We start from the raw sequence: 57,671 nt of genomic DNA on the forward strand, positions 1-57,671 counted from the left end.
GCGTTTATCGACCGAGCTAAGAGCCCGGGGCTGTTTGCCTGTGGCCTGCGTCACCGGCCCCCCGACTCTGCCGTCAAGCTGTAACGGCAAGGCCTGACTCTACTGTAAATCGCTGCCACGACCTGTCAGCACACCGAATCCTCTGATCGAGATACACAAGTGATCGAAAATCTACGTAACATCGCCATCATTGCTCACGTTGACCATGGTAAAACCACCCTGGTAGACAAACTCTTGCGTCAATCCGGCACCCTGGAGCGCAACGAGCTCAACGACGAGCGCGTGATGGACTCCAACGACCAGGAAAAAGAGCGCGGTATTACCATCCTGGCAAAAAACACCGCAATCAACTGGAACGGCTACCACATCAACATCGTGGACACCCCGGGCCACGCCGACTTCGGCGGCGAAGTAGAACGCGTAATGTCGATGGTTGACTCCGTTCTGCTGCTGGTTGACGCTCAAGACGGCCCTATGCCGCAAACCCGTTTCGTGACCAAGAAGGCTTTCGAAGCCGGCCTGCGTCCGATCGTGTGCATCAACAAGGTTGACCGTCCAGGCGCGCGTCCGGACTGGGTTCTGGACCAGATCTTCGACCTGTTCGACAACCTGGGTGCCACCGAAGAGCAGCTTGATTTCCAAGTGATCTACGCCTCGGCCCTGAACGGTATTGCCGGTCTGGAACACACCGCCATGGCGGAAGACATGACCCCGCTGTACCAGGCCATCGTTGACCACGTTCCACCACCGAAGGTTGACCGTGAAGGCCCGTTCCAGATGCAAATCTCGGCACTGGACTACAACAGCTTCCTGGGTGTTATCGGCGTTGGCCGTATCGCCCGTGGCAGCGTCAAGCCGAACACCCCGGTTGTCGCGATCGGTGCCGACGGCAAGAAGCGTAACGGCCGTATCCTGAAGCTGATGGGCCACCACGGCCTGCACCGTATCGACGTTGAGGAAGCCTTCGCCGGCGACATCGTGTGCGTCAGCGGCATGGACTCGCTGTTCATCTCCGACACCCTGTGCCAGCCGGACACCGTCGAGGCGATGAAGCCCCTGACCGTTGACGAGCCGACCGTTTCCATGACCTTCCAGGTCAACGACTCGCCGTTCTGCGGTAAAGAAGGCAAGTTCGTGACCTCCCGTAACATCAAGGAGCGTCTGGACAAAGAGCTGCTGTACAACGTTGCCCTGCGCGTTGAAGAAGGCGACTCGGCCGACAAGTTCAAGGTCTCCGGCCGTGGTGAGCTGCACCTCTCGGTACTGATCGAAACCATGCGTCGCGAAGGCTTCGAAATGGGTGTTGGTCGTCCGGAAGTGATCATCCGTACCGTTGACGGCGTGAAGCAGGAACCGTTCGAAAACGTCACCATCGACACCCCGGAAGAATCCCAGGGCAAGGTGATGGAAGAGATGGGCCTGCGTAAAGGCGACCTGACCAACATGGTGCCGGATGGCAAAGGCCGTGTGCGTCTGGAATACAACATCCCTGCTCGCGGTCTGATCGGTTTCCGTAACCAGTTCCTGACCCTGACCAACGGTGCTGGCATCCTGACCTCAATCTTCGATCGCTACGACACCATGAAGTCCGGCGACATGTCCGGCCGTCAGAACGGTGTTCTGGTATCGGTAGAAACCGGCAAGGCGCTGACCTACTCCCTGGAAACCCTTCAGGCGCGTGGCAAGCTGTTCGTTGAACACGGTCAAGAGATCTACAACGGCCAGATCGTTGGTCTGAACAGCCGTGACAACGACATGGGCGTCAACCCAACCAAAGGCAAGAAGCTCGACAACATGCGTGCTTCGGGTAAAGACGAAACCATCGCTCTGGTTCCACCGGTGAAGTTCACCCTGGAACAGGCCCTGGAATTCATCCAGGACGACGAGCTGTGTGAAGTCACGCCTAAGTCGATCCGCCTGCGTAAGAAGATCCTGGACGAAGGCGAGCGTACCCGCGCTGCCAAGAAAGCCAAGAACTGAGTTAGCTCAGGCTGAATAAAAACGCCCCCGGTCGAAAGGCCGGGGGCGTTTTTTTATGCCTGATGTTTGTGTGGTGTCTGTACTGGCCTCATCGGGGGCAAGCCCCCTCCCACATTTTGATCTGTGAACACATTCAAGTGTGGGAGGGGGCTTGCCCCCGATGAGGCCCCAGAGAGCCCCGCAAAACCTGGATCAGAACTTGTCGAGCGTCTTGAAATTAGTCTCGCGCACCACTTCCTTGGGCTTGTACGCGCAATACCCCGGCCGCGGCCCGATTTTCGGGTGGTTGCGGCAGGTATCCGGGCGCTTGTCATAAATAGTGCAAAAGCGCGTCTTACGATCCAAGTACAAGCAGTCGTTGTTGCTCATGCGCTGCAAGGTAAAAATTTCGGATTTGGAATTGAAGCGCTCGACGATGCCTTCCTTCTGCAAACGCTTGGCGATGTTCTTCGGCGGATCGCCGCGCTCGAACTCATCGACGATGCCGATGCGGATCAGGTCCTTGATCTTCACTTCGACCGGCAGCGTGCAGCAGCTGGACACGCAGCCACCGCACATGTGGGCGGAATATTTCTGCCAGGTCTCGAGACGGTCGAGTTCCGCGGCGGCGATCAGTTGAGGCTTCATCAGGGTTCCAAAAGGTGGGGCTGTATCCGGGCGCGCGATCATACCGGGATTGGTGGTTTTTTGAACAACCTTTTCAGAGTTTCTGCGCGAACGGCGATCAGGCACGACCTCTGCATCAAATTCATGCAACGCGCAATGAGTTAAAAAACTGACGAACCAGAGCGTCCACCGTCTGTCAGACCGTCTAGGCTCTAGCAACTCCTTCTATCTCGCCCGAGGTCGCAATTGATGTCTCAGGAACCACTTGCACGAGAAGCAGAGGTAGCCGCATTTCGCGATGCTGTCTTGACCAAACTCACCTACGCGGTGGGCAAGGACCCGGATCACGCCTTCGACCACGACTGGTTCGAAGCCATTGCCCTGGCCGCCCGCGACCAGATGGTCGACCACTGGATGAACCATACGCGGCGCATCTACCGCAAAGGCCAGAAACGGGTTTATTACCTCTCGCTGGAATTTCTCATCGGCCGCTTGCTCTACGACAGCCTGAGCAACCTCGGCGTGCTGGAAATTGCGCGCGAAGCGCTGTCCGAGCTGGGCGTAGACCTTGAGCGCATCCGTCTGCTCGAACCCGACGCGGCGCTGGGCAACGGTGGCTTGGGCCGTCTGGCGGCGTGCTTCATGGAAAGCATGTCGACCCTGGGCATTGCCGGCCACGGTTATGGCATTCGTTACGAACACGGCTTGTTCCGCCAGGCGATTGTCGATGGCTGGCAGCAGGAGCAGACCGAACGCTGGCTGGATTTCGGTAACCCGTGGGAGTTCGAGCGCGCCGAAGTGATCTACCCGATCGGTTTTGGCGGCAGCGTGGAAACCCTGGCGGACGCGTCCGGCAAGATGATTCAAGTGTGGTCGCCCAGCGAAACCGTACGCGCGGTCGCCTACGACACCCCGGTGGTCGGCTGGCGGGGTGCCAGCGTCAACACCCTGCGCCTGTGGCGAGCCCGTGCGGTGGAAGACCTGCACCTGGAACGCTTCAACGCCGGTGACCACTTGGGCGCCGTGGCCGAGGTGGCCCGCGCCGAAAGCATTTCCCGGGTGCTCTACCCGGCTGACAGCACCGAAGCGGGGCAGGAACTGCGCCTGCGCCAGGAATACTTCTTCGTTTCCGCCTCGTTGCAAGACTTGCTGCGCCGCCACAAGAACATGCACGGCTCAGTGCTGAGCCTGGGCGAACACGCCGCCATCCAGCTCAACGATACCCACCCGTCCATCGCCGTGGCCGAGTTGATGCGCCAGTTGGTCGACCTGCACGACATTCCGTGGGAAGCCGCGTGGGACGTCACTGTCGAAACGCTTTCCTACACCAACCACACCTTGCTGCCCGAGGCATTGGAAACCTGGCCGGTCGGTTTGATGGAGCGCATGCTGCCCCGGCATATGCAGATCATCTACCTGATCAACGCCCAGCATATCGACTCGCTGCGCGCCAAGGGCATTCACGACTTCGATGTGCTGCGCGCTGTGTCGTTGATTGAAGAAGACAACGGCCGTCGTGTGCGCATGGGCAACCTGGCGTTCCTCGGTTCCCACAGTGTCAACGGCGTGTCCGGCCTGCACACCCAGTTGATGCGCAGCACGGTGTTTTCCGAACTGCATAAGCTCTACCCGGAGCGCATCAACAACAAAACCAACGGCATCACCTTCCGCCGCTGGCTGTACCAGGCCAACCCCAAGCTCACCGATATGCTGGTGCAAGCCCTGGGCCCTGACATTCTCGACAACATGGAAACCCGCCTGGGCGAGCTGGAAACCTTCGCCGAGAAACAGACCTTCCGCAAAGCCTTCGCCGACCAACGCCTGCACAGTAAGCGGGCGCTGGCCGAGATCATTCATGAGCGCCTGGGTATTTCGGTGAACCCGGCGGCGATGTTCGACGTGCAGGTCAAACGGATCCACGAGTACAAGCGCCAGTTGCTCAACCTGCTGCACACCGTGGCGCTGTATCAGGCGATCCGGGCCGAGCCGGAGGTCGACTGGGTGCCGCGGGTGAAAATCTTCGCCGGCAAGGCGGCGGCGAGTTATCACCAGGCCAAGCTGATCATCAAGCTGACCAACGACATCGCCCGCACCGTCAACAACGACCCGACCGTACGCGGCCTGCTCAAAGTGGTGTTTTTGCCCAACTACAACGTCAGCCTGGCGGAGAGCATCATCCCGGCGGCGGATTTGTCTGAGCAGATTTCTACCGCCGGTTTCGAGGCGTCGGGCACCAGTAACATGAAGTTCGGCCTCAACGGCGCGCTGACCATCGGCACCATGGACGGCGCCAACGTGGAAATGCACGAGCGGGTGGGCGCCGAGCACATGTTCATCTTCGGCCTCAGTGCCCAGCAGGTCGAAGCCCGCAAGCACGCCGGTGAATTCAACGCCGGGCCGGAAATCGCCGCCTCCCATCGCTTGAGCGATGTGCTGCAGGCGATCCGTGGCGGGGTGTTCTCGCCGGATGATCCGGGCCGGTATGTGGGTTTGATCGACGGGCTGATCGACTATGACCGCTTCCTGGTGTGTGCCGACTTCGACTCCTACTGGGACGCCCAGACGCGGGTCGAGGCGCACTGGCATGACTCCAAGGCCTGGTGGCGCTCGGCGGTGCTGAATACGGCGCGGATGGGTTGGTTCAGCTCGGACCGTACCATTCGCGAATACGCCACCGAAATCTGGAAAGCCCTCGACTAAACGCCGCAGTAAAAAATGTGGGAGGGGGCTTGCTCCCGATAGCGGTCTATCAGTTAACAGCGATGTCGACTGGCACACCGCTATCGGAGCAAGCCCCCTCCCACATGGGGTCCGCGTCGATATACCAGGCGCCATGGTGCGCAAACCGCAGGGCCAGCCGTGAACTCTATTGGCGTTAAATCCTCTGATTAGAGGAAATCAGCCCCGACTCGCGCTAAACTGCGCGGGTTTTTAAGCCCCCCATTCTCCGGAGCCGTCCATGTCCCGCGTTACCTTGAGTCGCTATTTGATCGAGCAGACCCGCAGCAACAACACGCCTGCCGATCTGCGCTTCCTTATCGAAGTGGTGGCGCGTGCTTGCAAGGAGATCAGCCACGCCGTGTCCAAAGGCGCACTCGGTGGTGTCCTGGGCAGCATGGGCACTGAAAACGTGCAGGGCGAAGTGCAGAAAAAGCTCGACGTTATCTCCAACGAAATCCTGCTCGAAGCCAACGAATGGGGCGGTCACCTGGCCGGCATGGCCTCCGAGGAAATGGACAATGCCTACCAGATTCCGGGCAAATACCCCAAAGGCGCGTACCTGTTGGTATTCGACCCACTGGACGGTTCGTCCAACATCGACATCAACGCGCCAGTCGGTACTATCTTCTCGGTACTGCGTTGCCCGAACGAATACCTGAGCCAGAACGAAGCCCTGAACGAAAAGGCCTTCCTGCAGCCGGGCACCGAGCAGGTTGCCGCCGGTTACGCGATCTACGGCCCACAGACCATGCTGGTGCTGACCCTGGGCGATGGCGTCAAAGGCTTCACCCTGGACCGCGAAATGGGCAGCTTCGTACTCACCCACGAAGACATCTCCATTCCGGCCTCCACCCAGGAATTTGCGATCAACATGTCCAACCAGCGTCACTGGGAAGAACCGGTGAAGCGCTACGTCAACGAGTTGATGGAAGGCGAAGAAGGCCCGCTGAAGAAAAATTTCAACATGCGCTGGGTCGCGGCCATGGTTGCCGACGTGCACCGCATCCTGACCCGAGGTGGCTTGTTCATGTACCCACGTGACGGCCGCGAGCCGTCCAAGCCGGGCAAGCTGCGCCTGATGTACGAAGCCAACCCGATGTCGTTCCTGGTGGAGCAGGCGGGCGGGGCGTCCACTGACGGCCACCAGCGCATCCTCGACATCCAGCCCGAAGGCCTGCACCAGCGTGTGGCGGTGTTCCTGGGCTCCAAGGAAGAAGTTGAGCGTGTGACGGCGTATCACAAGAAGTAAGCTGCTGCGATAGGTTATCCGCCGTGTTGTGAGGCGGATCACCGTTAAAGAAGCCCCGAAACGTTTCAGCGTTTTCGGGGCTTTTTTGTTTTCACTCGTCGGGAACCAGACACCTCTTTTCCCTTCTAAGCTTCTGGCAGATACCCCAGCTGCCTTGTCTCTCCAGGAGCTTTTCCATGTCTTTACGCCGTCTCGCCCTGCTGGCTTTTTGCGTGCTGTTAGCCGCCTGCAGCAAGGTCAACCAAGAAAATTACCAGAAGCTGTCGGCCGGCATGGCCAAGGCCGAGGTTGAGTCGCTGCTGGGCAAGCCGACCGATTGTTCCGGCGCACTGGGCATGTCCAGCTGCACCTGGGGCGATAAAAACAGCTTTATCAGCGTGCAGTACGCCGGTGACAAAGTTCTGATGTTTTCCGGGCAAGGCCTGAAGTAAACCGGGGCGCGAGCCTGCGGGAGAAGAAGAATGATGCGTTTTGTTGTGTTCCTTTGCGCCAGCCTGTTTTTGGCGGGCTGCGCCAGCCATTCTGGCGATGATCTGCAACCCAAGACCGCGAGCAACGTCAACCTCAAGCGTTACCAGGGCACCTGGTATGAGTTGGCTCGCTTGCCGATGTACTTCCAGCGCAACTGCGCGCAGTCCGAAGCCCGCTACACCTTGTTGCCGGATGGCGACATGTCGGTGTTCAATCGCTGCCTGACGCCTGAGTGGAAATGGCAGGAAGCCAAAGGCACGGCCACGCCGCAGGTGCCGGGCAAGACCGACAAGCTCTGGGTAGAATTCGATAACTGGTTTACGTCGTTGTTGCCGGGCGTTGCCAAGGGCGACTACTGGGTGCTGTATGTCAGCGATGACTACAAGACCGCCATCGTCGGTAGCCCGAGCCGGCGTTACATGTGGATTTTGTCGCGTACGCCAACGGTGAGCGCCGATACGCGCGAAGACCTCTTGAGCAGGGCGCGACAACAGGGGTATGACACCACGCGTTTGATCTGGCGCACGTCGGACAAGCAGATGGCGAAGACTTCGCAGTAACTGGATCACCATAATCCAAATGTGGGAGGGGGCAAGCCCCCTCCCACATTTTTAACCGAGTAGGTCTTTCAAGACCTGGGTGAATGCCCGGTTGCTGTCTTGCTCAGCAGCGTGATGGCCGTCGCGAACCACCCACTGGCCGTTGACCAGCACATCCCGCACTTGTCGATCACCGCCAGCGAACAGCCAGCGATTCAGAATGCCGTCCTCTGTCGCTGTCGCCAGGTAAGGGTCGTTGCCGTCCAGCACGATCCAATCCGCGCGCTTGCCCACCTCCAATCGACCAATCGGCTGGCCCAATGCCTGGGCGCCGCCGTCCAATGCGGCATCGAACAGCGTGCGGCCGACCATCGGCTGGTCATTGCGATACAAGCGATTGCGCCGTTGATCGCGCAGGCGCTGGCCGTATTCCAACCAACGCAATTCTTCCACCACGCTCAGTGACACATGGCTGTCGGACCCGATGCCCATGCGCCCGCCCTGGGCCAGAAAATCCACCGCCGGGAAAATCCCGTCGCCCAGGTTGGCTTCGGTGGTCAGGCACAAACCGGCAATCGCCCGGCTCCTGGCCATGCGCGCGACTTCGTCGGCATCGGCGTGAGTGGCGTGCACCAGGCACCAGCGCTCGTCGACGTCCACGTTGTCGTACAGCCACTGCAACGGGCGTTTGCCGCTCCAGGCCAGGCAGTCGTCGACTTCTTTTCGCTGTTCGGCAATGTGGATGTGCACCGGGCACGCCTTATCACTGGCGGCCAGCACGTCCTTGATCTGCTCGGGCGTGACCGCACGCAGGGAGTGGAAACACAGGCCCAGCTGCTGCGCAGGTTGCGCGGCGAGCATCGGCTGCAAACGCGCCTGCAGATCCAGGTAGTTGTCGGTGCTGTTGATAAACCGGCGCTGGCCGTCGTTGGGCGCCTGGCCACCGAACCCCGAATGCGTATAAAGCACCGGCACCAGCGTCAAGCCGATGCCACTGCTGGCGGCGGCCTGGCTGATCTGGCGCGACAGTTCTGTGCGATCGGCATAGGGCTGGCCGCTGACATCGTGATGCACATAGTGAAACTCGGCCACCGAGGTGTAGCCAGCCTTGAGCATCTCGATGTACAGCTGGCGGGCGATGATCTGCAACTGCTCCGGGTTGATCTTGCCGACCATGCGGTACATCAGGTCACGCCAGGTCCAGAAGCTGTCATTGGGGTTACCCGCCACTTCCGCCAACCCCGCCATGGCGCGCTGGAAAGCGTGAGAATGCAGGTTCGGCATGCCGGCCAATACCGGACCACTCAGCCGTTCGGCGCCCACCGCGCTGGCATTGGCCTCAACCTGTGTCAGCACTCCATTGGCACTGACTTCAAGACGTACATCATTGGCCCAGCCATCAGGCAGCAGCGCGCGTTCGGCAAAGAAAGCGGACATGATCAAGGCACCCCGGTCGTGTGTTTATTTGTATATACATATACAGACGTTTGCCTGCTCGGTAAACTCCGGCAATCTATGCATCTTTTCCCCCTGCAAGGATTCCCTGTGCCGACTCCGCCCGCCAAGTCTCCGCTGGCTGCCCACATGGACGAAAGTCCGGCGCCCTTGTATGCCCGCGTCAAACAGATGATCAGCCAGCAGATCCTCAACGGCAACTGGCCGCCCCATTACCGCGTGCCGTCGGAAAGCGAGCTGGTCAGCCAACTGGGCTTCAGCCGCATGACCATCAACCGCGCGCTGCGCGAGCTCACGGCCGAAGGTTTGCTGGTGCGCATGCAGGGCGTCGGTACGTTCGTCGCCGAGCCCAAGAGTCAGTCGGCGCTGTTTGAAGTGCACAACATTGCCGATGAGATCGCCTCCCGCGGCCATCGGCATACGTGCCAGGTCATCACCCTGGGCGAAGAAGCGGCCGGTTCGGAACGTGCCGTCGCGCTGGAAATGCGCGAAGGCGGGCGGGTGTTTCACTCGTTGATCGTGCATTTCGAAAACGACATCCCGGTGCAGATCGAAGACCGTTTCGTCAACGCCCTGGTTGCGCCGGAATACCTGCAACAGGATTTCACCCAGCAAACGCCCTACGCCTACCTCAATCAGGTCGCACCGCTGACTGAGGGCGAGCATGTGGTCGAAGCCATCCTCGCCGATGCTGCCGAATGCAAGCTGTTGCAGATCGAGCCGAGCGAGCCCTGCCTGTTGATCCGCCGACGCACTTGGTCTGGCCGTCAGCCGGTGACGGCCGCGCGCTTGATTCACCCTGGTTCCCGACACAGCCTCGAAGGACGCTTCAGTAAATGAGTTCAGTCAACGTCTGGCGCGCTGCCGACTATGTGCGCATGCCGTGGAAGAACGGCGGCGGCAGTACCGAAGAAATCACCCGTGACGCGGGCACCGGCCTCGATGGTTTCGGCTGGCGCCTGTCGATTGCCGATATCGCCGAGTCGGGTGGATTTTCCACCTTCGCTGGCTACCAGCGCGTGATCACCGTGATCAAGGGCGCGGGCATGGTGTTGACCGTGGACGGTGAGGAGCAGCGCGGTTTGTTACCGCTGCAACCGTTCGCGTTCAAGGGTGACAGTCAGGTGGCGTGCCGCTTGATCACCGGGCCGATCCGCGATTTCAACCTGATCTACTCGCCCCAGCGTTATCACGCGCGGTTGCAGTGGGTGGATGGCGTACAGCGGTTTTTCAGCTCGGCGCACACTGTGCTGGTGTTCAGCGTGGCGGATGAAGTGAAGGTGCTGGACCATGTGCTGGGTCATCACGACTGCCTGCAAGTGGACGGTAACACCGGCCTGCTGGACATCTCGGTGAGTGGCCGCTGCTGTGTGATCGAACTGACCCCGCGCGGTTAAAATGTGGGAGGGGGCTTGCTCCCGATAGCGCTGGATCAGTCAATATATCTTTGACTGGCACACCGCTATCGGGAGCAAGCCCCCTCCCACATTTGTTTTGTGTTGCTCTTGGAATCTGTTTCCAGGCCCCGCACCAAATTGTTACCTAACGCCCCAGCGCGGCGCAAAGCCATGTTGTCGTGACAAACTTCCCTCGCTGCAAAACTCCTTCGTAAGAAATTTCATCACGCCTCGAAGCCTTAATTTCCAAGGCTCCCACGCGCTTTCGAAAAAAATCCAAACCCTCGCTCTGAAAGTTGGCCGCTTGATTGCATATGCTTGTACATACAAGTAAAGATGTGTGCGTAAGAGTCTGCTTCGCACCATCCCTGTTCGCGCATCATGCCGAGGAGTCCAGCTGTGACCGATTTTTCGAAAGCAAGGCCTACAAAATACCGTGACGTCGAAATCCGCGCCGCCCGCGGTAACAAGCTCACCGCCAAAAGCTGGCTGACTGAAGCGCCGCTGCGCATGCTGATGAACAACCTCGACCCGCAAGTGGCCGAGAACCCCAAGGAACTGGTGGTGTACGGCGGTATCGGGCGTGCCGCGCGCAACTGGGAGTGTTATGACCAGATCGTCGAGAGCCTTACGAACCTGAACGACGACGAAACCCTGCTGGTGCAATCCGGCAAGCCGGTCGGCGTGTTCAAGACCCACAGCAATGCCCCGCGTGTGCTGATCGCCAACTCCAACCTGGTGCCGCACTGGGCCAGCTGGGAACACTTCAATGAACTGGATGCCAAGGGCCTGGCCATGTACGGCCAGATGACTGCCGGCAGCTGGATCTACATCGGCAGCCAGGGCATCGTCCAGGGCACTTACGAAACCTTCGTCGAAGCCGGTCGCCAGCATTACGACAGCAACTTGAAAGGCCGTTGGGTCCTCACCGCCGGCCTTGGCGGCATGGGCGGTGCCCAACCTTTGGCCGCGACCCTCGCCGGCGCATGCTCGCTGAACATCGAATGCCAGCAGGTCAGCATCGATTTCCGTTTGAACAGCCGCTATGTCGACGAGCAGGCCACCGACCTTGACGACGCCCTGGCGCGCATCGCCAAGTACACCCAGGAAGGCAAGGCGATCTCCATCGCCCTGCTGGGTAACGCGGCTGAAATTCTGCCGGAACTGGTCAAGCGTGGCGTGCGCCCGGACATGGTCACCGACCAGACCAGCGCCCACGACCCGCTCAACGGCTACCTGCCGGCCGGCTGGACCTGGGACGAGTACCGCGCCCGCGCCAAGACCGAGCCTGCCGCCGTGATCAAGGCCGCCAAACAGTCGATGGCGGTGCACGTCAAAGCCATGCTCGAGTTCCAGAAACAGGGCATCCCGACCTTCGACTACGGTAACAACATCCGCCAGATGGCCCAGGAAGAAGGCGTGGAAAACGCCTTCGATTTCCCAGGCTTCGTACCGGCCTACATCCGCCCGCTGTTCTGCCGGGGTATCGGCCCGTTCCGCTGGGCCGCGCTGTCGGGCGAGCCGCAAGACATCTACAAGACCGACGCCAAAGTCAAAGAACTGATCCCCGACGACGCCCACCTGCACAACTGGTTGGACATGGCCCGCGAGCGCATCAGCTTCCAGGGCTTGCCGGCGCGTATCTGCTGGGTCGGCCTGGGCCAGCGCGCTAAGCTCGGCCTGGCGTTCAACGAGATGGTGCGCAGCGGCGAGTTGTCCGCGCCTGTCGTAATCGGTCGTGATCACCTCGACTCCGGCTCGGTGGCCAGCCCCAACCGTGAAACCGAATCCATGCAGGACGGCTCCGACGCTGTGTCCGACTGGCCGCTGCTCAACGCCTTGCTCAACACCGCGAGCGGCGCGACCTGGGTGTCGTTGCACCACGGCGGCGGCGTCGGCATGGGCTTCTCGCAGCACTCGGGCATGGTGATCGTGTGTGACGGCACCGACGAAGCGGCCGAGCGTATTGCACGGGTGCTGCATAACGACCCGGCTACCGGGGTGATGCGGCATGCGGATGCGGGCTACCAGATTGCGATCGATTGCGCCAAGGAACAGGGCCTCAACCTGCCGATGATCAAGTAACAAGTGTGGGAGGGGGCTTGCTCCCGATGGCGGTGTATCAGCCAAAGAGTCAGTGACTGATCCGCCGCTATCGGGGGCAAGCCCCCTCCCACAGTTGATTGGTGTAGTACATAAAAACAATCCATCAGAGGTTGAACACCCATGGCTGCAAACGACACCACCCCGTTGATCGAAAGGCGTTCGATCGACTACATCCCGGAAGCGGAAAGACATGGTCGTCTATTGAGCCAGTTCACCCTGTGGCTGGGTGCCAACCTGCAGATCACGGCTATCGTCACCGGGGCCCTGGCCGTGGTGCTGGGCGGGGATGTGTTCTGGTCGTTGATCGGTCTGTTGATCGGCCAACTGCTGGGCGGCGGGGTGATGGCGTTGCATGCGGCGCAAGGGCCCAAGCTCGGCCTGCCGCAGATGATTTCCAGCCGGGTGCAGTTCGGCGTATATGGCGCGGCCATCCCGATCGTGCTGGTGTGCCTGATGTACCTGGGTTTCACCGCAACCGGCACGGTACTGTCCGGACAGGCGCTGGGCCAGTTGTTCGGGGTCAGCGACAGCGTCGGCATCCTGATCTTCGCCAGTGTCATCGTGCTGGTCACGGTGCTGGGGTATCGGGTGATCCACTTCATCGGTCGCGTCGCCAGCGTCATTGGCGTGATTGCCTTCGTCTACCTGTTCAGCCGCTTGATGGGCCAGGCCGACATCGGCGCGTTGCTGCAGATCCGCCATTTCAGCTGGAGCAGCTTCTTGCTCGCGGTTTCGCTGGCCGCGTCCTGGCAGATCGCGTTCGGGCCCTATGTGGCGGATTACTCACGTTACCTGCCGAGCAGCACCTCTTCGGTGAAAACCTTCCTGGCGGCTGGCGCAGGCTCGGTCATCGGCGCGCAGGTGGCGATGGTTCTCGGTGTGTTTGCCGCCGCCATGGCCAACGGGCAATTCGCCGGGCACGAAGTGGCTTACATCGTCGGCCTGAGCGGTAGCGGTGCGGCGGCGGCGTTGCTGTACTTCAGTATCGCGTTCGGCAAGGTCACGATTTCCACGCTGAACTCCTACGGCAGTTTCATGTGCATTGCGACCATCATCAGCGGCTTCCAGGGCCACCTGCGGGTATCGCGCCTGCAGCGCCTGCTGTTCGTGCTGGCGATTGTCGGCACGGCCACCCTGATTGCGCTGCTCGGCCAGCACTCGTTCCTGGGCGCGTTCAAGTCGTTCATCCTGTTCCTGCTGGCGTTTTTCACGCCCTGGAGCGCGATCAACCTGGTGGATTACTACTGCATCACCCGCGAGCGTTATGACGTGCCGGCGCTGGCTGACCCCAAAGGTCGCTACGGGCGTTGGAACCCCCTGGGAATCAGCGTTTATGTAGTCGGTGTGCTGGTGCAGCTGCCGTTCATTTCCACCAAGTTCTATACCGGCCCGCTGGTAGAAACCCTGGGTGGGGTGGATATCTCCTGGATCATCGGCCTGGTGTTGCCGGCGGCCCTGTACTACCTGTGCGCGAAAAAATGGCACGGCACGATGCCTGATCAACTGATCCTGCCGGTCGAGCAGGACAGCGTTGCACCCACGCAAACAAGCGGTATCGGTCGCGCTGCGGCGCAGGCCTGACGGGACGTGGACAAGGCAGGATGCCTTTTGACTGCCGTAATCCATTTCATGATTGGGAGCGTCACACAATGAAAATGCATAAGACCCTGCTGACCACGTTGCTTTCTGCGGGCTTGCTGGCAAGCGCCGGTGCCCAGGCGGCCGGCTGGTGTGAATCCGGCAAGCCGGTGAAGTTCGCCGGTCTGAACTGGGAAAGCGGCATGTTGCTCACCGACATCCTGCAAACCGTGCTGGAGAAAGGCTACGACTGCAAAACCGACAGCCTGCCGGGCAACTCCATCACCATGGAAAACGCCCTGAGCAGTAACGACATCCAGGTGTTTGCCGAAGAGTGGGTCGGCCGCAGCGAAGTCTGGAACAAGGCCGAGAAGGCCGGCAAAGTCGTTGGCGTCGGTGCGCCCGTGGTTGGCGCCATCGAAGGCTGGTACGTGCCGCGCTACGTGATCGAAGGCGACGCCAAGCGCAAGCTGGAAGCCAAGGCCCCGGACCTCAAGACGATTGCCGACCTGGCCAAGTACGCTGCGGTGTTCAAGGACCAGGAAGAACCCTCCAAGGGGCGCTTCTACAACTGCCCGGCCGGCTGGACCTGCGAACTGGACAACAGTGAAATGCTCAAAAGCTACGGCCTGGAAAGCACCTACACCAACTTCCGCCCCGGCACCGGTCCGGCGCTGGATGCGGCGGTGCTGTCGAGCTACAAGCGCGGCGAGCCGATCCTGTTCTACTACTGGTCGCCGACGCCGCTGATGGGCCAGGTGGATCTGGTCAAGCTGGAAGAAAAGCCGGGCGTCGATAAAAGCGTGAGCATCAAGGTCGGCCTGTCCAAGGCCTTCCACGAGCAAGCGCCGGAACTGGTGGCCGTGCTGGAAAAGGTCAACCTGCCCATCGACCTGCTGAACCAGAACCTGGGCCGCATGGCCAAGGAGCGGATCGAGTCGCCGAAACTGGCGAAAATTTTCCTCAAGGAACATCCTGAAGTCTGGCACGCCTGGGTGAGCGAAGACGCCGCCAAGAAAATCGACGCGGCCTTGTAGGTCAAGCGTGTCCGGCTACCCTCAGGGGCAGCCGGGCGCCTGGCCTCAACCCACTGGATCGAGAGCACGCTATGTTTCCTGAGAGTTTTACGTTTTCCATTGCCGACTGGGTCAACGGTTGGGTGGATTCGCTGGTCACCAACTACGGCGACGTGTTCCGGCACATTTCCGACACCCTGCTATGGGCCATCGTCAATCTGGAAAGCCTGCTGCGCGCAGCGCCCTGGTGGCTGATGCTGGCCATCGTCGGCGTCATCGCCTGGCATGCCACGCGCAAGGTGGTGACCACGGCCGTGATCGTCGGTTTGCTGTTCCTCGTCGGCGCGGTCGGCCTGTGGGACAAACTGATGCAGACCCTGGCGCTGATGATGGTCGCCACGGTGATTTCGGTGCTGATCGGCATTCCCTTGGGCATTCTTTCCGCGCGCAGCAACCGCTTGCGTTCGGTACTGATGCCGTTGCTCGACATCATGCAAACCATGCCCAGCTTCGTGTACCTGATCCCGGTGCTGATGCTGTTTGGCCTGGGCAAGGTGCCGGCGATTTTCGCCACGGTCATTTACGCCGCACCGCCGCTGATCCGCCTGACGGATCTGGGTATCCGCCAGGTCGACGGCGAAGTCATGGAAGCCATCAACGCCTTCGGCGCCAACCGTTGGCAGCAGTTGTTCGGCGTGCAACTGCCGTTGGCGCTGCCGAGCATCATGGCGGGCATCAACCAGACCACCATGATGGCGTTGTCGATGGTGGTGATCGCCTCGATGATCGGCGCCCGTGGCTTGGGTGAAGACGTACTCGTCGGCATCCAGACCCTCAACGTCGGCCGAGGCCTCGAAGCCGGGCTGGCGATCGTGATTCTCGCCGTGGTCATCGACCGCATTACCCAGGCCTATGGTCGTCCACGGCATGAGGCGAGCAAATGACTACTGTCAGCAAAATCGAAGTCAAGAACGTCTTCAAGATCTTCGGCAACCGCTCCAAAGAAGCGCTGGCGCTGATTGGCCAGGGCAAGACCAAGGATCAGGTGCTGGCCGAGACCGGTTGCGTGGTGGGTGTGAACGACCTGTCCCTGAGCATCGGTACCGGTGAGATCTTTGTGATCATGGGCCTGTCGGGCTCCGGCAAATCCACCCTGGTGCGTCACTTCAACCGCCTGATCGACCCCACCAGCGGCGCGATTTTGGTCGACGGTGAAGACATTCTGCAACTGGACATGGAAGCCCTGCGCCAATTCCGTCGCCACAAGATCAGCATGGTGTTCCAGAGCTTCGGCCTGTTGCCCCACAAGAGCGTGCTCGACAATGTTGCCTATGGCCTCAAGGTGCGCGGCGAAACCAAGCAGGTGTGCGCTGAACGCGCCCTGCACTGGATCGAAACCGTGGGCCTCAAGGGCTATGAAAACAAATACCCGCACCAGCTCTCTGGCGGCATGCGTCAACGTGTCGGCCTGGCCCGCGCCCTGGCGGCTGACACCGACATCATCCTGATGGACGAGGCGTTCAGCGCCCTCGACCCGCTGATCCGCGCCGAGATGCAGGACCAGTTGCTCGAGCTGCAAAAGACCCTGCACAAGACCATCGTATTTATCACCCACGACCTCGACGAGGCGGTGCGCATCGGTAACCGCATTGCGATCCTCAAGGACGGCAAGCTGATTCAGGTCGGCACGCCCAGGGAGATCCTGCATTCGCCGGCGGATGAGTATGTGGACCGGTTCGTTCAGCGGCGGGCGGCGGTGGTCTGATCCGGATTTGGTGGCGCGGCTGCCGGCCTCATCGGGGGCAAGCCCCCTCCCACCTTTGAAATGCATTCCCCTGTGGGAGGGGGCTTGCCCCCGATGAGGCCGGCAAATCTGCACAAGAATTAAAGAAGGTATGAACATGCCCCAGGCAACAAAAATCACCCTCGCCGACACCCCGTTGCGCTGGCAGGACGTCGTCGCCGTCGCCCGCCACGGCGCCGTGCTCGAACTCTCGGGCCACGCCTGGGCGCGTATCGACAATGCCCAGGCCATCGTGCAGCGCATCGTCGCCAGCGGCGAACGCGCCTATGGGGTGAACACCGGCCTGGGCGCGCTGTGCAATGTTTCGCTTGAGGGCGAGCAACTGAGCCAGTTGTCGCGCAACACCTTGCTCAGCCACGCCTGTGGTGTCGGTCCGGTACTGAGCGATGAGCAGACTCGCGCGATCATCTGCGCCGCCATCATCAACTACTCTCACGGCAACTCCGGCCTGCACCCGCAAGTGATGCATGCGCTGCTGGCGCTGCTCAACCAAGGCATCACGCCGCAGGTGCCGTCCCAGGGTTCGGTCGGTTACCTGACCCACATGGCCCATGTCGGCGTGGCGCTGCTCGGGGTCGGCAACGTCAGCTATCGCGGCCAGGTGGTGACCGCACAAGCAGCGCTGGCAGCCGAAGGTTTGCAGCCGGTGGTGCTCGGCGCCAAGGATGGTCTGTGCCTGGTCAACGGTACGCCGTGCATGACCGGCCTGAGCTGCCTGGCCCTGGCCGATGCGCACCACTTGCTGGAATGGGCCGACGTGATCGGCGCCATGAGCTTTGAAGCCCAGCGCGGCCAGATCGACGCGTTCGACGAAGCAATCATCGCCCTCAAGCCGCACCCGGGCATGCAGCACGTCGGCCGCCATCTGCGCGCCTTGCTCGACGGCAGTGAAGTGATCGCCAGCAGCCGCGGCATTCGTACCCAGGACGCCTTGAGCCTGCGCTCGATCCCGCAAATCCACGGCGCGGCGCGCGATCAAGTGGAGCACGCTACCCGCCAGATCGAGACCGAACTCAACAGCGCCACGGATAACCCGCTGCTGCTCGGCACGCCGGGCAACTACCGCGTGGTGTCCCAGGCCAACCCCCACGGGCAGTCCGTGGCCCTGGCCGCCGACATGCTCGCCATCGCCATGGCCGAAATCGGCTCGGTGGCCGAACGTCGCCTGGACCGCCTGATCAACCCGCACGTCAGCGGCCTGCCGGCATTCCTGGTGAGCAAACCGGGGGTCAACTCCGGAATGATGATCGTGCAATACGTCGCCGCGTCCTTGTGCGGGCAAAACCGCCAGTTGGCGCAACCGGCGGTGCTCGACAACTTTGTCACCTCGGGTCTGCAGGAAGACCACTTGAGCATGGGCACCAATGCCGCGCTCAAACTGCATCAGCTACTGGCCAACGTTACCCAGATTCTGGCCATCGAATACCTGCTGGCGGCCCAGGCGTTCGAGTTCCTCAAGGACCAGCGCTTCGGCGCCGGCACCGACCGCGCCTGGCGCTTGCTGCGCGAAGTCGTACCGGCCTACGAAGAGGACCGCTGGCTGGCGCCGGACATCGCGGCGGCCGCCCACCTGCTCAAACACACCGCATTACCGAATGTGCACTGAACACCTATTCAAGAAGAACAATTCACAAGGAGAACGAATGTGACTGCGCTAAACCTGATTCCAGGCCAACTGAGCCTTGCCCAACTGCGGGCCATCTACCAGCAGCCGGTAACCCTCAGCCTGGATGACAGCGCCACTGCCCAAATCGACGCCAGTGTGGCCTGTGTGGAGCAGATTCTCGCCGAGAACCGCACCGCCTATGGCATCAACACCGGTTTCGGCCTGCTGGCCTCGACCCGCATCGCCAGTGAAGACCTGGAAAACCTCCAGCGTTCCCTGGTGCTGTCCCACGCTGCCGGCGTGGGTGAGCCGATCAGCGATGCGCTGGTGCGGCTGGTCATGGTGCTCAAGGTCAACAGCTTGAGCCGTGGGTTCTCCGGGATTCGTCGACAGGTGATCGACGCGCTGATCGCGTTGATCAACGCCGAGGTTTATCCACATATTCCGCTCAAGGGCTCGGTCGGTGCCTCCGGTGACCTGGCGCCGCTGGCCCATATGTCCCTGGTGCTGCTCGGCGAAGGCAAGGCGCGTTACCAGGGCGAATGGCTTTCGGCCACCGACGCATTGAAAATCGCCGGCCTCACGCCGCTGACCCTGGCCGCCAAAGAAGGCCTGGCCCTGCTCAACGGCACCCAGGTGTCCACTGCCTACGCCTTGCGCGGCCTGTTCGAGGGCGAAGACCTGTTCGCCGGCGCGTTGGTCTGCGGCGGCCTGACCGTGGAAGCGGTGCTTGGCTCGCGCTCGCCCTTCGACGCGCGTATTCATGCCGCGCGCGGCCAGCGTGGGCAGATCGATGCGGCGGCGGCCTATCGTGACCTGCTCGGCGAAAGCAGCCAGGTGTCCCAGTCGCACCAGAACTGCGACAAGGTGCAAGACCCGTATTCCCTGCGTTGCCAGCCACAAGTGATGGGCGCCTGCCTGACCCAGTTCCGCCAGGCTGCCGACGTGTTGGTCGTCGAAGCCAACGCCGTGTCGGACAACCCGCTGGTGTTTGCCGCAGAAGGCGATGTGATTTCCGGCGGTAACTTTCACGCCGAGCCGGTGGCCATGGCCGCTGACAACATGGCCCTGGCCATCGCCGAAATCGGCTCCCTCAGTGAGCGGCGTACCTCGTTGATGATGGACAAGCACATGTCGCAATTGCCGCCGTTCCTGGTGGGCAATGGCGGGGTCAACTCCGGTTTCATGATCGCCCAGGTCACGGCTGCGGCCCTTGCCAGCGAGAACAAGGCGTTGGCCCATCCCCATAGCGTCGACAGCCTGCCGACGTCGGCCAACCAGGAAGACCACGTGTCCATGGCCCCGGCTGCGGGCAAGCGTCTGTGGGAAATGGCCGAGAACACCCGTGGCATTCTGGCTGTTGAGTGGCTCGCCGCCTGCCAGGGCCTGGATCTGCGCGACGGCTTGAAAACCTCGCCAACACTGGAAAAAGCCCGTGGCCTGTTGCGTGACAAAGTGGCGTTCTACGACAAGGACCGCTTCTTCGCCCCGGACATCATCGCCGCCAGCGAACTGCTCGCCAGCCGCTGCCTGAATGAACTGGTGCCGGCCAAGTTGTTGCCGAGCCTGTAATCCACCGATCGTTCCCGCGCTCTGCGTGGGAATGCCGCCCTGGACGCTTTGCGTCCGCTTTTAGAGTTGTGCATTCCCACGCAGAGCGTGGGAACGATCTTCTCCTCATAAGAATGTCTCATCGATAACTGAGGGAGGCGTTGATGAAAATCCTTTGGCAACACTGCCACATCGCGACTATGGCTCATGGCAAATACTCGATCATCGAGGACGCCGCCATGGTCACCGCACATTCGCTCATCGAGTGGATCGGCCCGCGCAGCCAAGTGCCGACGGCGGATTACGCCCAGGTCCACGACCTGCAAGGCGCGTGGGTCACCCCCGGGTTGATCGACTGCCATACCCACACGGTGTTTGGCGGTAACCGCAGCGGCGAATTCGAGCAGCGCCTTCAGGGCGTGAGTTACGCCGAGATCGCGGCCAAGGGCGGCGGTATCGCCAGCACCGTGCGCGCTACCCGTGCGGCGACGGAAGATGAGTTGTTCGTCAGCGCGGAAAAACGCCTGCGCAGTCTGTTGCGCGACGGTGTGACCACGGTGGAGATCAAGTCCGGCTACGGCCTGGACCTGGCCAACGAACGCAAGATGCTGCGTGTGGCGCGACGCCTTGGGCAAGCGCTGCCGGTGAGCGTGCGCGCCACCTGCCTGGCGGCCCACGCGTTGCCGCCGGAATACAAAGACCGCGCCGATGACTACATCGAGCACATCTGCAACGACATGCTGCCGGCCCTGGCGGCCGAAGGGCTGGTGGACGCGGTGGATGCCTTCTGTGAATACCTGGCGTTTTCCACCGAGCAGGTGGAGCGTGTGTTCAAAGTGGCCCAGCAACTCGGCCTGCCGGTGAAATTGCACGCCGAGCAACTGTCTTCCCTGCACGGCTCCAGCCTGGCGGCGCGCTATCAGGCGTTGTCGGCGGATCACCTGGAATTCATGACCGAAGAGGATGCCATCGCCATGGCTGCTGCCGGCACGGTCGCCGTGTTGTTGCCGGGCGCGTTCTACTTCCTGCGTGAAACCCAGTTGCCGCCCATGGAGGCCTTGCGCAAACACGGCGTGAAGATTGCGATTGCCAGCGACCTCAACCCCGGCACCTCACCGGCACTGTCGGTGCGCCTGATGCTGAACATGGCCTGCACCCTGTTCCGCATGACCCCGGAAGAAGCCCTGGCCGGCGCCACGCAGCATGCGGCCAGCGCGCTGGGCATGGGCGATACCCATGGTTCCCTGGAAGTGGGCAAGGTCGCGGATTTTGTCGCCTGGCAGATCGATCGCCCCGCCGACCTGGCCTATTGGCTGGGTGGCGAACTGGATAAACGCGTCGTACGCCATGGCGTCGACGTCACTGTATAAGGAGCACTGTTGTGGATAAGGTTCTGAACTTCAAACAAGGCCGTGTGCCGCTGCTGATCAGCATGCCCCACGCTGGCCTGCGCCTGACGCCTGCGGTGGAAGCCGGGTTGATCCCCGAAGCGCAAAGCCTGCCGGACACCGACTGGCACATCCCCACGCTGTATGACTTTGCCGATGAACTCGGCGCCAGCACCTTGTCGGCCGAGTATTCGCGGTTCGTCATCGACTTGAACCGGCCGTCCGATAACAAGCCGCTCTACGCCGGCGCTACCACCGGCTTGTATCCAGAGACGCTGTTCGATGGCGTGCCGTTGTTCCGCGAAGGGCAAACACCCTCCGAGACCGAGCGCGCTACCTATCTGCAAAAGATCTGGGGCCCGTATCACCGCACGCTGCAAGAGGAGCTCGCCCGCCTAAAGGCCGAGTTCGGTTATGCGCTGCTGTTCGATGCACACTCGATCCGCTCGGTGATCCCGCACCTGTTCGACGGCAAATTGCCGGACTTCAACCTCGGCACCTTCAACGGCGCCGCATGCGATTCGCAATTGGCCCGCCAGCTCGAAGCCATCTGCGCCAATCACCCGCAATACACCCATGTGCTGAACGGGCGCTTCAAGGGCGGCCATATCACCCGGCACTACGGCGACCCGGCGCGGGATATTCATGCGGTGCAGTTGGAGTTGTGCCAGAGCACCTATATGGAAGAGGCCGAGCCGTTCCGCTATCGCGAGGACTTGGCCACGCCGACGCGGGTGGTATTGAAGCAGTTGCTGGAGGGTGTTTTGGCTTGGGGTGCCCAACACTACTGTTGAGTGTCGGTAAGCAACAGGTGCGATTTCTGAAGATAAGAAGTCGCACCTTAAATTTTCTCTTTTTCAAATGGTATGTGGGCCCTTATTGAATATGTGAAAGTAGCCGTTTACTTTGAATATTTGTTCGTTGTCGTCGATGGCGGAAAAGCCAAAGCTACCTTCCACTTGTTTGTTGTCTTCGCTCCAAGCGTATTTTATGGCACCTCCGGTGCCAAGGTAATCTACGATGGTGTCGATCTTTTTTTGAGGATCGGGAATTTTATCCACGATTTTGAAATAGCTCGCACTGTTTTGTAACAGGTCCGGTGGGGTTAAACCTCCAACCAGGTCGACTTCGCCCTTCAAAGAGCTTTTTGGCAAATATATGTGAATTCCGTTTACTTCCGGGCTTCCCGTGGTCTCGTTGACGGTGTCTTGAAAAGCCATGATTGTCCAGCATGGGATTCCAGTAATATCTGTGCTGGATACAATGTTGATTTTATTGGCGACAAAGTTGAAGTCTTTGTTTGCATACTCTACAAGGGCTTTGAATTGTTCGGATGGGAATGTTGAATAAGTCATGATCAGTTCACCCTGTTGATCTTGATGTCCGAAGGTAGTGCTGTTTCATTTTGATTTAAGACCGAAGAGGAAGGTGCGTCTGCTGTTAAAGTTGACAGTTTTTTATATGACTTAGTTATCGGTTATATAATTTTTATTCGGGTTTTACCGTGATGGGTAATGGAGGGGAATATCGTAGCCATGTCATGGCGGTCAAGTAGGTCGACGTCTTCGATACGCCCAGTCGTGGCGCGCGATCACCCGCATCGCCGTGCGCAGGACTGAGCCCTGCGGTGACAGCGGGGCGACTCAGAGCGTGGGAACGATCAATGCGCGCTCAAGGGCATGCTCATTGCACAATTCGGGTTTATGATGCCAGACGGCAAAAATAATAGACGTCCCCCCAGGGATGAACCCGACACCCTACGGAGCGCGCAATGCAGACTTGGTACCCGCAGATCAAACCCTATGCCCGGCACGATCTGGCAGTCGATGATGTTCACACCCTGTACGTCGATGAAAGCGGCTCCCCCGAAGGGCTGCCCGTGGTTTTCATCCATGGCGGCCCAGGCTCCGGTTGTGATGCGCAGAGCCGGTGCTACTTCGATCCGAACCTGTACCGCATCGTCACCTTCGACCAGCGTGGCTGCGGCCGCTCCACCCCGCGCGCGAGTCTGGAAAACAACACCACCTGGGACCTGGTCGCCGACCTTGAGCGCATCCGCGAGCACCTGGGCATCGACAAATGGGTGCTGTTCGGTGGTTCCTGGGGTTCGACGCTGTCCCTGGCCTACGCGCAAACCCATCCCGAGCGCGTGCATGGCCTGATCGTGCGCGGCATTTTCCTCGCGCGCCCACAGGACATCGAATGGTTCTACCAGGCCGGTGCGAGCCGCCTGTTCCCGGACTACTGGCAGGACTACCTCGCGCCGATTCCTGTCGATGAGCGTCACGACATGATCGCGGCCTACCACAGGCGCCTGACCGGCAACGACCAGATCGCCCAGATGCACGCGGCCAAGGCCTGGTCCGGTTGGGAAGGGCGCATGCTGGGCCTGTGCCCGAGCCCGCAGCATGTCGAGCGCTTCTCCGAGCCGCAGCGTGCCTTGTCCATTGCCCGCATCGAATGCCATTACTTCACCAACAACTCCTTTCTGGAGCCCAACCAGCTGATTCGCGACATGCACAAGATTGCCCATCTGCCTGGCGTCATCATCCATGGCCGCTACGATATGATCTGTACGCTGGATAACGCCTGGGAGCTGCATCAGGCCTGGCCGAACAGCGAACTGCAGGTCATCCGCGAAGCGGGGCATGCCGCGTCCGAGCCGGGCATTACCGATGCGCTGGTACGCGCAACCGGCGAAATGGCACGGCGCCTGCTTGATTTACCGCCTGAAGAAGCATGAAGGGCCTGTTGCAACGGGTGCGAGGCGCCCGGGTCGAGGTTGCCGGCGAAGTCGTCGGGGCGATTGAACAGGGTTTGCTGGTGCTGGTGGCCGTCGAACCTTCAGATACCCCCGAGAGCGCCGATAAACTGCTGCATAAGATGCTTAACTATCGGGTGTTCAGCGACGACGAGGGCAAGATGAACCTGTCGCTGAAGGACATCGGCGGCGGTTTGCTGCTGGTGTCGCAGTTCACCCTGGCGGCGGACACCAAAAGCGGGCTGCGGCCAAGCTTCTCCACAGCGGCCCCACCGGCGCTGGGAGCGGCGCTGTTTGATCACTTGTTGTTACAAGCGCAACAATTGCATGGCAAGGTGGCGTCAGGGCGTTTTGGCGCGGATATGCAGGTGCATCTGGTCAATGATGGCCCTGTGACCTTCCTCTTACAGACCTGAATGTATGAAAAACGACGTTAATGCCTAAAAACGCAGGGTTTCGCTACAAATACTTCGTTGTCCCTGATGCGTTGTCTCGCGGGCTACTAGATAATCGCGCGCTACGGGGATCAGCGTTGTTTGGTCCATTTTTGACTTAGGTAGAGACTTGTCCGGCAAACCAGTGGGGAATCATTTTGCCCCTGAGGAGTCGGAACAATGCTCGCCAACCTGGCATATAGATAGCTGGCCGTTGGTTTTTTGATCTGTTTTCGGCGAGGGTTGCTCGTGATTGTTAGTCCCTGTAATGCACCAAAATTGTCTGCCAAACGGTTACGAAACGCACTGGTGACGGGCTCCGCCCTGTTTTGCCTGTTCGGCGCGGGTCAACTGTGGGCATTCAGTCTGGACGATGTGTCGGCCAAGGCAAAAGAACTGGCTGGGCAGAAATACGAAGCTCCGCGCAGCAATCTGCCGAACGAATTTCGCGAAATGAAATTCGCTGACTACCAGAAGATTCGTTTCCGCAACGAAAAAGCCGAGTGGGCCGATCAGAACACCCCGTTCAAGCTGTCCTTCTATCACCAGGGTATGCACTTCGATACACCGGTGAAAATCAATGAAGTCACCGCTGACAGCGTCCAGGAAATCAAATACGACCCCAATCGTTTCGATTTCGGCGACGTAAAGTTTGATCCAAAAGCCACTGAACAGTTGGGTTATGCCGGCTTCCGTGTGCTGTTCCCGATCAACAAGGCTGACAAGCAAGACGAAATCATGACCATGCTTGGCGCCAGCTATTTCCGCGTCGTCGGCAAGGATCAGGTGTATGGCCTGTCGGCCCGTGGTATGGCAATCGACACCGCGCTGCCGTCCGGCGAAGAATTCCCGCGTTTCACCGAATTCTGGATCGAGCGTCCGAAGCCGGGCGACAAGCACCTGGTGATCTTCGCCCTGCTGGATTCCCCACGTGCGACGGGCGCCTACCGCCTGATTCTGCGTCCGGGCACCGACACCGTGGTCGACGTCAAATCCCAGATGTACCTGCGCGACAAGGTCAGCAAGCTGGGCGTGGCCCCGTTGACCTCGATGTTCCTGTTCGGCGCCAACCAGCCGTCCAAGGTCCTCAACTACCGTCGCGAGCTGCATGATTCCAGCGGTCTGTCGATCCATGCCGGTAATGGCGAGTGGATCTGGCGCCCGTTGAACAACCCTAAACATCTGTCGGTCAGCAACTTCAGCGTCGAAAACCCGCGTGGGTTCGGCCTGCTGCAACGTGGCCGCAACTTCAGCCATTACGAAGACCTGGACGACAACTACGACAAGCGCCCGAGCGCCTGGATCGAACCTGAAGGTGACTGGGGCAAAGGCACCGTCGACCTGGTAGAGATTCCGACCGCCGACGAAACCAACGACAATATCGTTGCCTTCTGGAGCCCGGCCGAACTGCCGGAAGTCGGCAAGCCGCTGGACGTGTCCTACCGCCTGCACTGGACGCTGGACGATGCTGCCTTCCATTCGCCTGACAGTGCCTGGGTCAAGCAGACCCTGCGTTCCACCGGTGACGTGAAGCAATCCAACCTGATCCGTCAGCCGGACGGCAGCGTGGCTTACCTGGTGGACTTCGAAGGCCCGGCCCTGAAAAAACTGCTGCCGGACGCCCCGGTGCGCAGCCAGGTGAGTGTTGGCGACAACGCCGAGCTGGTTGAAAACAGCGTGCGCTACAACGAGCACACCAAAGGCTGGCGCCTGACCCTGCGCATGAAAATCAAGGACGCGAGCAAGCCGACTGAAATGCGCGCCGCGCTGGTGCAGGAGATCGCACAGGCCGAGCCAGAACAGGTGTCGACCCACGTGCTCAAGGCTGACAAGGTCTTGGCCAAGCAACATGAGAAACAGGCCAAGAAAGACGCCAAAGAGGCAAAGGACAAGGACGCCAAGCAGCCAGAAGCTGCCCCGGCCCCTGTCACGCCGGAGCCGGCCAAGACCGAACAAGTCCTGACCGAAACCTGGAGCTACCAGTTGCCCGCCGATGAGTAATTCACAAGTCAAGCCAGAGACTCTGACCGAGTACCTGGCGCATCTGCCCATGACCGCTGAGCAGCGTGCCGAACTGGCGGGCTGCAGCTCCTTCAGCGAATTGCACGAACGCCTGTCGTCCGCAACCTTCGACGCACCTACCGACGCCGCCCAAGCGTCGGTGGGCCGCAGGCTGACCCTCAGCACGGCCGAAGAGCTGCAGGACGCCGAGATGCTGGCGCTCGACGCCAGCGGTCGCGTCTGCCTGAAGGCCACGCCGCCGATCCGTCGAACCAAAGTCGTGCCCGAGCCTTGGCGCACCAATATCCTGGTACGCGGCTGGCGCCGGATGACGGGTCGTACCAACCCGCCCAAGCCGCCGAAAGACGAGCGGGTCCTGCCGGCTGCGCGCTGGCGGACCGTGGGTTCGATCCGTCGCTATATCCTGTTGGTGCTGATGCTTGGCCAGACCATCGTGGCCGGCTGGTATATGAAAGGCATCATGCCGTACCAGGGCTGGTCGCTGGTGGACTTCGACGAAATCCGCAACCAGACCCTTCTGCAAACCGCTACCCAGGTTCTGCCTTACGCGCTGCAAACCAGCATCCTGATCATGTTCGGGATTCTGTTCTGCTGGGTCTCGGCCGGTTTCTGGACCGCGTTGATGGGCTTCCTCGAACTGCTGACCGGCCACGATAAGTACCGTATCTCCGGTAAAAGTGCTGGTAATGAGCCGATTCCGAAAGATGCCCGCACCGCGTTGGTCATGCCGATCTGTAACGAAGACGTGCCTCGGGTATTCGCCGGTTTGCGTGCGACGTTCGAATCGGTGGCGGCTACCGGTGATCTGGACCGCTTCGACTTCTTCGTGCTCAGCGACAGTAACGACGCCGATATCTGCATTGCCGAACAGCAAGCCTGGCTCGACGTGTGCCGCGAAGCCGGTGGTTTCGGCAAGATTTTCTATCGCCGCCGTCGCCGTCGCGTCAAGCGCAAGAGCGGTAACCTCGACGACTTCTGCCGTCGCTGGGGCGGGGACTACAAGTACATGGTGGTGCTCGACGCCGACAGCGTGATGAGCGGCGAATGCCTGACCAGCCTGGTACGCCTGATGGAAGCCACGCCGGATGCCGGGATTATCCAGACCGCGCCGCGTGCGTCGGGCATGGACACCCTGTATGCGCGCATGCAGCAGTTCGCCACCCGCGTCTACGGCCCGCTGTTCACTGCCGGCCTGCACTTCTGGCAGCTGGGTGAATCCCATTACTGGGGCCACAACGCAATCATCCGCATGAAGCCGTTCATCGAGCACTGCGCCCTGGCGCCGTTGCCGGGCAAAGGCGCGTTCGCCGGTGCGATTCTCTCCCACGACTTCGTCGAAGCCGCGCTGATGCGCCGTGCCGGCTGGGGCGTGTGGATTGCCTACGACCTGCCGGGCAGCTACGAAGAACTGCCGCCGAACCTGCTCGACGAACTCAAGCGTGACCGTCGCTGGTGCCACGGTAACCTGATGAACTTCCGCCTGTTCCTGGTCAAAGGCATGCACCCGGTGCACCGTGCGGTGTTCCTGACTGGCGTGATGTCCTACCTGTCGGCGCCGTTGTGGTTCTTCTTCCTGGTGCTGTCCACTGCGTTGCTGGCGGTGAACACCCTGATGGAGCCGCAGTACTTCATGGCGCCACGCCAGTTGTACCCGCTTTGGCCACAATGGCATCCGGACAAGGCGGTGGCGCTGTTCTCCACCACTATCGTGCTGCTGTTCCTGCCTAAATTGCTCAGCATCATCCTGATCTGGGCCAAGGGCGCGAAAGAGTTCGGCGGCAAGTTCAAGGTGACCCTGTCGATGCTGCTGGAGATGCTGTTCTCCATGCTGCTGGCGCCGGTGCGCATGATCTTCCACACCCGTTTCGTACTGGCTGCGTTCCTCGGCTGGGCTGCGACCTGGAACTCGCCGCAACGCGACGACGACTCCACGCCTTGGAGCGAAGCGGTCAAGCGCCACGGTCCGCAGACTGTGCTGGGCTTCTTGTGGGCACTGTTGGTGGTGTGGCTGAACCCGAGCTTCTTGTGGTGGCTGATCCCCATCGTCGGTTCGCTGATGCTGTCGATCCCGGTGTCGGTGATTTCCAGTCGGGTCAAGCTGGGCCTCAAGTCTCGCGATGAGAGCCTGTTCCTGATCCCCGAGGAATACAATCCACCGCAGGCGTTGCTGTCGACCGAGAAGTACACCCACGAAAACCGTTGGCACGCGCTTAACGACGGGTTCGTGCGTTCGGTGGTCGACCCACAGCAGAACGCCCTGGCCTGCGCCCTGGCGACTTCACGTCACCGCGAGGCGGAGCCGATCGAGTATCTGCGTGGGGAGCGTGTTCGCCACGCGTTGAAAGTCGGCCCGGCCGGCCTCAACAACGGCGAACGTCTGGCCTTGCTCAGTGATCCGGTGGCCCTGGCTCGCTTGCATGAACAGGTGTGGAGCGAAGGCCATGCCGAGTGGCTGGACGCTTGGCGTGCTTCGATCAAGGCTGACCCGCACGCGCCGTTGCTACCCCTGCAACCGCAGTCGTCCCAGGCTCTGCCGGCCTGATTCAGACGCCCCCGAGGGCTCACCTCGGGGGTGTTCCAAGCGCTTGTCCTACAGCGTTTACCGCCCCTTCCTTTGTTTGCTAACCCCTTGTTATTTCGAAACAAAACACCTTCGTTCGAAGCGTGTTGCCGTGCCTGTGGCTGGGGTAGCATCGCCCCCAATTTGACTCGCCACGGGGGCACACATGTTCAAAAGGTATGGTTCGGCACTGCTGATGGGTGTTGTCGCATTGATTTACACAGGCTTGCTCAACGCCGGGGCAATTGACGACGCCGTTCGCCGTGGAGTGCTGAAAGTCGGCACCACGCCGACTTACGTACCGTTCGAAATGACGGACAGGCAGGGGCGCGTCGTCGGCTTCGAGATCGATTTGCTCCACGCCATGAGTCGCGCGCTGGGGGTTGAACTCGAACTGGTCACGGTGCCCTATACGGAGTTGCTGTCGGGGCTGATCACGAAGAAGTTCGACTTGATCGGCAGCGGTATGACGGTCACCCAGGAGCGCAACCTAAAGCTCAATTTCAGTGATTCTTTTATCGTGGTGGGCCAGACCGTCCTGCTGCATCCGCGCCTGGCCGGCACGGTGTCGAGCATCGAAGACCTGGACGAGGCGAGCTATCGGATCGCGGTCACCGAAGGCACCACCGGCGAGGCGGCGGCGCAGCGCTTCCTGGGGGCGGCCCGGCTGATGAGTTTCGTAACGCCGGAGGAGGGTGTGCGCGAGGTGGTGGAGGGCAGGGCCGACGCTTTTATTTATGATGCGCCCTACAACCTGATCGCAATGGCCCGGCCCGAGAACAGCGCATTACTGACGCTGGAGCAGCCGTTTACCTTTGAGCCTCTGGCGTTCGGCCTGAAAAAAGGTGATTACGACAGCCTCAACTGGATCAATCATTTTCTCAACCAAGTGGCTCAGGACGGGACCTACGATCAATTGCATGACAAGTGGTTCAAGGACACTGCCTGGATCGCGGAAATTGACTTGTCGTCATAACTGCTTACACATCAACCCATTAGTGAACCCAGGCGCTGACCGGTCTAGGCCTGCGGTCACGCGCGGCGCCGTAGGGTTTCTCTTACACACGCCGATAACATTTAGCCGTGAAACCTTTGTGACGGGCAACGAGTGGGTTAGGATCGCACCCCGAAATGGCGCAGCCCTTTTGTGCGCCCACTTTATAAGAACCGTTCAGGGGACTTGATGATGAAAAAGTATCTTTCGATGCTGATGCTCGGTGTCACCGCGCTGGTGGCGGCCACTGCGGCCCAGGCCGGCGCCATCGATGATGCGGTCAAGCGCGGCACGCTGAAAGTCGGCATGGACCCGACCTACATGCCGTTCGAAATGACCGACAAACGCGGTGACATCATCGGTTTCGAAGTGGACATCCTCAAGGCCCTCGCCAAGTCCATGGGCGTCAAGCTGGAACTGGTGTCTACCGGTTACGACGGTATCATCCCGGCCTTCCTGACCGGCAAGTTCGACATGATCGGCAGCGGCATGACCCTGACCCAGGAACGCAATCTGCGCCTGAACTTCAGCGAACCGTTCATCGTGGTCGGCCAGACCCTACTGATTCGCAAGGACCTGGAAGGCACCATCAAGTCCTACAAAGACCTGAATGACGAAAAGTACCGCCTGACCTCCAAGCTTGGCACCACCGGTGAAATGGTTGCCAAAAAGCTGATCGCCAAAGCCAAGTACCACGGCTACGACAACGAGCAGGAAGGTGTGCTCGACGTGGTCAATGGCAAGGCTGACGCGTTTGTCTACGACGCACCGTACAACGTGGTGGCCGAGAAGAAAGTCGGCAATGGCAAGCTGGTGTTCCTTGACGAACCCTTCACCTTCGAACCCCTGGCGTTCGGCCTGAAGAAAGGCGACTACGACAGCGTCAACTTCATCAACAACTTCCTGCACCAGATCAAGCACGACGGCACCTACGATCGCATCCATGACAAGTGGTTCAAGAGCTCCGAGTGGCTCAAGGACATGGAATAAAGGCTGATTGATCGTTCCCACGCTCCGCGTGGGAATGCAGCCCGTGACGCTCCGCGTCACAAAGCAGACGCAGAGCGTCCATTGAGGCGTTCCCACGCGGAGCGTGGGAGCGAGCTCTAATCCCGGAATCTGAAATGAAACAGAAAAAAGCCCAATGGCCCTGGCACCTGCTGACGGTGCTCGTACTGGTCGGCCTGGCTGGCGCCTTGTACTACGCCACCTCGCTGATGTCCTACGAATGGCGCTGGAACCGCGTGCCGCAGTACTTCGCCTATCAGGCTGAGGAAGCGCAGCGTGCGGCGGATATTTCGACGGTCATTGAACTGGTACGCAAAGGCGACGTGGCCGAGGTTACCCTGCGCAATGACGCCGGCACCGAACAAACGCTGACGGTTGCCGACAACAGCCTGCAGGTGGCGCGCGGCGATGATGTGGCTGAAGGTGACGTCATCGGTGTCAACCGTCATTGGGCGTTGGGGCCGCTGATGTGGGGCCTGTGGACCACGCTGTGGTTGTCGGTGGTGTCCGGCGTCCTGGGCCTGGCGATTGGCCTGGCCACCGGTTTGTGCCGCCTTTCCAGCAACCCGACCTTGCGCGATCTGTCGACGCTCTACGTCGAACTGGTGCGCGGTACACCCCTGCTGGTGCAGATCTTCATTTTCTATTTCTTTATCGGCACGGTGCTCAACCTGTCACGGGAGTTTGCCGGGATCGCCGCACTGTCGCTGTTCACCGGCGCCTATGTGGCGGAAATCGTGCGTGCCGGTGTGCAGTCGATCACCCGTGGCCAGAACGAGGCCGCACGCTCCCTGGGCTTGAGCGCCAGCCAGTCGATGCGGCATGTGGTGTTGCCCCAGGCGTTCAAGCGCGTACTGCCGCCGCTGGCCGGGCAATTCATCAGCCTGGTGAAAGATACCTCGCTGGTCTCGGTGATCGCGATCACCGAGTTGCTCAAGAGTGGACGCGAAGTGATCACCACCTCGTTTTCGCCGTTTGAAATTCTGTTCTGTGTGGCAGGCCTGTACCTGCTGATCAACCTGCCGCTGTCGAAAATGGCCAGCCGGCTTGAGCGGAGGCTCGCGCAAAGTGATTGAAGTCCGCGATCTGGTAAAAGTCTTCGACACCCGTGGTCATGTGGTGCGTGCGGTGGACCATGTCACCACCCAGGTGGCCAAGGGCGAAGTGCTGGTGGTGATCGGCCCGTCAGGTTCTGGCAAGTCCACCTTCCTGCGCTGCCTTAACGGGCTGGAGGAATTCGACTCAGGTTCGGTCAGCATTGACGGTTTGCAGTTGGCAGACCCGAAGACCGATGTGAATGCCTATCGCCGTGAAGTCGGCATGGTGTTCCAGCATTTCAACCTGTTCCCCCACATGACCGTGCTGGAAAACCTGTGCCTGGCGCAAAAGGTCGTGCGCAAACGCGGCAAGCAAGAGCGTGAGGCCAAGGCCCTGGCACTCCTGGAAAAGGTGGGTATTGCGCAGAAAGCCAATGAGTTCCCGTCACGCCTTTCCGGCGGTCAGCAACAGCGGGTCGCCATCGCCCGGGCGTTGGCGATGGAACCCAAGGTGATGCTGTTCGACGAACCCACCTCGGCCCTCGACCCGGAAATGGTCGGTGAAGTGCTCGACGTCATGAAGACCCTGGCGCTGGAAGGCATGACCATGGTGTGCGTCACCCATGAGATGGGCTTTGCCCGCGAGGTGGCAGACCGGGTGTTGTTCTTCGACCACGGCAAATTGCTGGAAGACGCGGCGCCGGCCGAATTCTTCGCGGCGCCGAAGGACCCGCGGGCCCAGGCTTTCCTGCGCCAGGTTTTATAGGTCCAGGAGCTGGCAGAACGACGCGGATCCAAATGTGGGAGGGGGCTTGCTCCCGATGGCGATAGATCAGTCTGTTAGATGTCGACTGCAATCCCGCTATCGGGAGCAAGCCCCCTCCCACATTGGACACTCAGCGTCTGCTGCTTAAGTAAACAGCGTAACCCCGGTGTTTCAGAGCTTGAATTTGCCGATCAGCGTCTGCAGATCCAGGCTCAACCTCGTCAACTGAACACTCGCGGCCGCCGTTTCCTCGCTGGCGGCGGCGGTCTGTTCCGACACATCCCGCACCTTCAAGACACTGCGATTGATTTCCTCGGCCACCGCGCTTTGCTGTTCGGCGGCGGCGGCAATCTGCGGGTTCATTTCCTGGATGACCGATACCGTGCGGGCAATCGCTGCCAAGGCCTCGCCGGCGTCGCGAGTCAGGGCAACGCTGTTGTCGGTCAGGTTGCGACTGCTGTCCATGATGTCCGCGACCTGCTGGGTGCCGTTATGCAGCCCCAGGATCAGCCCTTCAATCTCTTCAGCCGATTCCTGTGTGCGCTGGGCCAGGCTGCGCACTTCATCGGCGACCACGGCAAACCCTCGCCCGGCAGTGCCTGCGCGCGCCGCTTCGATGGCGGCGTTCAGGGCGAGCAGGTTGGTCTGCTGGGACACGGACTTGATAACGTCCAGCACGCTGGCGATCTTTTCGCTCTCTTTTTGCAGAGCCAGCATCGCGCGGCCGGATAAGGCCATTTCACTGGCCAGGTTGCCGATTTGCTCAACCGCCTGGATGACTACCTGCTCGCCGGCGCCGGCCTGCTGGTCTGCTTCGTTCGCTGCAACGGACGCGCGTTCGGCATGGCGCGCCACTTCCTGGGCGGTGGCGAGCATTTCATTCATCGCCGTGGCCACTTGGTCGGTTTCATCTTTCTGATTGTTCAGCCCGTTGCGGGTCTGTTCGGTCACGGTGGATAACTGCGTCGCCGCACCGGCAATCTGCCGAGCGCTGTCACCGATGCTGCTGATCAGGCTGCGCAGGCTGCGGGTCATTTGCCCGATGCTTTGTTGCAGCTGGCCCAGTTCGTCGCGGCGCTCCACGTGGGTGTCGTGGCTCAGGTCGCCTTGAGCGACACGGTTGGCGGCAACGAGGATGTCACGCAACGGCGAGGCGATCTGGCTGGCAATCCACCACGCGGCCAGCGCGCCCAGCCCCAGTGCAGCCGCCGTGACGCCAATCAGCAGCGTGCGCGTGTGGTCGGCCTCGTCATTGCGCTTGGTGTTCTGGCTCTGGCTCAGCAAGTTACTGTTCTCGCGCAACTCATTGAGCTGCTGTTCGAAGCGGTTTTGCACGGTTTCGACGTTGAGCTGGGCTTGCTTGAGCTTGAGCAGTTGTGCACGGTAGTCGTTCAGGTCGGTTTTGAGCAGTGCTGAGTCCACGGGCAGCATGAACACTGCCTTCTGTGCGATGTCCAGCGCATCCAGCGCCTGGCTTGCTGCCTCGGCATAGGCTTGCAACGACTCGGCGGCCCAGGCGGGATTCTGGGCGCGATCCTCGGCCTGCTCCATGGCTTGGCGCAGTTGCTCAATGGCGTCGAGCGCCTTTTCGTCATTCTGGTCGGGCAAGTCGCTGGCGAATTGGGCCAGGGTGTCACTGGCTTGCAGGGCGGATTTTTTGAGCGCTGGCCGGACACTCTCTCGCTGCTCGATCAACGCGGGCAGCTCCGCCAGCGCGGCCTTCAAGCCAGCCACCAGGCGTGTCGCCTCCTCATTGCGTTGTACATCGATCGGGTCTACCAATCGATGCGAAAGGTCTGCCAGGAGCTGGTCGATTTTCTCGGTCTTCTGCGTCATCTGGGCCAGGCTGGCTTTGTCCGCAAGGGTGCGGTAGACGGTGCGGTCGGCGCGCATGGCCTCCGCGTACACGGCCAGTTCGCCCAGGCTCGTCAGGCTATTGGACCGATAAAGCACGGCGTTCAGGGCTTGCCAGCCCGCCGCGGCGATCATGAAACTGAGGATCAGCACTTGGCCAAAACCCAGAGCCAGCTTGAGGCGAACACTGGCGTTAACCAGTATGCGGGTCAGCCGAGAAAACATGGCACACCTCCCAATCAGAAAAAGCGTTTCGCGACAGATGAACGCTAATCCGATTCGAGGTGAGGGCTGGCTGATAACTGTGTAGGAAATTTCACAAGATGCGGCGGCCTCAATCGGCCGCCGCTCAAGTCAGTTAGATGCGGAAGCGCCCGACCAGGGTTTGCAGGTAGATGCCCAGGCGTGCCAGCTCTGCGCTGGACGCCGCCGTTTCTTCGCTGGCTGAAGAGGTTTGTTCGGAAACATCGCGCACATTCAACACGCTGCGGTTGATCTCTTCGGCCACCGCGCTTTGCTGCTCGGCGGCCGTGGCGATCTGCGAGTTCATTGCCTGGATGGTCGAAACGGTACGTGTGATGTTCTCCAATGCGCTGCCGGCGCGGCGGGTCAGTTCGACACTGCTGTCGGTCAGGCCGCGGCTGTTGTCCATGATGGTCGCCACCTGCTGGGTACCGTTTTGCAGGCCGACGATCAGTTCCTCGATCTCCTCGGTGGACTTCTGTGTGCGCTGGGCCAGGCTGCGCACTTCATCGGCCACCACGGCGAAGCCACGCCCGGCTTCACCGGCACGCGCCGCTTCAATGGCCGCGTTCAGCGCCAGCAGGTTGGTTTGCTGGGCCACGGACTTGATCACGTCGAGCACGCTGCCGATTTTGTCGCTTTCGCGCTTCAGGTCGGCCATGGCGATCGTCGAATTGCCGACTTCGGTGGCCAGGCGCTCGATCTGGGCGATGGCTTCGCCAACCACCTTGTCGCCTTCACGGGCCTGCAGGTCGGCGGCCACGGCGGCTTCCGAGGCTTCCTCGGCATTGCGCGCAACTTCCTGCACGGTAGCGGCCATCTCGTTCATGGCCGTGGCTACCTGGTCGGTCTCGATCTTCTGACTGTTGACCCCGGCGCTGGTCTGTTCGGTCACTGCCGACAACTGCTCGGCGGCGCTGGCGATTTGCGTGACGCCATCGCTGATGCCGCCAATCAACTCGCGCAGGCCCACGGTCATGCTTTGCATGGCGCGTTGCAGTTGGCCGAGTTCATCCTGGCGGGCAGATTCCAGGTTGTGGCTCAGGTCGCCCGAGGCTACGCGTTCGGCGACCTTGAGGGTTTGATTGAGCGGAATGATGATCTGTCGAGTGATGGCCCAGGCGGCGAAGAGACCGAAGATCAGTGCCAGCAGGGCAGCCAGCAGCAACAGCTGTTTGGCTTGCGCGGCATCACTGTCGCGGACCACGGTTTGCGAGGCGGTGAGTGTGCTGCTGCGGTCCAGCAGAATGTCGCCTTGGACGTTCATGAGTTTCAGCGCAGCGGCGCTGGCCACCTGCGAGTCACGGTACTGGCTGACAGCGGCGCGGTAGGCTTGCAGCGAGGCGCTGGCCTGTTGCAGGTTGGTCGAGAATTGGTCAGGTAGCTGGCCGTTAAGGGCGGCGATTTTCTTCAGCGTATTGTCGATGGCATCCAGCGCAGGCTGCTCGGCCTCGACTTTACCGCTGTAGGTGTAGCCGCGAACCTGAAACCGTGCCTGCTGGATCAGCTTGCTCAGGTCGACGATGCTGTTGAACTGGCTGACGCTGTCGCCCTGTAACAGGGCCTTTTCCACTTCGCCGACTTTGAGCACCGCGTTGTCGGCGGTATCGCCGAGTTTGCTGCGCGCGTTTTCGCGATTGGCTCCTGCCTGGACCATGGCGTCGAATGCACGCTTGTACTGGTCAACCGCCGCAAGTTGGTCATCGACCAACGCGATATCGGCGGGCTGTTCAATCAGCGCCCGCGCAGTTTTCAGGCCGCTTTCCAGTTGGCCGAGAAGGCCATTGACGGTTGCCGGGCCCTGTTCGCCACGACGCATTTCAAAGTCCAGTCGCGCGATGCGCAGGTCCTTGCTCAAGTCGTTGAGGCTGGCGATGTAGCCCAGTTTGTCGCCACGGCTTATCACGTTGGAAAGCCCGGTCCAGCCGGTGAGTGTGATGATTAACGTAAGCAGCAACACCAGGCCGAAGCCTACGCCCAGTTTGGTTTTGACGCTCACATTTCCGAGCTTTTCGGCCGACCAACGATACATGCTGCGAACTCCCCTGGAACAAGGCTTGGACTTATTCACAGGCTATCGGCATGTGCACGGGATTCTGTAGCGCCACCGATTCACTGGGGGAGGAGGCTTGCCCTAATGCCAGTCAGTTAAGGCTTTTTGTAGGAGCGAGGCGGGCGGCTAGCCCTTGCTCGCGAAGAACTCAGAGCCCCCGCGTTTATTCAGAATGAACGCGTTGCCTAGACGTTTTTCGCGAGCAAGCTCGCTCCTACAGTGGAGCACTTTCGCTTAACTGAATGGCATTAAGGCTTGCCCCGATCATCATAGAGCGTCCGTGACAGGCGCCTGAGGCAGCGCCGCACCCTTGGGCCACAACATCCAGATCTGCCCCTGTTGCTTCATGTTCCCGGCCAACTCGCCCGCTGCCTCGCCTGTGCCCCAGAACAAGTCTGCCCGCACTTCGCCGGTGATTGCGCCCCCGGTGTCCTGGGCTGCGACGGGTCTGGTGATGGCTGAACCGTCAGGTTTGGTGGTCGACAGCCACAACAGGCTGCCCAGCGGAATCACCTTGCGGTCCACCGCCACGCTGTACCCCGCCGTCAATGGCACATTCAGCGACCCGCGCGGCCCTTCGTTGCTGTCGGGGCGGGCGCTGAAGAATACATAGCTGGGGTTGCTCGCCAACAACTCTGGAATACGCTGCGGATGCGCCTTGGCCCAGGCGCTGATGGCACCCATGCTCACCTCTTCTTTTTTCAGCTCGCCTTGCTCGACCAGCCAGCGGCCGATAGGGCGGTAGGGATAGCCGTTCTGGTCGCCATACCCCACGCGCAGTTGACGCCCACCGGCCAGTTGAATACGCCCGGAGCCCTGGATCTGCAGGAACTGCAGGTCCATCGGGTCGGTCAGCCAGGCTATCGGCTTGGCGGTCGAGCCCTGGCCGTTGATGGTGCTGGCATCGTCATACGGCTTGAGCACGCGGCCTTCCAGGCGGCCGCGCAGGCGTTTGCCCTTGAGTTCCGGATAGATTGCTTCCAGGTTGACGATAATCAGGTCGTCCGGCACGCCGTACACCGGCACATGCGCGGTGGCGGTTTCGGTCAGGCTGCCGGGGTAGACCGGCTCGTAGTAGCCAGTGATCAGGCCGTTCGGGGTGTTGTCGGCTGAACGCAGGCCGAATACATCCAGGCGCTCTTTAAGAAACCCGCGAACCGCCACGGCATTGCCCGGTACGCTGGCTGCCGCTGCGCAGGTCGCGCCCCAGATCGGGTCGGCCTTGAGGCGCTGACAGGCACTGCGCCAGGATTCGAAGCCCGCCAGCAAGTCGCTGTCGGAAACCTCAGGCAGCGCTTCCCACGGAGCGCTCACGTAAGTGGCGACGGCATGGGGTTTGGGCGCCTCTTCTTTGGCTGTCTCTTTGCCAGCGTCTTTGCCCACGTCGCAGCCGGCCAGCAGCGCGATCATCGGTAGAGCCCACGCCAGGCGGCTCCAGGGTTTCCAATTGACATTCATGCACGTAATTCCTGAAGCGATTGCCCGTGCTTTATGGCGCTTGGGCAACCTTGTTATTAATAGGGCTATTGGTCTTTGCGGAGGGGGCGGGGATACTGACCGCCGTTTCCGTGACCCTGAGCCACCATGACTTTAAAAAATATGACCGTTGTAGTGTTGGCCTGCCTGGCCTTGTCCGCCTGCGGCGGGGTTGACCCCAATTCCCCCCTGGGCCAGCGCAAGGCGATCTTCAAACAGATGCTCAAGACCGCCGAAGGCCTGGGCGGCATGTTGCGCGGGCGCATCCCTTTCGACGGCGCCCAGTTCGCCGACGGCGCGGTCAAGCTGGACGTGTTGTCCCATCAACCCTGGCAGCACTTCCCGAACGTGCGTGAAGAGGACCACACCAGTGCCAGGGACGAGGTGTGGCAAAAGCAGGCGCAGTTCCAGCAAATGGCGCGCGACCTTGAGGCGGCCACCGGTGAATTGGTGATCGCAAGCCAGGTCCAGCCCTATAAGGCCAGCAATCTGCAACCTGCAGTGCAGAAAGTTGAAGATGCCTGCAGCGCCTGCCATAAGCAGTTTCGGGACCACTGACCGGTTTACTGGTCGAGTTCTTCCACCGCATCCTGCAGTTCTTTGCGCGATTCGGCGAGCTTGTCCTTGCGCTTGTTGATCTTGTCCGGATCGCCTTTTTTCATGGCCTTGTCGAGGTCGGCCTGACGGCGGCTGACTTCGTGCTTGGCATCCAGCACCTTGTTTTCGCGTTCTTTCTTCAGCGATGCGTCAGTGCAGTTGGCGGTGACCTCGCTCAGGGCTTTTTCCAGGCCGGCCTGTTGGGCGCTGTTGCCATGGGCCTTGGCCTGTTCGATCTGGGTGCTGATGGCCTGGCGCTTGGCGGCGCAGCCGGTCAGTTCGGGCGTTTCTTCGGCGGCCAGCAGCGGCGTGGCCATGAAGCTTGCGACAGTCAGTAAGGCAAGAGGGGCAAGAAATTTCATATAAGGACTCCAAGTAGCATTCAGAGGGTCGGGCCGGACTCAGAAACCGTCGATGCCGGCTCCACGTAATGTTTCAGCCAATGCCTGGACCTGCGGGTCGCGGAAAAAGGCGCTCAGTTGCGCTGCGCGGCCCGGGCCGATGCCGTCTGAGGCCAGCCAGGCTTGGGTGTCTTTGGCGACCAGGGTATGCCAGTCGCCCTCCAGGTTGTTGCGCGCCGCAGGCGGTACGCCCAGGGCTTTGAGCCACTGCGCAAACGGGCGTTGCCGGGCGCTGTGAATACTGTCGAGCACCCGCGCGCGGGTGCGTTCGCCGAAGCCATCAATGTTAGCAAGCTCTGCCGCATCCAGGGTCAACCAATCGAGAAAGCCTGCGATTAGACCGGCCTGGATCAATACGTTCCAGGTTTCCCGCCCCATATGTGGCAAGGCCAGGCCCTGGTTGCTGCTCAGCCAGGTGAGGCGCGAGAGCAGTTGCTCCTCGCAGCCAGGGTCCAGCTGCCAGCAGCTCAAGGCGTGAAAGTTTCGAGTATCGGGTACTGGCACTTCCACTCGGGTATTGTTGCGCAGGATCACCTCGTCGAGCCGGGGAATGACCTGGCCGGCAAGGCTGATGGATACCTGATCGCCGGGCCGGATGTCGAGGGCCTGCCAGTTTCTCAACGAACCCGCGCTGACCCGGCTGATTTGCCGGTCATCCAGTCGCACTGGTTCCAGTTCGAGAATCGGTGTGATACGTCCGGTACGCCCGATCCTGAACTGCACTTTGCGTACCAGCGCCAGCGCTTTGGTCGCAGGGTACTTCCAGGCCACCGCCCAGTAAGGTGCGCTGGCTTGCCAACGTTTGGCGGGTGCGCGCGCAGCCTGGTGCAACACCACCCCGTCGCTGGCGAACGGCAACGGATGGTTGTACCAATGTGTACGCCAGCGCGTGGCATCGCTGATGCTGTCGATGGACTGGCTATACCGCTGGCTGTCGGTGAACCCCCACCGTGCCAGCGTGGCCAGGCGCTCGGTGAAGCTCGCCGGGCCGTCGGGCCAGGCCCAGACGAACAACCCGATCCCGCCCGCCTCGGTGTCGCTCAATTGGCGTCGGTTCATCAAGCCGGCCACCTTGCTGCGCGCGTTTAGCCCGCCGTTTGCCGACTGTACGTGGCCGTCGAGGCGCCAGTACAGCTCGCCTTGCAGTACAGCGTCGACGGGCTCCGGCAGTTGCTGGACGATACCCGGCATCTTGCGCGCGGAAGCTGTCCAATCGTGACCGAGCAGGCCATCGCCGCGGCTGATGAGTTGGTGCAGCTGGCCCTTGCGATACACCAGGGTCACGGCTACCCCGTCGACCTTGGGTTGAATCCAGACGTCCTGGCGGGTGCTGAGCCACTCACCCACATCGGACGCGTCCAGCAGCTTCTCCAGGCCGGTATGCGCGACCGGGTGGCGCAGTGTGCCGCGTGAGCTTGCCAGCGGGTTGTCAGCCCTGGGTGTGGGTTGAAGGTCACATTTGCGCCAATGAGTCAGGCGTTGGCGGGCCTGGTCGTACAGTTCATCGCTGATGGGGGATTGACCCTGTCGATGGTAGACGTCATCCCACTGGCTGACCTGCCTGGACAACGTGTCGATTTGCGATCGGGCGTCCTCGGGACAGTCATCGGCCCAGGCCCAGCACGGTAGAAAGCCAATCAGGAGAACCATTAACGCGCGCATCGGGAGCATCCTTGCTCGAAAAGGGCGTTCAGCCTAAGTGATCCGCACGGCCGCAAAAAAGCCCCGACCGAGCGGGGCTTTTTACCGGGTGTTTCTGCCTGCTTGAACCAGCCGTTCAACGCGTCCGGCGCGTCGTGGTTATCAGCCTCGGCCGCCCGATTTGCTGGCCCGCGTCGACTTCGGCCTCGGTTTCAACGATTTTGTTGCAACCTTTGAAAATCAAAAAGCCCCGCCGGGCGAACCTGGCGGGGCTTTGGCAGTCGCGAACGATTACAGACCGGCAGCGGTACGCAGGTCGTTGGCGCGGTCGGTTTTTTCCCAGGTGAAGGTGGTGAAGGTGTCGTCGCCGACCGTCTTCTGCGCAGGGGTACGACCGAAGTGGCCGTAGGCTGCGGTTTCCTGGTACATCGGATGCAGCAGGTCGAGCATGGTGGTGATCGCGTAAGGGCGCAGGTCGAAGATCTCGCGCACCAGCTTGACGATCTTGTCATCGCTGATCTTGCCGGTACCGAAGGTATTCAGCGAGATCGAAGTAGGCTGGGCCACACCAATGGCGTAGGACACCTGAATCTCGCAACGTTCAGCCAGGCCGGCGGCGACGATGTTCTTGGCCACGTAACGACCGGCGTAGGCTGCGGAACGGTCGACCTTGGATGGATCCTTGCCGGAGAACGCGCCACCACCGTGACGGGCCATGCCGCCGTAGCTGTCGACGATGATCTTGCGACCGGTCAGGCCGCAGTCGCCCACCGGGCCGCCGATGATGAATTGGCCGGTCGGGTTGATGTGGAACTGGGTGTCCTTGCTCAGCAGCTCGGCAGGCAGTACGTGCTTGACGATCAGCTCCATTACGCCTTCGCGCAGGTCTTTGTAGGAGACATCCGGGTTGTGCTGGGTGGACAGTACGACGGCGTCGATACCCACCACTTTGCCGCCTTCGTAGCGGCAGGTGACCTGGGACTTGGCGTCCGGGCGCAGCCACGGCAGCAGGCCGGATTTACGTGCTTCGGCCTGGCGCTGTACCAACTGGTGAGAGAAGGTGATCGGCGCGGGCATCAGCACCTCGGTTTCGTTGCTGGCGTAGCCGAACATCAGGCCCTGGTCGCCAGCGCCTTGATCTTCAGGCTTGGCGCGGTCGACGCCCTGGTTGATGTCGGGGGACTGCTTGCCGATGATGTTCATTACGCCGCAGGTCGCGCCGTCGAAACCGACGTCGGAGCTGTTGTAGCCGATGTCGGTGATCACGTCGCGCACGATCTGTTCCAGGTCGACCCAGGCCGTGGTGGTGACTTCGCCGGCGATGATCGCCACGCCCGTTTTCACCAGAGTCTCGCACGCCACACGGGCGAACTTGTCTTCAGCAATGATGGCGTCCAGCACCGCGTCAGAAATCTGGTCGGCGATTTTGTCCGGATGCCCTTCAGACACGGACTCGGAGGTGAAAAGGGAGTATTCGCTCATCTCGATGTTTTCCTGATATTTACCGATGGTGAGTGTCGCCAGCCGGTCGCTGAAAATGGCGGACCTGAATCTGGAAACCATTACGTAAACCTACATAGAGGCTTTCCCCGGGAACGAGTCCCGCAGCGGTGGCCCAACGGGCCAGATCGTCCTGTTCAAACCCCAACCAGAGATCACCGCAGGCCTCCCTGGCCCAATTCTGGTTGTGGCTGCATAAATCCGTTACCAGCAGGCTACCGCCGGGGTGCAGCAACCCGGCCATTTGCTTGAGCGCGTCGGCGGGGGCGGCAAAGTGGTGCAAGACCATGTTCAGTACCACGCAATCGGCCTGCAGGCGGGTGTCGCTCAGGGCGTCGGCCAGTTGCAGGCGGACATTGCCCAACGCCTCGCGTTCACACAGCTGGCGCGCCAGTTCAAGCATCGCCGGGCTGTTGTCCAGTGCCGTCACCTGGCCAAAGCGCCGCGCCAGGTCCGGCAGGAAACCGCCGTCGCCAGGGCCGACTTCCAGGGCCGTGGCCTCATTGCTGAAGCTCAGTTTGTCCAGCAGCGCCAGTACGCTTTCGCGGTATTGGGGCAAGCCGGCGATCAGGTCTTGCTGAGCACGAAATTTCTCGGCAACCCGTGCGAAAAAATCCTGGCTGGCAGCGGCGCGTTGTCCGTGAACCTGACTGACGCGCGACTGTACGTCGCTCGGCAGGTCCAGGCTGTCCACTTCGTCGAGCAGGGCGGCGTGCAGTTTGCCGCCGAGCAGTTCGGTGTGGGGCAGGGCGCGACGGTAAAAAATTGCATTGCCTTCGCGGCGGGTCGCCACCAGGTCGGCCTGGGCCAGTACCTTCAGATGATGGCTCATGCCGGACTGGCCGATGGCGAAGATCTGCGCCAGTTCCAATACGCCGAAGGAATCGTTGGCCAGTGCGCGCAATACGTTCAAGCGCAACGGATCACCTGCAGCCTTGCAAAGGGCAGCCAGTTCATCGCCGTCGTCAGGACGCAGGGAGGGCACGGGTAGGTTCATAAGGCCAGCAGTCTAGTGACGGGTGGTAATCGCCGCAAGGCCAATATCAAAAAGTTTTGATATTGATCGATAAGTGGCAGTTATAAGCGGGCGCTATAACCTTTGGACGAACCGGCATCCGAGTTCTACAAGGGATTGGCGGGCAAACCACAGGAAAAACCGCTTCAAGTGACTATCTGTCATTGCCCGCAGGCGGTGGCTGAGGGAAAATGCCGGTCCTTTTTTCCGTTTCTTTGTTCAAGCCCCCAGGAGATCAGCGATGCCCAGCCGTCGTGAGCGTGCCAACGCCATTCGTGCCCTCAGCATGGATGCCGTGCAAAAAGCCAACAGCGGCCATCCCGGTGCCCCGATGGGCATGGCGGATATCGCCGAAGTACTTTGGCGTGACTACCTGAAGCACAACCCGAGCAACCCGTCGTTTGCCGACCGTGACCGTTTCGTACTGTCCAACGGCCACGGCTCGATGCTGATCTACTCGCTGCTGCACCTGAGCGGCTACGACGTCACCATCGATGACCTCAAGAGCTTCCGCCAGCTGCACAGCCGCACCCCGGGCCACCCGGAATTCGGCTACACCCCAGGCGTCGAGACCACCACCGGTCCCCTGGGCCAGGGCCTCGCTAATGCGGTTGGCTTCGCGCTGGCTGAAAAAGTCTTGGGCGCGCAGTTCAACCGCCCCGGCCACGATATCGTCGATCACCACACCTACGTATTTTTGGGTGATGGCTGCATGATGGAGGGCATTTCCCACGAAGTCGCTTCCCTGGCCGGCACCCTGGGCCTGGGCAAGCTGATTGCCTTCTACGATGACAACGGCATTTCCATCGACGGCGAAGTCGAAGGCTGGTTTACCGATGACACCCCCAAGCGTTTCGAAGCCTACAACTGGCAGGTGATCCGCAACGTTGACGGCCACGATCCGGAAGAAATCAAGATCGCCATCGACACCGCTCGCAAGAGCGCGCAGCCGACCCTGATTTGCTGCAAGACCACCATCGGCTTCGGCTCGCCGAACAAGCAAGGCAAGGAAGACTGCCACGGCGCCCCGCTGGGTGACGCGGAAATCGCCCTGACCCGCGAAGCGCTGAAGTGGAACCACGGCCCGTTCGAGATTCCAGCAGATATCTACGCCGAGTGGGACGCCAAGGAAAAAGGCCTGGCCACCGAAGCCGAGTGGGATCAGCGCTTCGCTGCCTACTCTGCCGAATTCCCTGAGCTTGCCAATGAGCTGGTACGCCGCCTGGCCGGTGACCTGCCTGCCGATTTCTCGGAAAAAGCCTCGGCCTATATCGCCGAAGTCGCGGCCAAGGGCGAGACCATCGCCAGCCGTAAAGCCAGCCAGAACACCCTGAACGCCTTTGGCCCGCTGCTGCCTGAGTTCCTCGGCGGTTCGGCCGACTTGGCCGGTTCCAACCTGACGTTGTGGAAAGGCTGCAAAGGCGTGTCGGCTGAAGACGCCAGCGGCAACTACATGTACTACGGCGTGCGCGAGTTCGGCATGAGCGCCATCATGAACGGCGTGTCGCTGCACGGCGGCCTGGTGCCTTACGGCGCGACCTTCCTGATGTTCATGGAGTACGCCCGCAACGCGGTACGCATGGCCGCGCTGATGAAGAAGCGCGTGATCCATGTCTACACCCACGACTCCATCGGCCTGGGCGAAGACGGCCCGACGCACCAGCCGGTCGAGCAATTGACCAGCCTGCGCACCACGCCGAACCTGGATTGCTGGCGCCCTGCCGACGCGGTGGAATCCGCCGTGGCCTGGAAGCACGCCATCGAGCGCAAGGACGGCCCTTCGGCGCTGATCTTCTCGCGCCAGAACCTGCAGCACCAGGTGCGTACCGACGCGCAGATCGCCGACATCAGCCGTGGCGGCTATGTGCTCAAGGACTGCATCGGCGAGCCGGAGCTGATCCTGATCTCTACCGGTTCCGAAGTGGGCCTGACCGTTCAGGCGTACGACAAGCTGACCGCCCAGGGCCGCAACGTTCGCGTGGTGTCCATGCCCTGCACCAGCGTGTTCGAAGCCCAGGACGCCGGCTACAAGCAATCGGTATTGCCGTTGCAGGTCAGCGCGCGTATCGCCATTGAGGCGGCTCACGCCGACTACTGGTACAAGTACGTAGGCCTGGAAGGCCGCGTGATCGGCATGACCACCTACGGTGAGTCGGCGCCGGCACCCGCCTTGTTCGAAGAGTTCGGTTTCACCCTGGAAAACATCCTGGGCCAGGCTGAAGAGCTGTTGGAAGACTAAGGCGCTAACGCGGTGGCCCACTGACCACCGCCTCTACTGTAGGAGCGAGCTTGCTCGCGAAGATCGTTAACGATAACGCAGCGTTTCTGGTTTAACGCGGCGCTCTCAAGTTCTTCGCGAGCAAGCTCGCTCCTACAGTGGTTTGTGTCGCCCCTACTGCGAGAACCCCATGCCCCAACCGCGTCCCTACAAAGTTGCACTCAACGGCTACGGCCGCATTGGTCGTTGCGTCTTGCGTGCTCTGTTCGAGCGAGGGGCGACGGCAGGGTTTGAAATTGTCGCGATCAACGACTTGGCCGACATGGCCAGCATCGAATACCTGACACGCTTCGACTCCACCCATGGCCGCTTCCCTGGCGAAGTGCGGGTCGAGGGCGATTGTCTGCATATCAATGGCGACTGCGTAAAAGTACTGCGCAGTGCCACCCCCGAGGGCATCGACTGGGCGGCGCTGGGCGTCGACCTGGTGTTGGAATGCTCCGGTGCCTACCATACTCGTGCCGACGGCCAGCGTTTTCTCGATGCCGGCGCTCCGCGCGTGCTGTTTTCCCAGCCGATGGCCAGCGAGGCGGATGTGGACGCCACCGTCGTCTACGGCATCAACCAGGATTGCCTGACCGGCGCCGAGCTGCTGGTGTCCAACGCCTCGTGTACCACCAACTGCAGCGTGCCGTTGTTGCGCCTGCTGGACCAGGCGATCGGCCTGGACTACGTGTCGATCACCACGATCCACTCGGCCATGAACGACCAACCGGTGATCGACGCCTATCACCACGAAGACCTGCGCCGCACGCGCTCGGCGTTCCAGTCAGTGATTCCGGTGTCCACCGGCCTGGCGCGTGGCATCGAGCGATTGCTGCCGGAACTTGCCGGGCGAATCCAGGCCAAAGCGGTACGGGTACCGACGGTGAACGTGTCCTGTCTGGACATCACCATGCAAACCGTGAGCGACACCGATGCGGCCGAGGTCAACCGGATATTGCGCGACGCCGCCACCAGCGGCCCGCTCAAAGGCTTGCTGGCCTACACCGAGTTGCCCCACGCCAGCTGCGATTTCAACCATGACCCGCATTCGGCGATTGTCGATGCCAGCCAGACCCGCGTTTCCGGCCCGAGGCTGGTGAACATCCTGGCCTGGTTCGACAACGAATGGGGCTTTGCCAACCGAATGCTCGATGTTGCAGAACACTATCTGCAAGTGGCTTCCAAACAACCTCAACAGTAATTCAGGAACTGCGACCCATGACCGTGTTGAAGATGACCGACCTCGATCTGCAAGGTAAGCGCGTACTGATTCGCGAAGACCTCAACGTCCCAGTCAAGGACGGTGTTGTCACCAGCGATGCGCGAATCCTGGCCTCGCTGCCGACCATCAAGCTGGCCCTGGAAAAAGGCGCGGCCGTGATGGTCTGCTCCCACCTGGGTCGCCCGACCGAAGGTGAGTTCTCCGCCGAAAACAGCCTCAAGCCGGTGGCCGAATACCTGAGCAAGGCCCTGGGCCGCGACGTACCGTTGGTGGCTGACTACCTGGGCGGCGTTGACGTCAAGCCTGGCGACATCGTGCTGTTCGAAAACGTGCGCTTCAACAAGGGCGAGAAAAAGAACAGCGACGAGCTGGCCCAGCAATACGCGGCGCTGTGCGACGTATTCGTGATGGACGCCTTTGGCACCGCCCACCGCGCCGAAGGCTCGACCCACGGCGTGGCCAAGTTCGCCAAGGTCGCCGCTGCCGGCCCGCTGCTGGCCGCTGAGCTGGATGCGCTGGGCAAGGCCCTGGGCGCTCCGGCGCAACCGATGGCCGCCATCGTCGCCGGTTCCAAAGTCTCCACCAAGCTGGACGTACTCAACAGCCTCAGCCAGATCTGCAACCAGTTGATCGTCGGTGGCGGCATTGCCAACACCTTCCTGGCCGCAGCCGGCCATCCGGTGGGCAAGTCCCTGTACGAGCCGGACCTGCTCGATACCGCCCGCGCCATCGCCGCCAAAGTCAGCGTGCCGCTGCCGGTGGACGTGGTGGTCGCCAAGGAATTCGCCGAAAGCGCCGAAGCCACCGTCAAGCTCATCGCTGACGTGGCCGCCGACGACATGATCCTGGATATCGGCCCGCAAACCGCAGCCAACTTCGCTGAGCTGTTGAAAGCCTCCCAGACCATCCTGTGGAATGGCCCGGTCGGCGTATTCGAATTCGACCAATTCGGCAATGGCACCAAGGTGTTGGCCAAAGCCATCGCTGAAAGCTCGGCATTCTCCATCGCAGGCGGTGGCGACACCCTGGCGGCCATCGATAAATATGGCGTTGCTGATCAGATCTCCTACATTTCTACCGGTGGCGGCGCGTTCCTCGAGTTCGTCGAGGGCAAAGTGCTGCCGGCCGTGGAAGTGCTGGAAACCCGAGCCAAAGGTTAAGGCGCGCGTGATCAGGAAAAAGGAGCGTCCCATGATCAAGTCGTTGGCACTGGTGATAGCAGTGGGCCTGTTGGCCGGCTGCAGCAGCACGCCAAGCGCGGCCCCGGAAGCTGAAAAGCCGGGGCCGGTGCAGAAGAAAAGCTGCTACCAGGCCGACTGGCAAGCGGAAACCATGCCGGTGATCAACAAGCGCATGGGCAATGACCGGCTGGAGAAATACGACTCCGCGCCCAACGGTCAGGAACAGGGTTGCCCTTGACGGGTCTGATCCACTAACCCACAGCAATGGCGGCCTTGTGTCGCCCTGCGAGGATTGGCAATGAAAGGCGCTATCGCCCTGGCAACCCTGGCCTTGTTGGCTGGTTGCAGCAGCATGAACATGTTCGACAAGGCTGGGCCGGAAGGTAAATGGACGACGTGGACCTGCGACAGCAAGGCCGAGGTCAATTGGCGCTTCGCCAACCCGGCCCGCACTGAGGTGGATGTACGCCTCGGCGGTTCCGACCAGGTTTATCGACTCAAGCAGGACGTGGCGGCTTCGGGCGTGCTGTACAGCAATGATCAGCTGGCGTTTCACACCAAGGGTGAGGAAGGCCTGATTTACTGGACGGCCACGGATGATTTGATTGGGCGCGGCTGTAAGGCCCAATAAGGTCTCGAATGTGACGAGATCCAAATGTGGGAGGGGGCTTGCCCCCGATTACGGTAGGTCAGCCAGCACACAGGTGTCTGGCAAACCGCTATCGGGAGCAAGCCCCCTCCCACATTAAATCCGGTTCCAAAGTGACATAGGTTGTGAGCCGGACACTGCAATAACGATTCAGCAGCACAAGGCTCAACCCCTTGATCTGCAATAACTTGAATAGCAGCCGCCGCTACGGCAGGCTTGCACGATTAACGACCCTCGACCGGGAGAGACAACACAATGGCACTTATCAGCATGCGTCAAATGCTGGACCACGCAGCCGAGTTCGGCTACGGCGTTCCAGCCTTTAACGTCAACAACCTTGAGCAGATGCGCGCCATCATGGAAGCCGCTGACAAGACCGACTCCCCCGTGATCGTCCAGGCTTCGGCCGGTGCCCGCAAATACGCGGGTGCGCCGTTCCTGCGTCACCTGATCCTCGCGGCCATCGAAGAATTCCCGCACATCCCGGTGTGCATGCACCAGGACCACGGCACCAGCCCTGACGTGTGCCAGCGCTCGATCCAACTGGGCTTCAGCTCGGTGATGATGGACGGCTCTCTCGGCGAAGACGGCAAGACCCCAACCGACTACGAGTACAACGTACGCGTTACCCAACAAACCGTGGCCATGGCTCACGCCTGCGGCGTATCGGTTGAAGGCGAGCTGGGCTGCCTGGGTTCCCTGGAAACCGGCATGGCCGGCGAAGAAGACGGCATCGGCGCCGAAGGCGTGCTGGATCACAGCCAGATGCTGACCGACCCGGAAGAAGCCGCCGACTTCGTCAAGAAGACCCAAGTGGACGCCCTGGCCATCGCCATCGGCACCAGCCACGGCGCCTACAAGTTCACCAAGCCACCGACCGGCGACGTGCTGGCCATCGACCGCATCAAGGAAATCCACAAACGCATCCCCAACACCCACCTGGTGATGCACGGTTCTTCCTCGGTACCGCAAGAGTGGCTGGCGATCATCAACCAGTACGGCGGCGACATCAAAGAAACTTACGGCGTACCGGTTGAAGAAATCGTCGAAGGCATCAAGTACGGCGTGCGCAAGGTCAACATCGACACCGACCTGCGCCTGGCCTCCACCGGCGCAATGCGTCGCCTGATGGCGACCAACCCGAGCGAGTTCGACCCGCGTAAATTCTTCGGCGCCACCGTGACCGCCATGCGTGATGTGTGTATTGCACGTTATGAAGCGTTTGGTACTGCCGGTAATGCTTCGAAGATCAAGCCGATCTCGTTGGAAGCGATGTACCAGCGGTATTTGAAAGGTGAGTTGAACGCTAAGGTCAATTAAGCCTCAGCGTTTAAAAGGAAGCCCGCAGTGATGCGGGCTTTTTTGTGTTTGGAGATGGCAGGCCGCAACGGTGCCGTAGGACGAGCGCCGCATGCTCAGGCTACGCGATCCAAATGTGGGAGGGGGCTTGCCCCCGATGGCTGTGTATCAGCTAACACATTCAGAGACCGACCCACCGCTATCGGGGGCAAGCCCCCTCCCACAGGGTTCATCGGAACTTGCCTACTCACGATTTTACTCGTGATCAATATCCAACTTCGCAAACGTCACCTTTGCCCCTTCCTTGCTATCCCCACTGTTGTCCTGCACATACACCCCCGCCTTGAAGTACAGCGGCTTGTCGGCCCAGGCTGCGCCGATGCGTTCATTCCACTCACTGTCGGCCGCGTACACGCTGAGCAGCCCGGCTTTGTTGAGGTTGATCACATAGGTGAAGGTCTTTTCCAGTGGCACATTGGAGGCAACGATGATTACCCGGCTTTCAGATTCGTCCGGGCGCATGCGCACTTTGGCGACGATGTTGCCGGTCTGGGTTTTTTCCTTGAACTGGTACTCCAGTTTGATCAGCGGTTTCTGACTGTCGTAGGCGTGGATCTGGCCGATCACCACCTTGCCGGTGGACGGTACCTGGTTGACGGTGAGCGTGGCGCGCAGGAAGTTATCGGCTTCGGGGTAGGTCCAGTTGCGCAAGCGCCCGTCGGCGTAGGTTTCGCGCAGTTCGCTGCGCGGGTAGATGGCGTTTTCCGTGCGGGTGCCGGTGACAGGGGTCCAGAACTGCACATCGCTGCCTTCGGCCTGGAAATACTGGTCATTGAAGCCGTTGAGCAGCTTCGGGGTTTCGATGGTCGTGGGCGGGGAGCCGACCGGAATGCTCAGGTTCCAGGTGGAAAGGTCGATCATGGTGTTGGCCTTTTACGAGGGGTGAAAGCTTTAGCCCGAGGGCTGCACAGGTTCTTTATAGGTGGTGTTAACCAAGTTGTTAACTCTGACTGGCAATAAATTGGCGTCAGAGGAATGCCAAAAAGCCATGTTGCCCATGGTACGCGGGCTACAGAGCCTGACCGTTAGTCGGCTGCCTCGGCTTTGGCGCAATGATGGCATCGACGTTACTTCTGCTTTTTTATAACCGGGGCTAGAGTGAGGCCTCATTATTTGTCCGGTTTAAAGTACCCGAAGTGACCGGTGCAGTTCCTTAAGGAAGAGACGTAGCATGGATTGCGCTCCAAACCTCGGCGACGGCAGTTCAGTTCTCTTGGTGGTCGATGACTACCCGGAAAATCTCGTCAGCATGCGTGCAGTGTTGCAGCGCGAAGACTGGCGAATCATTACCGCCGCTTCCGGTCTGGAGGCCCTGGAATTGCTACTGGTCCACGACGTCGATCTGGTATTGCTGGATGTGCGAATGCCCGGTATGGATGGCTTCGAGGTGGCACGCCTGATGCGGGGCAGCCAGCGTACGAGCATGACGCCGATCATCTTTCTCACCGCCGATGCACAGTCGCCCGACGCTGTGCTAAAAGGCTATGCCAGCGGCGCCATCGATTACCTGTTCAAGCCCTTCGACCCGCATATCCTCAAGCCCAAGGTGCAGGCGCTGTTGGAGCATCAGCATAATCGCCGCGCCCTGCAGCGGTTGAGCCATGACCTGGAAGCCGCCCGCGCCTTCAATGCCTCGGTGTTGGACAACGCCGCCGAAGGCATTCTGGTGGTGGGCGAGGGCAGCGTGATTGAGTATGCCAACCCGGCGATCTGCAGGCTGCTCAACGCCACGATGGCGGAGTTGCAGGGCGAGAGTTTCTTGAGCTTCCTGCAAAAACCCCATGTGCCCGCCTGGTTGGGGTTCCCGATGTATGAGGCCTATCGCAAAGGCGAAACGTGGCGCTTGCACGATGCCATCTTGCGCACCAGCCGTGGTCAACAGGTGCCGGTGGCGTTGTCCTGCGCGCCCTTGCCCGCAGAGCAGAAGGCGATGGTGGTGACGGTGCTGGACATGTCCGAGGTGCGTCACTTGCACCAGCAACTGGAGTTCCAGGCGGTGACCGACCCGTTGACCGGGCTGCTGAATCGTCGCGGCTTCTACCAGACAGTGGGCAACATGTTGTCGCGCAGCGAGCGCAATGAGCAGTCGCTGGTGTTGCTGTATCTGGATCTGGATGGCTTCAAGCGAGTCAACGATACCTTGGGCCACGACGCCGGTGATCGCGTGCTGCGCTGGGTTTCCGAGCAGATGCAGGCGTGCCTGCGCTCCTACGACATTCTGGGACGCATGGGCGGGGATGAATTCACTGCCTTGCTGGAGCTGGAGTTCCCGGAGCAGGCAGCGAAGATTGCGGAAAAACTGATCGAACGGGTGTCGGTGTGCCAGCAGGTCGACGGTCTGGAGGTGATGCTTGGGGTCAGCATCGGTATTGCGACGTTTCCCGACTGTGGCTCGGACCTGAGCGGTTTGTTGCGCGCGGCGGACATCGCCATGTACGAAGCCAAGCGCGCCGGCCGTCAGCAGTATCGCTATTACGACCAGGAAATGAACGGCCGAGCCCGTTCACGCCTGATGCTGGAAGACAGTGTGCGCACCGCGATTCAAAACAAGGAATTCACCTTGGTGTACCAGCCGCAGGTGTCGCTGGAGGACGGGCGCTTGCGCGGTGTCGAGGCGTTGCTGCGCTGGCAGCACCCGAGCGTCGGCGATGTGTCGCCGGGGCTGTTTTTGCCGTTGCTGGAAGAGGCGCGCTTGATCAGCCAGTTGAGCACTTGGATTTACCAGCAAGTCGCCGCCCAACGCCAGGCCTGGCAAGCGGCGTTCGATGAAGAGCTGGTGCTGAGCGTGAGCCTGAGCAGCAGCCAGTTCAATATGCCTAACCTGGCCAGCCAACTGCGCCAGGTCCTCGAAAGGCACGGGTTACAGGGGCGGCAGTTGGAAGTGGAAATCAGTGAAGACTGCCTGATGAGTAACCTTGAGGAATCGACCAAGCAGCTCAAGCTGTTGCGTGGGCTTGGGGTGCGTATCGCCCTGGATGACTTTGGCTCAGGGCGGTGTTCCCTGGCCCATCTGCGCGACCTGGCGTTCGACACCCTCAAGCTGGACCCGCAATTGGTGGCCCGCCTGCCAGGCTCGGCACGGGATGCAGCGATGGCGCGCAGCATCATCGAGCTGTGCGGGCATTTCGATGTTTTGGTGATCGCCGAGGGCGTAGAAACCCTTGAGCAGTCGCAGTGGCTCAAGGCCCATGGCTGCTCGTTCATCCAGGGCACCTGGGCGGCGGCGCCGCTGATGGCCGAGGACGTTGTCGGTTGGTCGCACCCTCACGCGCTTTGAATTCGCTACACTGGCGCCCGTCCGAACTACGTTGCAGACCCCATGACCGCGTTGAAATACCTCCAGGCCTATCCCGCCGCCCTTCAGGAGCAAGTTCGCCAGCTGATCGCCAAGGACCAGTTGGGCGCGTACCTGGAGCAACGTTATCCCGAGCGGCACGCCGTGCAGAGCGACAAGGCCCTGTACAGCTACGCCCTGGCCTTGAAGCAGGAACACCTGCGCAATGCGCCGTCGATCGACAAGGTGCTGTTCGATAACCGCCTGGACCTGACCCACCGCGCCCTGGGCCTGCACACCACGATTTCCCGGGTGCAGGGTGGCAATCTCAAGTCCAAGAAAGAGATCCGCATCGCCTCGCTGTTCAAGGAAGCGGCTCCCGAGTTCCTGCGCATGATCGTGGTGCACGAGCTGGCGCACTTCAAGGAATCGGACCACAACAAAGCGTTCTACAAACTCTGTGAATACATGATGCCCGGCTACCACCAGGTGGAATTCGACCTGCGGGTGTACCTCACCTGGCGCGATCTGCAGGGCAAGCCCTAATCACAAGGCAATTGACCATGGATGTGAGCAAGACCAAGAGCAGCTTCTACCGCCGCCTGTATGTGGCGTACCTGATCGACAGCGGGCTGGCCAGCAGCGTCCCTGCATTGACCGAAGCGACTGGCATGCCCCGGCGCACGGCGCAGGACACGATTGCGGCGTTGGCCGATCTGGATATTGTGTGCGAGTTCGAGCAGGAGGATGGCGCCCGTAACCATGCCGGGCGTTATCGGATTCGTGATTGGGGGGCGATTGATCGACGGTGGATCGAGGGGAATCTGGTGTCGATCAAGCGGGTATTGGGTTATCCCTGAAGGCTTGCAGTGCCTGGCCTGACGCTATCGGGGGCAAGCCCCCTCCCACACTTGATTTGTGAATACATTCAAATGTGGGAGGGGGCTTGCTCCCGATGAGGCCCTCAAACCCGTCGCATCCCGATATGTGGAATATCGTCTTCCAGGTATTCCTCTCCCGCCACCACAAACCCGTACCGTCCGTAATACCCCTGCAAGTGCGCCTGGGCTGACAGAAAAATCGGTGTCTCGGGCCAGATATCCTCGATCTGCTTGAGGGCCTCTTCCATCATCAAATGCCCCAGCCCGGTGCCGCGTGCCGATGGCGCGACGATCACTCGACCGATCACCACATCACCGCCCTGGGTCTCTGGGTCCAGCAGCCGCAGATAGGCCACCAGTTCATTGTCGTTCCAGGCCATCAGGTGGTGGGTATCGCCTGACAGGTCCTGCCCGTCAATGTCCTGGTAAACGCATTTCTGTTCAACGACGAACACCTCGCCGCGCAGGCGCAGGATGGCGTAAAGCTGTTCTTTGCCCAGATCGTCGTGATGTTTGCAGACCCAATCAACCGTCATGATGTGCGCTCTTGTCAAAGGCTTGGCAGGGATAGTAAGCGCGACCGGCGCTGCTGTCTAAAACCGGTTATTTTGTGAATGGCGTCAATTTGCCATCATTCAGTGCATGCACGGCCGACTTCTTTGTGTAATAAGCAATGCACGCTCATTGATGAGCTACTGTTATCAGGCCATCGCCTGCCCGCCAAGGATTTTAAGCATGCCGCGATTGTCTCGTGCCGTTGCTTTGATTGCAGTGTTGCTGCTGGCTCAACCGGTGGTGGCGCAGCGTCTGCGCCTGGTGGCGGATGGTTGGCCACCGTTCACCGATGTCACCTTGGTCAACGGCGGGCTGGCCACGGATATCGTCAGCACCGCGCTGGCTCGGGCGGGGTACGCCAGTGATTTTGAGCAGGTGCCTTGGGCGCGCGCACTGAAGGGTGTAGGCGATGGGCGCTACGACGTGCTGATCAACGCGTGGTACGACGATGCCCGCACGCAGCTGGGGCAGTTTTCCGAGCAATACCTGGTCAACCGTGTGCGTTTTATCAAGCGTCGCGACGACGCTATCGATTATCAGAGCCTGGAACAGTTGCACGACGAAAGCATCGCCGTGGTGCGAGGCTATGCCTATTCGGCGGCGTTCGACCAGGATGCGCTGTTACAGAAAGTCCCGGTGCATAACTTTGCCATGGCCGTGCGCATGCTGGCGGCGGGCCGTGTGCGGCTGACGCTGGAAGACGAGTACGTGGCGCGTTACTACCTGGCGCGGGAGTCGCCAAGGGTGCGCAATGCCGTGGAGTTCCTGGGCAAGCCGCTGAGCGAGAACAGCCTGCATATTCTGGTCAGTCTGAAGAACCCTGAGCATGCGCAGATCGTGGCCGGCTTTGATCGGGAGATTGCCAGGATGAAGGCGGATGGCAGTTATGCCAAGTTGATGAAGGCGCATGGGATGTAGTGCCTGTGAGGGCCTCATCGGGGGCAAGCCCCCTCCCACATTTTACTGCATTCCACTTTGAGAGGGGCTTGCCCCCGATAGCGGCCTAAGCCGCACGGGTATCCTTGATCAGGTGCGCCGCCAACGTCCGCAACGGCCCCAACTGCCGACAGATCAACGCCAACTGCGTCTGCACCAGCCGCTGGCCTTCGTCGATCTCATCCGGCATCTGCTCAAGCTGCGCCGCCAGTGTTTCCTCCTCATCACTCTGAATCGCAATCGGCTGTTTATTCGCCAGCCCACTGGCGATCTCGTCGATGCTCAACGCCAGGGCGTGCCCGGCACCGTCGATCAACTGCTCCCGCACCTCGGCCGGCAGCTGGGTGTCGCGGTGTGCGCCAAGGCCCGACAAGTAGCTGAGCAGAGTGTGCGACAGCACCAGGAACCTGAAGCCCACATCCGCTTCCTTACGGAAATGCCCCGGTTCCATCAGCATGTTCGCCAGGGTGGTGGACAGCGCCGCATCGGCGTTGTGCGCGTTGCGCCGGGCCAGTCGGTAGGCCAGGTCATCGCTCTTGCCAGCGGCGTACTGCTGCATGATCTGGCGCAGGTAGATGCTGTTGCAGGTCAGGGTATTGGCCAACACTTTGTTCAGGCGCCGGCCTTGCCAGTCCGGCAGGAACAGGAACACCGCCAGGCCCGCGATCAGGCTGCCGAGCAGGGTATCGAACAGGCGTGGCAGGAACAGTCCGTAGCCATCGCCCACTTGGTTGAAGCAGAACAGCACCATCAGGGTGATCGCCGCCGTGGCCAGGGTGTAGCGCGTGGTGCGATTGATAAAGAACACCAGGCCGGCGGCGATGGCGAACATCGACTGCACCACCGGGCTGGGGAACAGGTCGAACAGCGCCCAGGCCACCGTGAGCCCGATGGCGGTGCCGATGATCCGCTGGCCGAGCTTGCGTCGTGTCGCGCCGTAGTTCGGTTGGCAAACAAATAGTGTGGTGAGGATGATCCAGTAACCCTGGGAAGCGTGGATGGCATGCAGCGTGGCGTAGCCGACGGTCAGTGCCAGGGACAGGCGCAGGGCGTGGCGAAACAGCAGCGAGGTCGGCGTGAGCTGGGTGCGCAGGCGCGTCCACATTTCCTTGAGGTTGCGCGGGGCGCGGTCCAGCAGGTTGCTGTCGGTGGCGTCGGCCAGGGCGTCGGGGTTGCTCGCGTCGCCGAGCAGGCGGTCGAGGGTGGACAGGTTGGCGGCCAGGGCGCGCAACGAGCGCAGCAGGCCGCGCCAGGCCGGATTGCTCTGGATGCGCAGGTGTTCCAGGGAGGCGTTCAAATCGCCCAGGGCTTCGGCGAAGCTGTCGTCATAGATGAATGGCTGGCGCAACTGGATCGACTCGGCCAGGGCCTGGCACGCCTTGCCTTGCTGGCGCAGCAGGCGTTGGCAGCGGAACAGCACGTCGCTGTGGAAGAAGGCTTCGGCCAGGGCGTTATACGGGTAATGGGACGAACTGGCGCGCTCGTGGATGTCTTGCGCCAGGAAGTACAGCTTCAGGTACCG

General features: G+C 60.9%; 48 protein-coding genes and 2 pseudogenes (2 of these 50 cut by a window edge). 36 read left to right on the top strand and 14 right to left on the bottom strand.

All coding sequences use genetic code 11. The annotated features are described in order from the left end of the window. Together thiI and typA are read left to right on the top strand one after the other, a co-directional pair. Positions 1-20, top strand: partial view of a tRNA uracil 4-sulfurtransferase ThiI gene (gene thiI / locus C4J92_RS02055; RefSeq protein WP_124360869.1) — the end only. The gene continues 1,435 nt to the left of window position 1, outside the view; only the last 20 of its 1,455 coding nucleotides appear in the window; the start codon falls outside the window, past its left edge; its stop codon occupies positions 18-20. A gap of 139 nt (positions 21-159) precedes the next feature. After that, positions 160-1,980, top strand: coding sequence for a translational GTPase TypA (typA, locus tag C4J92_RS02060; RefSeq protein WP_124365497.1), 1,821 nt, complete (start codon positions 160-162; stop codon positions 1,978-1,980). Between the two features lie 192 nt (positions 1,981-2,172). Here typA and C4J92_RS02065 read toward each other — a convergent pair whose 3' ends face one another. Beyond that, a complete protein-coding gene (locus tag C4J92_RS02065) occupies positions 2,173-2,607 on the bottom strand; it encodes a YkgJ family cysteine cluster protein (RefSeq protein ID WP_003237464.1) in 435 nt (144 codons plus the stop codon). A 228-nt stretch (positions 2,608-2,835) separates the two neighbouring features. Here C4J92_RS02065 and C4J92_RS02070 point away from each other — a divergent pair, with 228 nt between their 5' ends. From C4J92_RS02070 to C4J92_RS02085, 4 genes are all read left to right on the top strand, one after another. Further along, on the top strand, positions 2,836-5,286 hold the full coding sequence (locus C4J92_RS02070; protein ID WP_124402795.1) for a glycogen/starch/alpha-glucan phosphorylase: 2,451 nt from the start codon (positions 2,836-2,838) through the stop codon (positions 5,284-5,286). Positions 5,287-5,545: 259 nt separating this feature from the next. Continuing rightward, on the top strand, positions 5,546-6,556 hold the full coding sequence (locus C4J92_RS02075) for a class 1 fructose-bisphosphatase (RefSeq protein WP_124360871.1): 1,011 nt from the start codon (positions 5,546-5,548) through the stop codon (positions 6,554-6,556). A gap of 176 nt (positions 6,557-6,732) precedes the next feature. Then, positions 6,733-6,987 carry a lipoprotein gene (locus C4J92_RS02080; protein ID WP_033897714.1) on the top strand — a complete coding sequence of 85 codons (255 nt, stop codon included), beginning with the start codon at positions 6,733-6,735 and terminating at the stop codon, positions 6,985-6,987. 30 nt (positions 6,988-7,017) lie between these two features. Then, a complete protein-coding gene (locus C4J92_RS02085; protein ID WP_124360872.1) occupies positions 7,018-7,587 on the top strand; it encodes a lipocalin family protein in 570 nt (189 codons plus the stop codon). Between the two features lie 51 nt (positions 7,588-7,638). On the opposite strand, the gene C4J92_RS02090 is transcribed toward C4J92_RS02085, so the two are convergent. After that, positions 7,639-9,003, bottom strand: a complete 1,365-nt coding sequence (locus C4J92_RS02090) for a formimidoylglutamate deiminase (RefSeq protein WP_124402796.1) — start codon at positions 9,001-9,003, stop codon at positions 7,639-7,641. Positions 9,004-9,081: 78 nt separating this feature from the next. Between C4J92_RS02090 and hutC the strand changes: the two genes are divergently transcribed. The 11 genes from hutC (at position 9,082) to hutG (ending at position 22,261) form a co-directional block, all read left to right on the top strand. Next, positions 9,082-9,861 carry a histidine utilization repressor gene (gene hutC, locus C4J92_RS02095; RefSeq protein ID WP_177412738.1) on the top strand — a complete coding sequence of 260 codons (780 nt, stop codon included), beginning with the start codon at positions 9,082-9,084 and terminating at the stop codon, positions 9,859-9,861. After that, positions 9,858-10,418: a HutD family protein gene (locus tag C4J92_RS02100; RefSeq protein ID WP_124402797.1), complete on the top strand. Its 561-nt coding sequence runs from the start codon at positions 9,858-9,860 to the stop codon at positions 10,416-10,418. Before hutC ends, C4J92_RS02100 begins: the two co-directional genes overlap by 4 nt. Positions 10,419-10,799: 381 nt before the next feature. Then, positions 10,800-12,503: a urocanate hydratase gene (gene hutU / locus C4J92_RS02105; protein WP_124402798.1), complete on the top strand. Its 1,704-nt coding sequence runs from the start codon at positions 10,800-10,802 to the stop codon at positions 12,501-12,503. A 141-nt stretch (positions 12,504-12,644) separates the two neighbouring features. Further along, entirely contained in the window at positions 12,645-14,105 is a 1,461-nt protein-coding gene (locus C4J92_RS02110) for a cytosine permease (RefSeq protein ID WP_124402799.1), read from the top strand. Between the two features lie 68 nt (positions 14,106-14,173). Then, on the top strand, positions 14,174-15,139 hold the full coding sequence (locus tag C4J92_RS02115; RefSeq protein ID WP_124402800.1) for an ABC transporter substrate-binding protein: 966 nt from the start codon (positions 14,174-14,176) through the stop codon (positions 15,137-15,139). 71 nt (positions 15,140-15,210) lie between these two features. Then, positions 15,211-16,062 carry a proline/glycine betaine ABC transporter permease gene (locus C4J92_RS02120; RefSeq protein WP_124360879.1) on the top strand — a complete coding sequence of 284 codons (852 nt, stop codon included), beginning with the start codon at positions 15,211-15,213 and terminating at the stop codon, positions 16,060-16,062. After that, entirely contained in the window at positions 16,059-16,883 is an 825-nt protein-coding gene (locus C4J92_RS02125) for a glycine betaine/L-proline ABC transporter ATP-binding protein (RefSeq protein ID WP_124360880.1), read from the top strand. The genes C4J92_RS02120 and C4J92_RS02125 overlap by 4 nt, the downstream gene beginning before the upstream one ends. Positions 16,884-17,019: 136 nt before the next feature. Next, complete coding sequence (gene hutH / locus C4J92_RS02130; protein WP_124402801.1) at positions 17,020-18,528, top strand: histidine ammonia-lyase; 1,509 nt, start codon at positions 17,020-17,022, stop codon at positions 18,526-18,528. 39 nt (positions 18,529-18,567) lie between these two features. Then, positions 18,568-20,100, top strand: a complete 1,533-nt coding sequence (gene hutH, locus C4J92_RS02135; protein ID WP_124402802.1) for a histidine ammonia-lyase — start codon at positions 18,568-18,570, stop codon at positions 20,098-20,100. Between the two features lie 143 nt (positions 20,101-20,243). Then, the gene (gene hutI, locus C4J92_RS02140) at positions 20,244-21,449 is read left to right on the top strand and encodes an imidazolonepropionase (RefSeq protein ID WP_124402803.1); all 1,206 of its coding nucleotides are present in this window, start codon (positions 20,244-20,246) and stop codon (positions 21,447-21,449) included. An 11-nt stretch (positions 21,450-21,460) separates the two neighbouring features. Continuing rightward, the gene (gene hutG, locus C4J92_RS02145; protein WP_124402804.1) at positions 21,461-22,261 is read left to right on the top strand and encodes an N-formylglutamate deformylase; all 801 of its coding nucleotides are present in this window, start codon (positions 21,461-21,463) and stop codon (positions 22,259-22,261) included. Positions 22,262-22,324: 63 nt separating this feature from the next. Here the strand turns inward: hutG and C4J92_RS02150 are convergent, their stop codons facing one another. Continuing rightward, on the bottom strand, positions 22,325-22,822 hold the full coding sequence (locus C4J92_RS02150; RefSeq protein ID WP_124402805.1) for a hypothetical protein: 498 nt from the start codon (positions 22,820-22,822) through the stop codon (positions 22,325-22,327). Between the two features lie 416 nt (positions 22,823-23,238). Here C4J92_RS02150 and pip point away from each other — a divergent pair, with 416 nt between their 5' ends. From pip to C4J92_RS02190, 8 genes and pseudogenes are all read left to right on the top strand, one after another. Beyond that, positions 23,239-24,210 carry a prolyl aminopeptidase gene (gene pip, locus C4J92_RS02155; RefSeq protein WP_124402806.1) on the top strand — a complete coding sequence of 324 codons (972 nt, stop codon included), beginning with the start codon at positions 23,239-23,241 and terminating at the stop codon, positions 24,208-24,210. After that, on the top strand, positions 24,207-24,644 hold the full coding sequence (dtd, locus tag C4J92_RS02160) for a D-aminoacyl-tRNA deacylase (RefSeq protein WP_124402807.1): 438 nt from the start codon (positions 24,207-24,209) through the stop codon (positions 24,642-24,644). Before pip ends, dtd begins: the two co-directional genes overlap by 4 nt. Before the next feature lie 267 nt (positions 24,645-24,911). Next, entirely contained in the window at positions 24,912-26,663 is a 1,752-nt protein-coding gene (locus C4J92_RS02165) for a glucan biosynthesis protein G (protein ID WP_124365510.1), read from the top strand. Continuing rightward, positions 26,656-29,228, top strand: a pseudogene (gene mdoH / locus C4J92_RS02170) (glucans biosynthesis glucosyltransferase MdoH); the annotation flags it as partial. The gene C4J92_RS02165 and the pseudogene mdoH, both read left to right, overlap by 8 nt. Before the next feature lie 182 nt (positions 29,229-29,410). Then, positions 29,411-30,220: a transporter substrate-binding domain-containing protein gene (locus C4J92_RS02175; protein WP_124402808.1), complete on the top strand. Its 810-nt coding sequence runs from the start codon at positions 29,411-29,413 to the stop codon at positions 30,218-30,220. 210 nt (positions 30,221-30,430) lie between these two features. After that, positions 30,431-31,228 carry a transporter substrate-binding domain-containing protein gene (locus tag C4J92_RS02180; protein ID WP_124360892.1) on the top strand — a complete coding sequence of 266 codons (798 nt, stop codon included), beginning with the start codon at positions 30,431-30,433 and terminating at the stop codon, positions 31,226-31,228. 134 nt (positions 31,229-31,362) lie between these two features. Next, positions 31,363-32,322: an amino acid ABC transporter permease gene (locus C4J92_RS02185; RefSeq protein ID WP_124360893.1), complete on the top strand. Its 960-nt coding sequence runs from the start codon at positions 31,363-31,365 to the stop codon at positions 32,320-32,322. Beyond that, a complete protein-coding gene (locus C4J92_RS02190; protein WP_124360894.1) occupies positions 32,315-33,049 on the top strand; it encodes an amino acid ABC transporter ATP-binding protein in 735 nt (244 codons plus the stop codon). Before C4J92_RS02185 ends, C4J92_RS02190 begins: the two co-directional genes overlap by 8 nt. A 171-nt stretch (positions 33,050-33,220) precedes the next feature. Here the strand turns inward: C4J92_RS02190 and C4J92_RS02195 are convergent, their stop codons facing one another. The 4 genes and pseudogenes from C4J92_RS02195 to C4J92_RS02205 form a co-directional block, all read right to left on the bottom strand. Beyond that, on the bottom strand, positions 33,221-35,128 hold the full coding sequence (locus tag C4J92_RS02195; RefSeq protein WP_124402809.1) for a methyl-accepting chemotaxis protein: 1,908 nt from the start codon (positions 35,126-35,128) through the stop codon (positions 33,221-33,223). Between the two features lie 133 nt (positions 35,129-35,261). Beyond that, a complete protein-coding gene (locus C4J92_RS27385) occupies positions 35,262-36,134 on the bottom strand; it encodes a methyl-accepting chemotaxis protein (RefSeq protein ID WP_372237489.1) in 873 nt (290 codons plus the stop codon). Continuing rightward, positions 36,120-37,178, bottom strand: a pseudogene (locus C4J92_RS27390) (methyl-accepting chemotaxis protein); the annotation flags it as partial. The gene C4J92_RS27385 and the pseudogene C4J92_RS27390, both read right to left, overlap by 15 nt. 288 nt (positions 37,179-37,466) lie before the next feature. Next, a complete protein-coding gene (locus tag C4J92_RS02205) occupies positions 37,467-38,657 on the bottom strand; it encodes a murein transglycosylase A (protein ID WP_124402811.1) in 1,191 nt (396 codons plus the stop codon). 126 nt (positions 38,658-38,783) lie between these two features. Between C4J92_RS02205 and C4J92_RS02210 the strand changes: the two genes are divergently transcribed. Beyond that, positions 38,784-39,233: a cytochrome c gene (locus tag C4J92_RS02210; RefSeq protein ID WP_124402812.1), complete on the top strand. Its 450-nt coding sequence runs from the start codon at positions 38,784-38,786 to the stop codon at positions 39,231-39,233. Positions 39,234-39,238: 5 nt separating this feature from the next. Here the strand turns inward: C4J92_RS02210 and C4J92_RS02215 are convergent, their stop codons facing one another. The 4 genes from C4J92_RS02215 to C4J92_RS02230 form a co-directional block, all read right to left on the bottom strand. After that, positions 39,239-39,634, bottom strand: a complete 396-nt coding sequence (locus C4J92_RS02215) for a DUF1090 domain-containing protein (RefSeq protein ID WP_124402813.1) — start codon at positions 39,632-39,634, stop codon at positions 39,239-39,241. A gap of 39 nt (positions 39,635-39,673) precedes the next feature. After that, entirely contained in the window at positions 39,674-41,335 is a 1,662-nt protein-coding gene (gene ligB / locus C4J92_RS02220; RefSeq protein ID WP_124402814.1) for an NAD-dependent DNA ligase LigB, read from the bottom strand. A gap of 270 nt (positions 41,336-41,605) precedes the next feature. After that, a complete protein-coding gene (metK, locus tag C4J92_RS02225; RefSeq protein ID WP_124365518.1) occupies positions 41,606-42,796 on the bottom strand; it encodes a methionine adenosyltransferase in 1,191 nt (396 codons plus the stop codon). Between the two features lie 19 nt (positions 42,797-42,815). After that, the gene (locus C4J92_RS02230) at positions 42,816-43,811 is read right to left on the bottom strand and encodes a metalloregulator ArsR/SmtB family transcription factor (RefSeq protein WP_124402815.1); all 996 of its coding nucleotides are present in this window, start codon (positions 43,809-43,811) and stop codon (positions 42,816-42,818) included. Between the two features lie 259 nt (positions 43,812-44,070). Here C4J92_RS02230 and tkt point away from each other — a divergent pair, with 259 nt between their 5' ends. From tkt to fba, 6 genes are all read left to right on the top strand, one after another. Continuing rightward, entirely contained in the window at positions 44,071-46,068 is a 1,998-nt protein-coding gene (gene tkt, locus C4J92_RS02235; protein ID WP_124360904.1) for a transketolase, read from the top strand. 169 nt (positions 46,069-46,237) lie between these two features. Next, the gene (epd, locus tag C4J92_RS02240; RefSeq protein ID WP_124369293.1) at positions 46,238-47,293 is read left to right on the top strand and encodes an erythrose-4-phosphate dehydrogenase; all 1,056 of its coding nucleotides are present in this window, start codon (positions 46,238-46,240) and stop codon (positions 47,291-47,293) included. 17 nt (positions 47,294-47,310) lie between these two features. Then, on the top strand, positions 47,311-48,474 hold the full coding sequence (locus tag C4J92_RS02245) for a phosphoglycerate kinase (RefSeq protein WP_043046203.1): 1,164 nt from the start codon (positions 47,311-47,313) through the stop codon (positions 48,472-48,474). Positions 48,475-48,505: 31 nt separating this feature from the next. Beyond that, a complete protein-coding gene (locus C4J92_RS02250) occupies positions 48,506-48,733 on the top strand; it encodes a hypothetical protein (protein ID WP_124365520.1) in 228 nt (75 codons plus the stop codon). Positions 48,734-48,793: 60 nt separating this feature from the next. Next, on the top strand, positions 48,794-49,126 hold the full coding sequence (locus C4J92_RS02255) for an MliC family protein (protein WP_124369296.1): 333 nt from the start codon (positions 48,794-48,796) through the stop codon (positions 49,124-49,126). A 273-nt stretch (positions 49,127-49,399) separates the two neighbouring features. Then, positions 49,400-50,464, top strand: coding sequence for a class II fructose-bisphosphate aldolase (fba, locus tag C4J92_RS02260; RefSeq protein WP_003177554.1), 1,065 nt, complete (start codon positions 49,400-49,402; stop codon positions 50,462-50,464). Between the two features lie 234 nt (positions 50,465-50,698). Here fba and C4J92_RS02265 read toward each other — a convergent pair whose 3' ends face one another. Beyond that, a complete protein-coding gene (locus tag C4J92_RS02265) occupies positions 50,699-51,364 on the bottom strand; it encodes a polysaccharide lyase family 7 protein (protein ID WP_124360908.1) in 666 nt (221 codons plus the stop codon). Between the two features lie 310 nt (positions 51,365-51,674). On the opposite strand from C4J92_RS02265, the gene C4J92_RS02270 reads away from it, so the two are divergent. From C4J92_RS02270 to C4J92_RS02280, 3 genes are read left to right on the top strand one after another with little or no spacing between them, the layout of a single operon-like run. After that, positions 51,675-53,780, top strand: coding sequence for a bifunctional diguanylate cyclase/phosphodiesterase (locus C4J92_RS02270; RefSeq protein ID WP_124402816.1), 2,106 nt, complete (start codon positions 51,675-51,677; stop codon positions 53,778-53,780). Between the two features lie 42 nt (positions 53,781-53,822). Continuing rightward, the gene (locus tag C4J92_RS02275) at positions 53,823-54,323 is read left to right on the top strand and encodes a M48 family metallopeptidase (protein WP_124402817.1); all 501 of its coding nucleotides are present in this window, start codon (positions 53,823-53,825) and stop codon (positions 54,321-54,323) included. Between the two features lie 17 nt (positions 54,324-54,340). Then, positions 54,341-54,637 (top strand): helix-turn-helix domain-containing protein, encoded by a 297-nt coding sequence (locus C4J92_RS02280; RefSeq protein WP_124365526.1) that lies wholly within the window; start codon positions 54,341-54,343, stop codon positions 54,635-54,637. A 104-nt stretch (positions 54,638-54,741) separates the two neighbouring features. On the opposite strand, the gene C4J92_RS02285 is transcribed toward C4J92_RS02280, so the two are convergent. Further along, positions 54,742-55,194 carry a GNAT family N-acetyltransferase gene (locus C4J92_RS02285; RefSeq protein WP_124402818.1) on the bottom strand — a complete coding sequence of 151 codons (453 nt, stop codon included), beginning with the start codon at positions 55,192-55,194 and terminating at the stop codon, positions 54,742-54,744. Between the two features lie 199 nt (positions 55,195-55,393). On the opposite strand from C4J92_RS02285, the gene C4J92_RS02290 reads away from it, so the two are divergent. Next, positions 55,394-56,131 (top strand): ABC transporter substrate-binding protein, encoded by a 738-nt coding sequence (locus C4J92_RS02290; protein WP_124360912.1) that lies wholly within the window; start codon positions 55,394-55,396, stop codon positions 56,129-56,131. Positions 56,132-56,216: 85 nt separating this feature from the next. Here the strand turns inward: C4J92_RS02290 and yccS are convergent, their stop codons facing one another. Beyond that, on the bottom strand, positions 56,217-57,671 hold the 3' portion of the coding sequence (gene yccS / locus C4J92_RS02295; RefSeq protein WP_124402819.1) for a YccS family putative transporter. The gene runs 729 nt beyond the window's last position; the window shows 1,455 of its 2,184 coding nt (coding positions 730-2,184); its start codon lies beyond the right edge, outside the window; the stop codon is at positions 56,217-56,219.

The organism is Pseudomonas sp. R3-18-08 (genome assembly GCF_003852065.1).
GTDB lineage: Bacteria > Pseudomonadota > Gammaproteobacteria > Pseudomonadales > Pseudomonadaceae > Aquipseudomonas.

Excerpts from the sequence above, each read along its gene's own strand:
- C4J92_RS02065 (WP_003237464.1), bottom strand. The coding sequence starts at position 2,607 with ATGAAGCCTCAACTGATCGCCGCCGCGGAACTCGACCGTCTCGAGACC.
- C4J92_RS02070 (WP_124402795.1), top strand. The coding sequence starts at position 2,836 with ATGTCTCAGGAACCACTTGCACGAGAAGCAGAGGTAGCCGCATTTCGC.
- C4J92_RS02075 (WP_124360871.1), top strand. The coding sequence starts at position 5,546 with ATGTCCCGCGTTACCTTGAGTCGCTATTTGATCGAGCAGACCCGCAGC.
- C4J92_RS02080 (WP_033897714.1), top strand. The coding sequence starts at position 6,733 with ATGTCTTTACGCCGTCTCGCCCTGCTGGCTTTTTGCGTGCTGTTAGCC.
- C4J92_RS02085 (WP_124360872.1), top strand. The coding sequence starts at position 7,018 with ATGATGCGTTTTGTTGTGTTCCTTTGCGCCAGCCTGTTTTTGGCGGGC.
- C4J92_RS02090 (WP_124402796.1), bottom strand. The coding sequence starts at position 9,003 with ATGTCCGCTTTCTTTGCCGAACGCGCGCTGCTGCCTGATGGCTGGGCC.
- hutC (WP_177412738.1), top strand. The coding sequence starts at position 9,082 with ATGCATCTTTTCCCCCTGCAAGGATTCCCTGTGCCGACTCCGCCCGCC.
- C4J92_RS02100 (WP_124402797.1), top strand. The coding sequence starts at position 9,858 with ATGAGTTCAGTCAACGTCTGGCGCGCTGCCGACTATGTGCGCATGCCG.
- hutU (WP_124402798.1), top strand. The coding sequence starts at position 10,800 with ATGCCGAGGAGTCCAGCTGTGACCGATTTTTCGAAAGCAAGGCCTACA.
- C4J92_RS02110 (WP_124402799.1), top strand. The coding sequence starts at position 12,645 with ATGGCTGCAAACGACACCACCCCGTTGATCGAAAGGCGTTCGATCGAC.
- C4J92_RS02115 (WP_124402800.1), top strand. The coding sequence starts at position 14,174 with ATGAAAATGCATAAGACCCTGCTGACCACGTTGCTTTCTGCGGGCTTG.
- C4J92_RS02120 (WP_124360879.1), top strand. The coding sequence starts at position 15,211 with ATGTTTCCTGAGAGTTTTACGTTTTCCATTGCCGACTGGGTCAACGGT.
- C4J92_RS02125 (WP_124360880.1), top strand. The coding sequence starts at position 16,059 with ATGACTACTGTCAGCAAAATCGAAGTCAAGAACGTCTTCAAGATCTTC.
- hutH (WP_124402801.1), top strand. The coding sequence starts at position 17,020 with ATGCCCCAGGCAACAAAAATCACCCTCGCCGACACCCCGTTGCGCTGG.
- hutI (WP_124402803.1), top strand. The coding sequence starts at position 20,244 with ATGAAAATCCTTTGGCAACACTGCCACATCGCGACTATGGCTCATGGC.
- C4J92_RS02150 (WP_124402805.1), bottom strand. The coding sequence starts at position 22,822 with ATGACTTATTCAACATTCCCATCCGAACAATTCAAAGCCCTTGTAGAG.
- pip (WP_124402806.1), top strand. The coding sequence starts at position 23,239 with ATGCAGACTTGGTACCCGCAGATCAAACCCTATGCCCGGCACGATCTG.
- dtd (WP_124402807.1), top strand. The coding sequence starts at position 24,207 with ATGAAGGGCCTGTTGCAACGGGTGCGAGGCGCCCGGGTCGAGGTTGCC.
- C4J92_RS02175 (WP_124402808.1), top strand. The coding sequence starts at position 29,411 with ATGTTCAAAAGGTATGGTTCGGCACTGCTGATGGGTGTTGTCGCATTG.
- C4J92_RS02180 (WP_124360892.1), top strand. The coding sequence starts at position 30,431 with ATGAAAAAGTATCTTTCGATGCTGATGCTCGGTGTCACCGCGCTGGTG.
- C4J92_RS02185 (WP_124360893.1), top strand. The coding sequence starts at position 31,363 with ATGAAACAGAAAAAAGCCCAATGGCCCTGGCACCTGCTGACGGTGCTC.
- C4J92_RS02195 (WP_124402809.1), bottom strand. The coding sequence starts at position 35,128 with ATGTTTTCTCGGCTGACCCGCATACTGGTTAACGCCAGTGTTCGCCTC.
- C4J92_RS27385 (WP_372237489.1), bottom strand. The coding sequence starts at position 36,134 with ATGCAAAGCATGACCGTGGGCCTGCGCGAGTTGATTGGCGGCATCAGC.
- C4J92_RS02205 (WP_124402811.1), bottom strand. The coding sequence starts at position 38,657 with ATGAATGTCAATTGGAAACCCTGGAGCCGCCTGGCGTGGGCTCTACCG.
- C4J92_RS02210 (WP_124402812.1), top strand. The coding sequence starts at position 38,784 with ATGACTTTAAAAAATATGACCGTTGTAGTGTTGGCCTGCCTGGCCTTG.
- C4J92_RS02215 (WP_124402813.1), bottom strand. The coding sequence starts at position 39,634 with ATGAAATTTCTTGCCCCTCTTGCCTTACTGACTGTCGCAAGCTTCATG.
- ligB (WP_124402814.1), bottom strand. The coding sequence starts at position 41,335 with ATGCGCGCGTTAATGGTTCTCCTGATTGGCTTTCTACCGTGCTGGGCC.
- metK (WP_124365518.1), bottom strand. The coding sequence starts at position 42,796 with ATGAGCGAATACTCCCTTTTCACCTCCGAGTCCGTGTCTGAAGGGCAT.
- C4J92_RS02230 (WP_124402815.1), bottom strand. The coding sequence starts at position 43,811 with ATGAACCTACCCGTGCCCTCCCTGCGTCCTGACGACGGCGATGAACTG.
- tkt (WP_124360904.1), top strand. The coding sequence starts at position 44,071 with ATGCCCAGCCGTCGTGAGCGTGCCAACGCCATTCGTGCCCTCAGCATG.
- epd (WP_124369293.1), top strand. The coding sequence starts at position 46,238 with ATGCCCCAACCGCGTCCCTACAAAGTTGCACTCAACGGCTACGGCCGC.
- C4J92_RS02245 (WP_043046203.1), top strand. The coding sequence starts at position 47,311 with ATGACCGTGTTGAAGATGACCGACCTCGATCTGCAAGGTAAGCGCGTA.
- C4J92_RS02250 (WP_124365520.1), top strand. The coding sequence starts at position 48,506 with ATGATCAAGTCGTTGGCACTGGTGATAGCAGTGGGCCTGTTGGCCGGC.
- C4J92_RS02255 (WP_124369296.1), top strand. The coding sequence starts at position 48,794 with ATGAAAGGCGCTATCGCCCTGGCAACCCTGGCCTTGTTGGCTGGTTGC.
- fba (WP_003177554.1), top strand. The coding sequence starts at position 49,400 with ATGGCACTTATCAGCATGCGTCAAATGCTGGACCACGCAGCCGAGTTC.
- C4J92_RS02265 (WP_124360908.1), bottom strand. The coding sequence starts at position 51,364 with ATGATCGACCTTTCCACCTGGAACCTGAGCATTCCGGTCGGCTCCCCG.
- C4J92_RS02270 (WP_124402816.1), top strand. The coding sequence starts at position 51,675 with ATGGATTGCGCTCCAAACCTCGGCGACGGCAGTTCAGTTCTCTTGGTG.
- C4J92_RS02275 (WP_124402817.1), top strand. The coding sequence starts at position 53,823 with ATGACCGCGTTGAAATACCTCCAGGCCTATCCCGCCGCCCTTCAGGAG.
- C4J92_RS02280 (WP_124365526.1), top strand. The coding sequence starts at position 54,341 with ATGGATGTGAGCAAGACCAAGAGCAGCTTCTACCGCCGCCTGTATGTG.
- C4J92_RS02285 (WP_124402818.1), bottom strand. The coding sequence starts at position 55,194 with ATGACGGTTGATTGGGTCTGCAAACATCACGACGATCTGGGCAAAGAA.
- C4J92_RS02290 (WP_124360912.1), top strand. The coding sequence starts at position 55,394 with ATGCCGCGATTGTCTCGTGCCGTTGCTTTGATTGCAGTGTTGCTGCTG.